This window comes from Azospirillum brasilense (assembly GCF_008365405.1).
In the GTDB taxonomy this organism is placed as follows: domain Bacteria; phylum Pseudomonadota; class Alphaproteobacteria; order Azospirillales; family Azospirillaceae; genus Azospirillum; species Azospirillum brasilense_D.
Genome location: NZ_QOKV01000008.1, coordinates 1 through 54507, shown reverse-complemented (window position 1 = coordinate 54507; position 54507 = coordinate 1). Strand labels below are relative to the sequence as shown.

The 54507-nt window shown below is 69.3% G+C and carries 57 protein-coding genes (1 of these 57 only partly in view); 35 read left to right on the top strand and 22 right to left on the bottom strand.

Annotated elements, in window-relative coordinates:
* Positions 1-343, bottom strand: partial view of an imidazoleglycerol-phosphate dehydratase HisB gene (gene hisB, locus DS837_RS14375; RefSeq protein WP_149165385.1) — the 5' portion only. Its footprint begins 281 nt before the window's first position; the window shows 343 of its 624 coding nt (coding positions 1-343); the start codon lies at positions 341-343; its stop codon lies beyond the left edge, outside the window.
* A 148-nt stretch (positions 344-491) separates the two neighbouring features.
* Here hisB and DS837_RS14370 point away from each other — a divergent pair, with 148 nt between their 5' ends.
* The 4 genes from DS837_RS14370 (at position 492) to DS837_RS14355 (ending at position 4910) form a co-directional block, all read left to right on the top strand.
* Entirely contained in the window at positions 492-2081 is a 1590-nt protein-coding gene (locus DS837_RS14370) for a trypsin-like peptidase domain-containing protein (RefSeq protein WP_149165384.1), read from the top strand.
* An 84-nt stretch (positions 2082-2165) separates the two neighbouring features.
* A complete protein-coding gene (gene hslV / locus DS837_RS14365; RefSeq protein WP_094301402.1) occupies positions 2166-2714 on the top strand; it encodes an ATP-dependent protease subunit HslV in 549 nt (182 codons plus the stop codon).
* Between the two features lie 22 nt (positions 2715-2736).
* Positions 2737-4074 carry an ATP-dependent protease ATPase subunit HslU gene (gene hslU / locus DS837_RS14360; RefSeq protein WP_149165383.1) on the top strand — a complete coding sequence of 446 codons (1338 nt, stop codon included), beginning with the start codon at positions 2737-2739 and terminating at the stop codon, positions 4072-4074.
* A 14-nt stretch (positions 4075-4088) separates the two neighbouring features.
* Positions 4089-4910 (top strand): shikimate 5-dehydrogenase, encoded by an 822-nt coding sequence (locus DS837_RS14355; protein ID WP_149165382.1) that lies wholly within the window; start codon positions 4089-4091, stop codon positions 4908-4910.
* A 10-nt stretch (positions 4911-4920) separates the two neighbouring features.
* Here DS837_RS14355 and DS837_RS14350 read toward each other — a convergent pair whose 3' ends face one another.
* The 7 genes from DS837_RS14350 to DS837_RS32075 all read right to left on the bottom strand — a co-directional run bounded on the left by DS837_RS14350 (position 4921) and on the right by DS837_RS32075 (position 10956).
* Entirely contained in the window at positions 4921-6462 is a 1542-nt protein-coding gene (locus DS837_RS14350; RefSeq protein WP_149165381.1) for a PAS domain S-box protein, read from the bottom strand.
* Positions 6463-6628: 166 nt separating this feature from the next.
* Positions 6629-7033, bottom strand: coding sequence for a helix-turn-helix domain-containing protein (locus DS837_RS14345; RefSeq protein ID WP_137103761.1), 405 nt, complete (start codon positions 7031-7033; stop codon positions 6629-6631).
* A 12-nt stretch (positions 7034-7045) separates the two neighbouring features.
* Entirely contained in the window at positions 7046-7618 is a 573-nt protein-coding gene (locus DS837_RS14340) for a Smr/MutS family protein (protein ID WP_149165380.1), read from the bottom strand.
* A gap of 122 nt (positions 7619-7740) precedes the next feature.
* Positions 7741-8427, bottom strand: coding sequence for a LutC/YkgG family protein (locus DS837_RS14335; RefSeq protein WP_149165379.1), 687 nt, complete (start codon positions 8425-8427; stop codon positions 7741-7743).
* A gap of 2 nt (positions 8428-8429) precedes the next feature.
* Positions 8430-9881, bottom strand: coding sequence for a LutB/LldF family L-lactate oxidation iron-sulfur protein (locus DS837_RS14330; protein WP_149165378.1), 1452 nt, complete (start codon positions 9879-9881; stop codon positions 8430-8432).
* Positions 9882-9885: 4 nt separating this feature from the next.
* Positions 9886-10671, bottom strand: coding sequence for a (Fe-S)-binding protein (locus DS837_RS14325; RefSeq protein ID WP_149165377.1), 786 nt, complete (start codon positions 10669-10671; stop codon positions 9886-9888).
* A gap of 111 nt (positions 10672-10782) precedes the next feature.
* The gene (locus DS837_RS32075; protein WP_170295862.1) at positions 10783-10956 is read right to left on the bottom strand and encodes a hypothetical protein; all 174 of its coding nucleotides are present in this window, start codon (positions 10954-10956) and stop codon (positions 10783-10785) included.
* Between the two features lie 63 nt (positions 10957-11019).
* On the opposite strand from DS837_RS32075, the gene DS837_RS14320 reads away from it, so the two are divergent.
* Positions 11020-12324: a methyl-accepting chemotaxis protein gene (locus tag DS837_RS14320; RefSeq protein ID WP_170295861.1), complete on the top strand. Its 1305-nt coding sequence runs from the start codon at positions 11020-11022 to the stop codon at positions 12322-12324.
* A 60-nt stretch (positions 12325-12384) separates the two neighbouring features.
* Here DS837_RS14320 and DS837_RS14315 read toward each other — a convergent pair whose 3' ends face one another.
* Positions 12385-12984, bottom strand: coding sequence for a LysE/ArgO family amino acid transporter (locus DS837_RS14315; protein ID WP_149165375.1), 600 nt, complete (start codon positions 12982-12984; stop codon positions 12385-12387).
* Positions 12985-13091: 107 nt separating this feature from the next.
* Here DS837_RS14315 and DS837_RS14310 point away from each other — a divergent pair, with 107 nt between their 5' ends.
* A complete protein-coding gene (locus DS837_RS14310; RefSeq protein ID WP_170295860.1) occupies positions 13092-14042 on the top strand; it encodes a LysR family transcriptional regulator ArgP in 951 nt (316 codons plus the stop codon).
* A 24-nt stretch (positions 14043-14066) separates the two neighbouring features.
* Here the strand turns inward: DS837_RS14310 and znuB are convergent, their stop codons facing one another.
* Both znuB and znuC read right to left on the bottom strand, forming a co-directional pair.
* The gene (znuB, locus tag DS837_RS14305; protein WP_149165374.1) at positions 14067-14855 is read right to left on the bottom strand and encodes a zinc ABC transporter permease subunit ZnuB; all 789 of its coding nucleotides are present in this window, start codon (positions 14853-14855) and stop codon (positions 14067-14069) included.
* On the bottom strand, positions 14848-15672 hold the full coding sequence (gene znuC / locus DS837_RS14300) for a zinc ABC transporter ATP-binding protein ZnuC (protein WP_211102226.1): 825 nt from the start codon (positions 15670-15672) through the stop codon (positions 14848-14850). The genes znuB and znuC overlap by 8 nt, the downstream gene beginning before the upstream one ends.
* Before the next feature lie 89 nt (positions 15673-15761).
* Here znuC and znuA point away from each other — a divergent pair, with 89 nt between their 5' ends.
* A complete protein-coding gene (znuA, locus tag DS837_RS14295; protein ID WP_149165373.1) occupies positions 15762-16736 on the top strand; it encodes a zinc ABC transporter substrate-binding protein ZnuA in 975 nt (324 codons plus the stop codon).
* 71 nt (positions 16737-16807) lie between these two features.
* A complete protein-coding gene (gene dapB, locus DS837_RS14290; protein ID WP_149165372.1) occupies positions 16808-17605 on the top strand; it encodes a 4-hydroxy-tetrahydrodipicolinate reductase in 798 nt (265 codons plus the stop codon).
* 19 nt (positions 17606-17624) lie between these two features.
* On the opposite strand, the gene DS837_RS14285 is transcribed toward dapB, so the two are convergent.
* Both DS837_RS14285 and DS837_RS14280 read right to left on the bottom strand, forming a co-directional pair.
* Entirely contained in the window at positions 17625-18512 is an 888-nt protein-coding gene (locus DS837_RS14285; protein ID WP_149165371.1) for a methylated-DNA--[protein]-cysteine S-methyltransferase, read from the bottom strand.
* A gap of 88 nt (positions 18513-18600) precedes the next feature.
* Positions 18601-19137 (bottom strand): DUF2244 domain-containing protein, encoded by a 537-nt coding sequence (locus DS837_RS14280; RefSeq protein WP_247889932.1) that lies wholly within the window; start codon positions 19135-19137, stop codon positions 18601-18603.
* Between the two features lie 76 nt (positions 19138-19213).
* Here DS837_RS14280 and nth point away from each other — a divergent pair, with 76 nt between their 5' ends.
* On the top strand, positions 19214-19873 hold the full coding sequence (gene nth / locus DS837_RS14275) for an endonuclease III (RefSeq protein WP_149165369.1): 660 nt from the start codon (positions 19214-19216) through the stop codon (positions 19871-19873).
* Between the two features lie 112 nt (positions 19874-19985).
* Here the strand turns inward: nth and DS837_RS14270 are convergent, their stop codons facing one another.
* Together DS837_RS14270 and DS837_RS14265 are read right to left on the bottom strand one after the other, a co-directional pair.
* Entirely contained in the window at positions 19986-20819 is an 834-nt protein-coding gene (locus tag DS837_RS14270) for a bactofilin family protein (protein WP_149165368.1), read from the bottom strand.
* A gap of 192 nt (positions 20820-21011) precedes the next feature.
* A complete protein-coding gene (locus tag DS837_RS14265; RefSeq protein ID WP_149165367.1) occupies positions 21012-21704 on the bottom strand; it encodes an EI24 domain-containing protein in 693 nt (230 codons plus the stop codon).
* A gap of 167 nt (positions 21705-21871) precedes the next feature.
* Between DS837_RS14265 and DS837_RS14260 the strand changes: the two genes are divergently transcribed.
* The 4 genes from DS837_RS14260 (at position 21872) to DS837_RS14245 (ending at position 25194) form a co-directional block, all read left to right on the top strand.
* The gene (locus DS837_RS14260) at positions 21872-22882 is read left to right on the top strand and encodes an adenosine kinase (protein WP_149165366.1); all 1011 of its coding nucleotides are present in this window, start codon (positions 21872-21874) and stop codon (positions 22880-22882) included.
* A gap of 63 nt (positions 22883-22945) precedes the next feature.
* Positions 22946-23863 carry a sulfite exporter TauE/SafE family protein gene (locus DS837_RS14255; protein ID WP_149165365.1) on the top strand — a complete coding sequence of 306 codons (918 nt, stop codon included), beginning with the start codon at positions 22946-22948 and terminating at the stop codon, positions 23861-23863.
* Positions 23860-24639, top strand: a complete 780-nt coding sequence (locus DS837_RS14250) for a TIGR02186 family protein (protein ID WP_149165364.1) — start codon at positions 23860-23862, stop codon at positions 24637-24639. Before DS837_RS14255 ends, DS837_RS14250 begins: the two co-directional genes overlap by 4 nt.
* Before the next feature lie 3 nt (positions 24640-24642).
* Positions 24643-25194: a universal stress protein gene (locus DS837_RS14245; protein WP_149165363.1), complete on the top strand. Its 552-nt coding sequence runs from the start codon at positions 24643-24645 to the stop codon at positions 25192-25194.
* 6 nt (positions 25195-25200) lie between these two features.
* Here DS837_RS14245 and DS837_RS14240 read toward each other — a convergent pair whose 3' ends face one another.
* The 3 genes from DS837_RS14240 to DS837_RS14230 are packed head-to-tail and all read right to left on the bottom strand — an operon-like array spanning position 25201 to position 28251.
* Positions 25201-26667, bottom strand: a complete 1467-nt coding sequence (locus DS837_RS14240) for a fused MFS/spermidine synthase (RefSeq protein WP_170295859.1) — start codon at positions 26665-26667, stop codon at positions 25201-25203.
* Entirely contained in the window at positions 26654-27013 is a 360-nt protein-coding gene (locus tag DS837_RS14235; RefSeq protein ID WP_149165361.1) for a cupin domain-containing protein, read from the bottom strand. Before DS837_RS14235 ends, DS837_RS14240 begins: the two co-directional genes overlap by 14 nt.
* Complete coding sequence (locus tag DS837_RS14230) at positions 27013-28251, bottom strand: adenylate/guanylate cyclase domain-containing protein (RefSeq protein ID WP_149165360.1); 1239 nt, start codon at positions 28249-28251, stop codon at positions 27013-27015. Before DS837_RS14230 ends, DS837_RS14235 begins: the two co-directional genes overlap by 1 nt.
* A 108-nt stretch (positions 28252-28359) precedes the next feature.
* On the opposite strand from DS837_RS14230, the gene DS837_RS14225 reads away from it, so the two are divergent.
* Positions 28360-28914: a NifU family protein gene (locus tag DS837_RS14225; RefSeq protein ID WP_149165359.1), complete on the top strand. Its 555-nt coding sequence runs from the start codon at positions 28360-28362 to the stop codon at positions 28912-28914.
* 58 nt (positions 28915-28972) lie between these two features.
* Here DS837_RS14225 and DS837_RS14220 read toward each other — a convergent pair whose 3' ends face one another.
* Both DS837_RS14220 and ddpX read right to left on the bottom strand, forming a co-directional pair.
* Complete coding sequence (locus DS837_RS14220; RefSeq protein ID WP_149165358.1) at positions 28973-30013, bottom strand: polysaccharide deacetylase family protein; 1041 nt, start codon at positions 30011-30013, stop codon at positions 28973-28975.
* 216 nt (positions 30014-30229) lie between these two features.
* Positions 30230-30781 (bottom strand): D-alanyl-D-alanine dipeptidase, encoded by a 552-nt coding sequence (gene ddpX / locus DS837_RS14215; protein WP_149165357.1) that lies wholly within the window; start codon positions 30779-30781, stop codon positions 30230-30232.
* Between the two features lie 101 nt (positions 30782-30882).
* Between ddpX and tsaB the strand changes: the two genes are divergently transcribed.
* Both tsaB and DS837_RS14205 read left to right on the top strand, forming a co-directional pair.
* Complete coding sequence (gene tsaB, locus DS837_RS14210; protein WP_149165356.1) at positions 30883-31557, top strand: tRNA (adenosine(37)-N6)-threonylcarbamoyltransferase complex dimerization subunit type 1 TsaB; 675 nt, start codon at positions 30883-30885, stop codon at positions 31555-31557.
* Positions 31554-32066 carry a GNAT family N-acetyltransferase gene (locus DS837_RS14205; protein WP_149165355.1) on the top strand — a complete coding sequence of 171 codons (513 nt, stop codon included), beginning with the start codon at positions 31554-31556 and terminating at the stop codon, positions 32064-32066. Before tsaB ends, DS837_RS14205 begins: the two co-directional genes overlap by 4 nt.
* A 3-nt stretch (positions 32067-32069) precedes the next feature.
* Here DS837_RS14205 and DS837_RS14200 read toward each other — a convergent pair whose 3' ends face one another.
* Positions 32070-32324: a sulfurtransferase TusA family protein gene (locus tag DS837_RS14200; protein WP_145623122.1), complete on the bottom strand. Its 255-nt coding sequence runs from the start codon at positions 32322-32324 to the stop codon at positions 32070-32072.
* Positions 32325-32415: 91 nt separating this feature from the next.
* Between DS837_RS14200 and DS837_RS14195 the strand changes: the two genes are divergently transcribed.
* The 11 genes from DS837_RS14195 (at position 32416) to trmB (ending at position 43650) form a co-directional block, all read left to right on the top strand.
* The gene (locus DS837_RS14195) at positions 32416-32832 is read left to right on the top strand and encodes a Ros/MucR family transcriptional regulator (protein WP_014238866.1); all 417 of its coding nucleotides are present in this window, start codon (positions 32416-32418) and stop codon (positions 32830-32832) included.
* 315 nt (positions 32833-33147) lie between these two features.
* Positions 33148-33972 carry a GNAT family N-acetyltransferase gene (locus DS837_RS14190; protein ID WP_149165354.1) on the top strand — a complete coding sequence of 275 codons (825 nt, stop codon included), beginning with the start codon at positions 33148-33150 and terminating at the stop codon, positions 33970-33972.
* Between the two features lie 44 nt (positions 33973-34016).
* Positions 34017-34850: a lysophospholipid acyltransferase family protein gene (locus DS837_RS14185; protein ID WP_149165353.1), complete on the top strand. Its 834-nt coding sequence runs from the start codon at positions 34017-34019 to the stop codon at positions 34848-34850.
* Between the two features lie 243 nt (positions 34851-35093).
* Complete coding sequence (gene miaB, locus DS837_RS14180) at positions 35094-36482, top strand: tRNA (N6-isopentenyl adenosine(37)-C2)-methylthiotransferase MiaB (RefSeq protein WP_149165352.1); 1389 nt, start codon at positions 35094-35096, stop codon at positions 36480-36482.
* A gap of 5 nt (positions 36483-36487) precedes the next feature.
* Complete coding sequence (locus DS837_RS14175) at positions 36488-37576, top strand: PhoH family protein (protein WP_149165531.1); 1089 nt, start codon at positions 36488-36490, stop codon at positions 37574-37576.
* Positions 37576-38106, top strand: coding sequence for an rRNA maturation RNase YbeY (gene ybeY, locus DS837_RS14170; RefSeq protein ID WP_149165351.1), 531 nt, complete (start codon positions 37576-37578; stop codon positions 38104-38106). The genes DS837_RS14175 and ybeY overlap by 1 nt, the downstream gene beginning before the upstream one ends.
* Positions 38103-39020, top strand: coding sequence for a hemolysin family protein (locus DS837_RS14165; protein WP_170295858.1), 918 nt, complete (start codon positions 38103-38105; stop codon positions 39018-39020). The genes ybeY and DS837_RS14165 overlap by 4 nt, the downstream gene beginning before the upstream one ends.
* A 205-nt stretch (positions 39021-39225) precedes the next feature.
* Positions 39226-40827, top strand: coding sequence for an apolipoprotein N-acyltransferase (gene lnt, locus DS837_RS14160; RefSeq protein WP_149165349.1), 1602 nt, complete (start codon positions 39226-39228; stop codon positions 40825-40827).
* A 113-nt stretch (positions 40828-40940) separates the two neighbouring features.
* Entirely contained in the window at positions 40941-41429 is a 489-nt protein-coding gene (locus DS837_RS14155) for a helix-turn-helix domain-containing protein (RefSeq protein ID WP_145623114.1), read from the top strand.
* A 253-nt stretch (positions 41430-41682) separates the two neighbouring features.
* Entirely contained in the window at positions 41683-42852 is a 1170-nt protein-coding gene (metK, locus tag DS837_RS14150) for a methionine adenosyltransferase (RefSeq protein ID WP_149165348.1), read from the top strand.
* Between the two features lie 87 nt (positions 42853-42939).
* Positions 42940-43650 carry a tRNA (guanine(46)-N(7))-methyltransferase TrmB gene (trmB, locus tag DS837_RS14145; RefSeq protein WP_149165347.1) on the top strand — a complete coding sequence of 237 codons (711 nt, stop codon included), beginning with the start codon at positions 42940-42942 and terminating at the stop codon, positions 43648-43650.
* On the opposite strand, the gene DS837_RS14140 is transcribed toward trmB, so the two are convergent.
* Complete coding sequence (locus tag DS837_RS14140; RefSeq protein ID WP_149165346.1) at positions 43628-43942, bottom strand: antibiotic biosynthesis monooxygenase family protein; 315 nt, start codon at positions 43940-43942, stop codon at positions 43628-43630. The genes trmB and DS837_RS14140 overlap by 23 nt on opposite strands.
* Before the next feature lie 305 nt (positions 43943-44247).
* Here DS837_RS14140 and rimP point away from each other — a divergent pair, with 305 nt between their 5' ends.
* The 8 genes from rimP (at position 44248) to pnp (ending at position 54164) form a co-directional block, all read left to right on the top strand.
* Complete coding sequence (gene rimP, locus DS837_RS14135) at positions 44248-44733, top strand: ribosome maturation factor RimP (RefSeq protein WP_014238849.1); 486 nt, start codon at positions 44248-44250, stop codon at positions 44731-44733.
* 54 nt (positions 44734-44787) lie between these two features.
* Positions 44788-46323, top strand: coding sequence for a transcription termination factor NusA (gene nusA, locus DS837_RS14130; RefSeq protein WP_149165345.1), 1536 nt, complete (start codon positions 44788-44790; stop codon positions 46321-46323).
* A gap of 30 nt (positions 46324-46353) precedes the next feature.
* Positions 46354-47073 carry an RNA-binding protein gene (locus DS837_RS14125; protein ID WP_149165344.1) on the top strand — a complete coding sequence of 240 codons (720 nt, stop codon included), beginning with the start codon at positions 46354-46356 and terminating at the stop codon, positions 47071-47073.
* 14 nt (positions 47074-47087) lie between these two features.
* Entirely contained in the window at positions 47088-49820 is a 2733-nt protein-coding gene (infB, locus tag DS837_RS14120; protein ID WP_149165343.1) for a translation initiation factor IF-2, read from the top strand.
* A 129-nt stretch (positions 49821-49949) separates the two neighbouring features.
* A complete protein-coding gene (gene rbfA / locus DS837_RS14115; RefSeq protein WP_149165342.1) occupies positions 49950-50534 on the top strand; it encodes a 30S ribosome-binding factor RbfA in 585 nt (194 codons plus the stop codon).
* The gene (gene truB / locus DS837_RS14110; protein WP_149165341.1) at positions 50524-51462 is read left to right on the top strand and encodes a tRNA pseudouridine(55) synthase TruB; all 939 of its coding nucleotides are present in this window, start codon (positions 50524-50526) and stop codon (positions 51460-51462) included. The genes rbfA and truB overlap by 11 nt, the downstream gene beginning before the upstream one ends.
* A 15-nt stretch (positions 51463-51477) precedes the next feature.
* Positions 51478-51747 carry a 30S ribosomal protein S15 gene (rpsO, locus tag DS837_RS14105; RefSeq protein ID WP_035670129.1) on the top strand — a complete coding sequence of 90 codons (270 nt, stop codon included), beginning with the start codon at positions 51478-51480 and terminating at the stop codon, positions 51745-51747.
* A gap of 296 nt (positions 51748-52043) precedes the next feature.
* Positions 52044-54164, top strand: coding sequence for a polyribonucleotide nucleotidyltransferase (gene pnp, locus DS837_RS14100; RefSeq protein WP_149165340.1), 2121 nt, complete (start codon positions 52044-52046; stop codon positions 54162-54164).
* Positions 54165-54507: the final 343 nt, after the last annotated feature.

The window sequence follows — 54507 nt, the reverse complement described above, 5'->3', positions numbered from 1 at the left end:
GCGCGACGCGGGTCAGCGTCTCGTCCATCGGGATGTAGGCGTGGCCGTAGCGCTGGATGCCCTTGCGGTCGCCCAGCGCCTTCGCCACCGCCTGGCCGATGGCGATGCCGCTGTCCTCGGTCGTGTGGTGGGCGTCGATGTGCAGGTCGCCCTCCGCCGCCACCGACAGGTCCATCAGGCTGTGGCGCGACAGCTGCTCCAGCATGTGGTCGAGGAAGCCGACGCCGGTCTTCACGTCATAGACGCCGGTGCCGTCCAGATTCACGGCGACCCGGATCCGGGTTTCGGTGGTGTTCCGCTCGATCGAGGCGCGGCGGACGCCATTGGCAAGGCTCTGGTCCATGAGTCCGGGTTTTATCAGGAAGCGCGCGGGCGCGCCAGAGGTGCCGCCTCCGAAAACGCCTATGACCGTCGGTCGAGATGCCACATAATGCGTGTGTGTGCATGTCTGTATGCACGCACAACGCGCATAATGGGATATGTCCCCCGACATGCCGACGCCCGAACGCCTTTTCCTGTCCCTCGCCGCCCTGCTGGGGCTGGCCGCCTGCATGGGCGGGGAGCTGCCGCAGACCCGCAAATCCCCGCCCGTCGCCCGCGGTTCGACGGAGCCGGTCCGCTTCGACGGCCTGTCGCTGGGCTCGATGCGGCGGGGCATGGTGACGGGGCGCTATGTCTGGGCGCTGGAGTGCTGGCCGCCCTATGAGGACGTCTATTGGACCAGCGGGCGCAGCCTGCACGAGAACTCCACCTTTCAGGAGCGCTTCGCCGAGGTTCTGGCCGACGCCGGCTACGACGTGGCGGGCGTTCAGGGAAGCGACTACGAAGCGGAATTCGACCGCAAGCGCGCCCGCTTCGTCCTGCGCGGCGACCTGCGCGCGGTGAACAGCGACCTGTGCCGCCGCCGGAGCTGGCTGACGGGCGGCGGCGAGGGGGTGTCCGGTGTCGGCAGCCTGCGGGTCGACTGGGCGGTCTACGATGCCGTGACGGGGCGGCTCGTCCACCGTGTCACCACCACGGGGGTGGCCCGCAAGGACAGCGGCGTGCCGCAGGGCGACGTTCTGCTGATCGAGGAGGCCTTCGGCACGGCGGTGGAGGCGCTGGGCGCCGACCCCGGCTTCCGCGCCGCGGTGTCGCGGGGCGGGGCGATAGCGTCAAGTGGCCCCGCCATAGTGTCAAGTGGCCGGGGAGGAGTGTCAACCACCCCTCCGGGAGCGTCAAGTGCGGGCCCGGTAGTGTCAAGTGGGGTGGCGGGAGTGTCAAGTGCCGCCCCGGATGTGTCAACTGGGCCGTCTGTGGTGTCAACCGTGGCAATCGAAACTGTAACGGTCGATCCCGGCGGCGCCTCCGCCGGACCGGCTCCCGTCCTGGAGGACACCCGTCCCCCGACCCTGATTCTGCGCATCGTCGACCCGCTCCAGGGCTACGCCGACGATCCCACCGCCCGCGTGTCCGCCGCCACCGTGCGCGTCGGGCCGGAGGAGCGCAAGGGCCGGGGGATCGTGTTGGGGGAGCTGGACGGCCAGTCCCTCGTGCTGACGCTCGACGCCGGGCTGGACGCGACCGTCACCGTCGCGCCGTCCCGTGGGGTGTCGCTGGACGGCATGGTGATGGCGAGGGACCGGTCCGGCGGGATCGCCCTGGTCCGCGTGCCGGCCCGGCTGCACGCGGCGCCGCTGCGGCTTGATGACCCGGCGGTCAGCGAGCCGGTGACGGCGGTCCTGGAGCGGGGCGACGACACGGCATCCGGCATTCTGGCGGCCCGGCGCGCCGATCCGCAAGCGGCGCCGGGGGTGGAGGCCACGCTGTTCCAGGCCGACCTGACCGGGCCGGACGCGGCGCCGGGCGACCCGCTGGTGGACGAGGCGGGCAACCTGCTGGGTGTGGCCCGTCCGGGCCCGCTGCCAAGTGGCGCGCACGGCCTGACCGTCTTCGTCCCGGTGATGGAGGCGCTGGCCCGCCTGGGGGTGGAGGTGACGCAGCTCGCTCCCCGGCCAACTCCGTCCCATGGCCCAATTCCGTCCCGTGGGATGCCGGCCCATGACGCCAGACTTGACGGGAACCGCCGTCCCCCCACATAGACCCGTGTTCCGATGTGCCTATGTCGGCCGGTGTCGCGCCGGGCCGTTCGGGCACGGGCGTTTCTTTCTTCGAATACGGTCCCGATGACTTCCCACGATCCCATCCAGTGGCACGGCACCACCATCCTCTCGGTCCGCAAGAACGGGCAGGTGGTCATTGCCGGCGACGGCCAGGTGTCCGTCGGCCAGACGGTCATGAAATCGAACGCCCGCAAGGTGCGCTGGCTCGCCGGCGGCACGGTGATGGGCGGCTTCGCCGGCGCCACCGCCGACGCGCTGACCCTGTTCGAGCGGCTGGAGACCAAGCTGGAGAAGCACCCCGGCCAGCTGCTGCGCGCCTGTGTGGAGATGGCCAAGGACTGGCGCACCGACCGCTACCTGCGCCGGCTGGAGGCCATGATGGCCGTGGCCGACCGCAACGTCAGCCTGATCCTGACCGGCAACGGCGACGTGCTGGAGCCGGAGGACGGCCTCATCGGCATCGGCTCCGGCGGCGCCTACGCCCTGTCGGCGGCGCGCGCGCTGGTCGACATCGATGGTCTGGACGCGGAGGCCGTGGCCCGCAAGGCGATGAAGATCGCCGCCGGCATCTGCGTCTACACCAACGAGAACGTCACGCTCGAAAAGCTCTAACCCTCAGACCGGGTCCCACGCCATGTCCGCCCCCAGCATCGCCGCCGCCACCGCCGCCTTCAGCCCGCGCGAGATCGTCTCCGAACTCGACCGCTACATCGTCGGCCAGCACGAGGCCAAGCGCGCGGTCGCCATCGCGCTGCGCAACCGCTGGCGCCGCCAGCAGCTCCCCGAGGGGCTGCGCGAGGAGGTTCTGCCCAAGAACATCCTGATGATCGGCCCGACTGGCGTCGGCAAGACGGAGATCGCCCGCCGCTTGGCGAAGCTGGCGCAGGCGCCCTTCCTGAAGGTCGAGGCGACCAAGTTCACCGAGGTCGGCTATGTCGGCCGCGACGTCGAGCAGATCGTCCGCGATCTGGTGGAGGCCGCCATCGGCCTGACCAAGGAGCGGCTGCGCAAGGAGGTCGCCGCCAAGGCGGAGCTGCGCGCCGAGGAGCGTGTGGTCGACGCGCTGTGCGGCGAGAACGCCAGCCCGGAGACGCGGCAGAAGTTCCGCAAGATGCTGCGCGAGGGCACGCTGAACGACCGCGAGATCGAGATCCAGGTGGCCGACACCGCCGGCGGCCTGCCGACCTTCGACATCCCCGGCATGCCGGGTGCCCAGATGGGCATGCTCAACCTGAACGACATCTTCGGCAAGGCGCTGGGCGGGCGCACCAGGTCCCGGCGCATGTCCGTCGCCGAGAGCTACACCGTTCTGATGGCGGAAGAGTCGGACAAGCTGCTCGACCAGGAAAAGGTCGTTTCGGAAGCGATCCAGGCGGTCGAGCAGAACGGCATCGTCTTCCTCGACGAGATCGACAAGATCTCCGCCCGCTCCGACTACAAGGGCGGCGCCGACGTCAGCCGCGAGGGCGTGCAGCGCGACCTGCTGCCGCTGATCGAGGGCACGACCGTCAGCACCAAGCATGGCGCGGTGAAGACCGACCACATCCTGTTCATCGCCTCGGGCGCCTTCCACCTGTCGAAGCCGTCGGACCTGCTGCCGGAGCTGCAGGGCCGCCTGCCGATCCGCGTCGAGCTGAAGGCGCTGGAGCAGGAGGATTTCCGCCGCATCCTGACCGAGCCGGAAGCCAGCCTGATCAAGCAGTACAAGGCGCTGCTGAAGACCGAGGAGGTCGATCTCGTCTTCACCGACGACGCCATCGACGAGCTGGCCCGCCTCGCCACCGAGATCAACGCGACGGTGGAGAACATCGGGGCGCGGCGCCTGCACACCGTGTTGGAACGGCTGCTGGAGGACATCAGCTTCACCGCCAGCGACAAGGCCGGCCAGACCGTGACCATCGACGCGGAGACCGTCCGGGCCCAGGTCGGCGGCCTCGCCAAGAACGCCGATTTGTCGAAGTTCATCCTGTAAGGAAACGGGCCGCCATGCCGCACGCCGTCGACAAGGACACGCGCCTTTGCATCTCCTTGTCGGGGCGGCCCAGCAACATCGGGACGCGCTTCCACAACCACCTGTACGAAGCGCTTGGCCTGAACTTTCTCTACAAGGCCTTCACGACCGACGACCTGCCCGGTGCCATCGCCGGCATCCGGGCGCTGGGCATCCGCGGCTGCGGCGTGTCCATGCCCTTCAAGGAGGCCTGCATCCCCTTCCTCGACGCGCTGGACCCGTCGGCGGCGGGCTTGCGGTCGGTCAACACCATCGTCAACGACGGCGGGCGGCTGACCGGCCACAACACCGACTACCGGGCGGTGCGTCTCCTGGTCGACCGCCACGCCGTGCCGCGGGACCTGACCTTCGCGCTGCGGGGCAGCGGCGGAATGGCGCGGGCGGTGCTGTGCGCGCTGCGCGACGCCGGCTTCGCCGACGGCACGGTGGTCGCCCGCAACGACGTGACGGGGCGCCGGCTGGCCGATGAGTATGGCGTGCGCTGGCAAGCCGATACCACCGGCCTCACCCCGGGCCTGCTGGTCAACGTGACGCCGCTCGGCATGGCCAACGGCCCCGACGCGGAGGCGCTGGCCTTCGACCCGGCGCTGATCGGGTCCGCCGCCTGGGTGTTCGACGTCGTGGCGATGCCCGCGGAAACGCCGCTGATCCGCGCCGCGCGCGCCGCCGGCAAGCCCGTCATCACCGGGGCGGAGGTCATCGCGTTGCAGGCGCTGGAGCAGTTCGTGCTCTACACCGGGGTGCGCCCGACCGACGCGCAGGTCGCGGCGGCCGCCGCCTATTCACGGGCGGGATAGGCGCGGCCGCTCACCAGTCCGTCAGGAAGCGTTCCTTCGGCAGGTGGATGACCACCGACGTGCCGGTCCCCTCCAGCGAGCGGATTTCCAGCCGGCCGCCGTGCCGCTCCACCAGCGACTTGGCGATGGACAGACCAAGACCGATCCCCTCGAACCGGCGGGCCAGCGAGGAATCGCCCTGGAAGAAGGGCTGGAAGACGGTTTCCAGACGGTCCTCCGGGATGCCGACGCCGCTGTCGAACACCTCGGCCACCAGGGCGCCCGCGGAATCCACGCGGGCCGACACGCCGACGCGCCCGCCTTCCGGCGTGAACTTGATGGCGTTGGACAGGAGATGCAGCAGCACCTGCTTCAGCGCCCGCGGGTCGGCCAGCAGGGGCGGCAACTCGCTGGCGATGTCGGCCTCGACGTGCAGCTTGCCGCGCTCCGCCCGCTTGGCGACCAGACGGACGCAGGACACCACCACGTCGCGGAAGTCGCAGAGCGCCTCCTCCAGACCGACCTGTCCGGCCTCGATGGTGGCCATCTCCAGCAGGTCGTTGATGTTGGCGAGAAGCAGCTCGCCCGACCGTTTGATCTCCGCCGCGAAGTTGACGTACATGGGGTTTTCCAGCGACCCCAGCATCTGCTGGTGGATCACGTCGGCGAAGCCCAGGATGCCGTTCAGCGGCGTGCGCAGCTCGTGGCTCATGTTGGCGAGGAAGGCGGTCTTGGCGCGGTTGGCCAGCTCCGCCGCCTCCTTGGCCTCGATCAGCGCCTGCTCGGCGGCCTTGAAGGCGCTGAGGTCGCGCAGCATCGCGACGAAGACGTGGAATCCCGGCAGGTCGATCTCCGAGAGGGACAGCCAGACGACCATGGCGGTGCCGTCCCGCCGGAGGGCGGTCACCTCCCGCCCGACGCCGATGACCTGCCGCACCCCCGTCTCTTTGTAGCGGCGCATGTAGGCACCGTGCTGCGCGGCCTCCTCCGGCGGCATCAGGATGGTGATGTGCCGGCCGGTCAGCTCATCCGGATCGTAGCCGAGAAGCTGTTCCGCCGCCTGGTTGGCGGCCAGGATGACGCCGCGGGCGTCCACGGTCAGGATGGTTTCGACCGCCTGTTCCACGATGGCGCGGTTGCGCGCCTCGCTGCGCTGAAGCTCCTCGTCGGCGGCGCGGGCGGTCGTCACGTCCTCGATCACCATGGCCAACGCCTGCACCCGTCCGTCGGGGCCGAGCAGGCAGGACGGCCGCATGGCGGCGCGCATCACCCCGCCGTCGGCGCGCAGGAATCGCTTCTCGAAGGGGTCCGGCGCCGCTTCGCCCCGCATCACCCGGCCGAAGCGCAGGCTTTCCCACGCCCAGTCCTCCGGGTGGGTGACGTCGGCCAGATGCCGCCCGGCCATGTCCGCCGGCCGGTAACCCAGACCGTGGGCGAAGGTGGGATTGGCGGCCAGAATGCGTCCGTCCGGCGCGGCCACGACCATGCCGACCGACGCGCTGTCGAAGATGGAGCGGAACAGGGCGTCCGTGACGCCGCCCCCCGGCATCATGGACCCGACCTCGGCGGTCATACGATAATTCCGTCTGGTCAAGCCTGGATTCGGGGTATCCCGGATCGGATGGTAAGGGATTTGGCGCGGTGAAAGCGAACGCGAAACGTCCGGCTGCCTATGCCGAAGGTGCGACTGATTAACCCATAAGACAAATCGGGCCGTTGCGACGTTCGCCCCTGCCGTTCTACCGCCGCCGCGGAGCCGCCCGACGCCGCACCGCCGCGCCGCCGCGGGCCGGCGCCTCGTCCAGCAGCAGCAGCAGCCGGTCCAGCGTTCCGTCGTCCAGATCGTGGATGCGTTCGGCCAGACGGTTCGCCAGCTCGGTCGCCTTCGGGTTGAGCCCGGCGGTGTCCACCGTCACGCGCGGGTGCGACAGGTCGGCCAGCCGTTCCAACTCCTCCGCCTCGTCCCAGATGATGCCGAAATAGGCGCAGATCTGCCGGACGAGCTGGGCGGAGGGCTGGCCGCGCTTGCCATGCTCCAGCGCCGACAGATAGGCCGAGGAGATGTGCAGGTCGGCCGCCATCTGCTTGAGCGTTACGCTCTTGCCCTCGCGCAGCGCGCGGACCCGTTCGCCGAAGGGTGTCATCGCGGCCCCGTCCTACCGATGATGGTCGCGCCGCCGCTTGACGAGGACGTACAGCGCCCCCTCGCCGCCGTGCCGGGGCTGCGCCGGGCGCACCGCCAGAACCATCGGGCGCAGGGCGGCGTCGGCCAGCCAGCGCGGCACCGACTGGCGCAGCACGCCGGCCCCACCGGTGTAGGTGCCCTTGCCGGTGATGACCAGCACGCAGCGCCGCCCCTCGTGCCAAGCGCGGCGGACGAAGCCGGAGAGGGCGCCGTGGGCCTGGTCCTGGCTCATTCCGTGCAGGTCGATGCGCCCGTCGATCTCCATCTCGCCACGCGAGAAGCGGTCGGCGGTGCGGCGGTCGATGTTGTCGAGGTTGCCGACCTTCAACGGCGGCTGCGAGGGGCGCCCGCCCTTTGGCACACCGCCGCGCGGCGGCAGGGTGGGGGGTGGGGAAGCGGTGGTGGCGACCGGTTCCGGCTCGCCCGCTGAGGCGGCGGGGGGATCGGGGTCCTCGATGGTCCGGCCCGGCATCGGTTCCGCGTCGCGCATGGCGATCCGCCACAGCCGCCGTTCCTCGGTGGAGACCGAGCGGCGGCGGCTCATGACGGGGACCTCGGCGCGGCCCGTCCGGGCGCGCGGGTCGAAGGGTGGGGCGGATCAAACACGGTGAAACAGGGGTTCCGGCACGGACAACGCTCCGATAAACCCTTGAACGCTCAGCCGTGTCAATCCTCCACCAGAAGAATGTGAAGGCGCCGCGGCCCGTGGGCGCCCAGCTCGATCCGCATCTCGATGTCGCCGGTCCGCGACGGCCCGGTGATGAAGTTGACGGTGCGGGGCAGGGCGCCCTTTCCGCCACCATCCCCACCGGCGGCGCGCAGCCGGTCCCAGGCGTCCTCCATGGTGCCGACGATCTGGCCGCGCCGCAGCACGACGATGTGGGTGTCGGGCAGGAAGTTCAGCGTGGTCGGCCGCTCGGCTCCGGACAGCAGCATCAGCGTGCCGGTTTCCGCCACCCCGGCGAAGGCGCCGGTCAGCGACGCGCCGTCGCTGTCGCGGGCGCGCCCCTTGGTCACCGTCAGGGTCGGGCGCTGGTCCCAGGGGATGGGGTCCAGGGCGGCGTCCGGGGCGACGCGGACCTCGGCGGGCAGGTTCAGCCCGGCCAGATAGTCGGCCACCGCCCCCGGCACCTCGGCCATCCCGCCCAGCAGTTCCACGGTCGCCGAGACTTCCGTCGCCATGGCGGCGAACAGCTCGACCTGCTCATCGTGGGGATGCTGGGCGCGGGCCGGGATCAGGTTGCGCGGGTGAGTGGCGAGCCTCCGGCGCGCCTCCTCCGAGCCCTCGGCGGAATTCAGCGCCTTGCGGATGCCGCCCAGGATCTGGGCGCGGGCGGAGCCGGTGTCGGCCATGGTCAGCGATTCCCCTTCGTCTCGGCCGCTTTCTTTTCGGCTGCCTTCTTCTCGGCCCACATCTGCTGGAAGGTCCTGCCTTCCGGCGCCGGCATGTCGCGGTGCTTCGTCCAGCCCTGGGCCAGCGGCAGGCGGGCGAAGCGCCCCCTGCCGCGGCCCAGCGCCCCCAACGCCCGCGCCGCCATCTTGGTGGCGGCGTGGTAGAGCGCCGGGCGCCGCGCGAACCAGCCCCACAGGGCCAGCCCCCGGCGCATGGCGGCGGGCTGGAGGTTCTGCTCGAACTCCTTCTCCCGCCAGTGGCGCATCATCTTGGGCAGGGGGATGCGCATTGGGCAGACCGCCTCGCACCGCCCGCAGAAGGTCGAGGCGTTGGGCAGGTGCCCAGCCTCCTTCACGCCGAGCAGGGCCGGTTGCATCACCGACCCGATCGGCCCCGGATAGACCCAGCCGTAGGCGTGCCCGCCGACCGAGCCGTAGACCGGGCAGTGGTTCATGCAGGCGCCGCAGCGGATGCAGCGCAGCACGTCCTGGAACTCGGTGCCGAGCAGCGCCGACCGCCCGTTGTCGAGCAGCACGACGTGGAACTCCTCCGGCCCGTCGAGGTCGCCGGGGCGGCGCGGCCCGGTGGAGAAGGTGGTGTAGGCCGACGCCTCTTGGCCCGTCGCGGAGCGCGCCAGCAGGCGCAGCACCAGGGCGGCGTCCTCCAGCGTCGGCACCACCTTGTCGATGGTGGCGATCACCACATGGACGCGCGGCAGGATCTGCGTCAGGTCGCCGTTGCCCTCGTTGGTGACGATGACGGTCGAACCGGTCTCAGCCACCATGATGTTGGCGCCGGTGATGCCGACGTCGGCCTGCTGGAACTTGCGGCGCAGCACCTGCCGCGCCTCGGCGATCAGCACCTTGGGCTCGTCCAGCACGCGGTCCGCCGGCAGGTCGGTGTGGGCTTGGCGGAAGGTGCCCTCCACGTCCGCCTTGGACAGGTGGAAGGCCGGGGCGATGATGTGGCTGGGCGGCTCGCGGCGGAGCTGGATGATGTATTCGCCGAGATCCGTCTCGATGGGGGTCAGGCCGTTGGCTTCCAGGTAATCGTTGATCCCGATTTCCTCGGAGACCATCGACTTGCCCTTGGTGACGGTCTTCGCCCCGACCTTGCGGCAGATGCCCAGGATGGCGTCGCGCGCCTCCTGGTCGGTGCGGCACCAGTGCACATGGCCGCCTTGCTCGGTGACCTTGCCCTCGAAGGCCTCCAGATAGGTGTCGAGGTTGGCCAGGACGTGGTTCTTCAGGTCGCGGCCCTGGTCGCGGAGATCCTCGAACTCCGGCAGGCGGTCGGCGGCCTGTTTGCGGCGGTTGACGAAACCGGCGGGCGCGATGGCCAGGACCTTCTGAAGCCGCTCGTCGCTCAGCGCCTTGCGGGCGTTCTCGGGGAAGGCGTGGGTGGTCGGCTGCATGGCGTTATGCCCTCCCACTTTTTATGGGCTCGCCAATCGGGGGTGTGTCGGTGACGCCGGCCAGCACCTCCGCGACATGGCGGACGCGGACGGCGGAGCCCTCGCGCTTCAGCTTGCCCGCCATGTTCAGCAGGCAGCCCATGTCGCCGGCCAGCAGCGTGTCGGCCTTCGTCGCCGTGATGTCCGCGGTCTTGGCCTCGACCATGCGGTTGGAGATGTCCGGATACTTGACGCAGAAGGTGCCGCCGAAGCCGCAGCAGACCTCCGCCCCCGGAAGCTCGTTCAGCGTCAGCCCCTCGACCTTGGCCAGCAGGCGGCGCGGCTGCTCCTTGATGCCCAGCTCGCGCAGGCCGGAGCAGCTGTCGTGGTAGGTGATCGTGCCGTCGTAGCGCGCGCCGGTGTCCGTCACCCCCAGCACGTCGGTCAGAAAGGACACCAGCTCGTGCGTGCGCGCCGACAGATGCCGGGCGCGCGCCGCCCAGGCCGGATCGTCGGCCAGAAGCTCCGGGTAATGCTTGCGGATCTGCCCGGCGCAGGAGCCGGAGGGGACGACGACATGGTCGAACCCCTCGAAGGCGGCAATGGTGCTGCGGGCGAGATCCCGCGCGGTGGCGCGGTCGCCGGCGTTGAAGGCGGGCTGGCCGCAGCAGGTCTGGGCGGCGGGCACCTCGACCGTGCAGCCGGCGTCCTCCAGCAGCTTCACCGCGGCGAAGCCGACCGTCGGGCGGTAGACATCGACGAGGCAGGTGACGAACAGCCCCACTCGGGGGGCGGGGCGGGTGTCGGCCATGATGTGCAGTGTCTTCCCGGTGCTGATCCCCTGACGGTGGCGACTTTAGGTCGTCCTGCCGGTGATGGCAACGGGCCGGGCCGGCGGCGTCCGGTCGCGGCGCACCCGGTATCACCCAAAGGTTGTATAGACAAGAAGAAAGGCAAATAAAAATGAAAATGAAACAAACAATACGGCAAACACCCCTTCTATTTCTGGAAACATGGAGAAAGCTTTTACCGAATTGAAATCTAAATTCTCATATTTTCCGTACATGAGAACAGGCAGACCGGTCGTTTCAGTCATGGGTCTGTGCTGAAGGTTGCACCGGTTTTCGTGTGAGGGGTAGGGGACAAGGCGATGAGTCTGATGAGTTTTTTCCGGGGTGGGTCCAACGGTGGCAACGGGCGCGGCGCTGAGCTGGCCGAGCTGACCGAAGCGCTCGACCTCTATGGCAACCACGCCGGCGTCGGCCTGTGGGACGCGGTGTTCCACAACGGCGACCCGGCGCATCCGCAGAGCCGCTGGACCTGGTCCGGGCAGTTCCGCCGGTTGCTCGGCTTCGACAGCGAACAGGATTTCCCGAACCTGATGACCTCCTGGTCGGACCGGCTGCACCCGGACGACAGCGCCCCGACCTTCGCCGCCTTCGGCGCCTTCCTGGCCGACGCCAGCGGCCGCACGCCCTTCAACGTGCGCTACCGCGTGAAGATGCGCGACGGCTCCTACCGCTGGTTCCGCGCCATCGGCGGCTGCCGGCGCAACGCGGCCGGCTTGGCGCTGCGCGCCTGCGGCTCGCTGATCGACGTCCAGGAGGAGGAGGAGATGCGCCAGCGCGCCGGTTCCCTCGCCGCCGACTTCGACGCGAAGGTCAAGAGCGTGGTGCAGGCGGTGTCCGGCACCTCCACCGACATGCAGGGCGTGTCGCGCCAGCTCGGCGCCCTGTCGGAACGGTCGACCCGCCAGAGCGCGGAGGCGGCCAGCGCCACCGCCCAGGCGGCGTCCAACGTCCAGGCGGTGGCGGCCGCCGCCGAGCAGCTCTCCGCATCCATCGGGGAAATCGGCCAGCAGGTCGAGCGGTCGGTCGCCATCGCCCGCGAGGCGGTGTCGCGCACCGAGCAGATCGGCGGCACCGCCGACAGCCTCGCCCAGTCGGCGCAGCTCATCGGCGACGTGGTGAAGCTGATCCAGGGCATCGCCGGCCAGACCAACCTGCTGGCGCTCAACGCCACCATCGAAGCGGCGCGGGCCGGCGAGGCGGGCAAGGGCTTCGCCGTGGTGGCGAGCGAGGTGAAGAGCCTCGCCAACCAGACGGCCAAGGCAACCGAGGACATCTCCGCCCAGATCGCCGGCATCCAGGCGGCGACCAACCAGACGATCGGCGCCATCCAGGGCATCGGCGAGACGATCCGGTCGATCAACGAGATCTCCACCACCATCGCCTCGGCCGTGCAGGAGCAGGCGGCGGCAACGCAGGAGATTTCCAACAACGTCGCCCAGGCCGCCCGCGGCACCGACGAGATCGCCCGCAGCATCGAGGCGGTCAGCGTGGCGGCGAACGAGACGGCGCAGGCCTCCAGCCTCGTCATCCGCTCCTCCTCCGACCTGTCCGGCCAGTCCGACAGCCTGAAGCATCAGGTCGAGACCTTCCTGCAGGCGCTGAAGGCGTCCTGACGGCAGGACCGGCGCGGGGAAGGGGATTTTCCCCACGCCGGTCCCGAGGGAATCCGCGGTTCAGGCGACCAGACCCACCGCGATCGCGCACATGACGACGCCGATCCCGGTATCGAGCGCCCGCCACGCGCCGGGCCGGGCGAAGACGGGCCGCAGCAGGCGCGCGCCAAAACCCAGCGCGAAGAAGAACAGGAGGGACGCGGTCATCGCCCCCAGCGCGAAGGCGTGCTTGCCCTCGGCGAACTGGGTCGACACCGACCCGACCAGCACCACCGTGTCCAGATAGACGTGCGGGTTCAGCCAAGTCAGCGCCAGGCAGGTCGCCAGCGTCGCGCCGAGGCCCGCCGGAACCGCCGAAGCCGGGTCCAGCGCGCCGCCCGCCCGCCAAGCCGAGCGGAAGCTGCGCAGCCCGTAGACCAGCAGGAAGGCCGCCCCGGCGTAGCGGGTGGCCGTCTCCAGCCAGGGCAGCCATTGGGCGGCCTGGGCGAAGCCGCCGACCCCGGCCAGGATCAGCAGCGCGTCCGACACCGCGCAGGTCGCGCAGACGGCCAGCACATGCTCCCCGCGCAGGCCCTGGCGCAGCACGAAGGCGTTCTGCGCGCCGATGGCGACGATCAGGCTGAGACCCAGCAGAAGGCCGGGAAGGAAGGCGGAGAGCATGGCGGCCTCATTCGTTGGCGATATCGGTGGTGGAGGCCGTTCCCCTACCACCGCCGTCCGGATTAGAATAACTAAAGTCCCTTATCCCGATTAAGGAACGCTAAGCCATGCTGGACTACGCCCTGCTCGCCGCGCTGGCCGCGGTGGTCCGCACCGGCAGTTTCGAGCGGGCGGCGGCGCAGCTCCACGTCACCCCCTCCGCCGTGTCGCAGCGGGTGAAGCTGCTGGAGGAGCGGATGGGGACGATCCTGGTGGTGCGCGGATCGCCCTGCACCGGCACGCCCGCCGGCCTGCGGCTGAGCCAGCACGCGGAGCGGGTGGCCCTGCTGGAAAGCGAGTTGCGGGACGGGCTTCCCGGCGTGCCGCAGGACGGGCCGGCGGTGACGGTGCGCATGGCGGTCAACGCCGACAGCCTCGCCACCTGGTTCGTCGCCGCCATGGCCGGGACGCCGGACGTGCTGTTCGACCTCGTCCTCGACGACCAGGAGCACAGCGCCGACTGGCTGCGCCGGGGCGAGGTGCTGGCGGCGGTGACGTCCGGCGCCCAGCCGGTGCAGGGCTGCGACAGCACCCCGCTGGGGGCCTTGCGCTACGTGGCGACGGCCAGCCCGGACTTCCTGCGCCGGCATTTCCCGGACGGGGTGGAGGCGGCGTCGCTGGCCCGCGCGCCGCGCCTGACCTACAACAGCAAGGACCGGCTTCAGACGCAGTGGACCCGGCAGGCCTTCGGGGTGGAGATCGCCTCGCCGACCCACTGGATGCCCTCCACCCACGCCTTCGTGGACGCGGCGCTGGCCGGGCTCGGCTGGGGCATGAATCCGGAGCCGCTGGTCGCCGGCGCTTTGCGCGATGGGCGGCTGGTGGCGCTGGTGCCGGGCCAGCCGCTCGACGTGCCGCTGTTCTGGCAGCGCAGCCGCATCGCCAGCCGCACCCTGGCCGACATCACGCGCTCGGTGTTGACGACGGCGCGTGCCCGCTTGACGCAAGCCGCTTTGGACCACGACGGTGGTCCCGGCCGCACATGCGGCCGAAGCCCGCCGGCGAATGAGGCGATGTGAAGCCAAAGCGAACGGAAGTTCGCTTTACCGGTTCGCCGTCGGCACCATCATGCTCGCCAGGAAGAGGGCGGCGGCGGCGACCACGATGCTCGGCCCGCCCGGCAGGTCCCAGTTCAGCGAGGAGAGCAGCCCACCCAGCACCGCGGCGATGCCGAAGACCGAGGCCAGGGCGGCCATCGCCTCCGGCGTGCGGGAGAAGCGGCGGGCCGCCGCCGCCGGGATGATGAGGAGCGAGGTGATCAGCAGGATGCCGACGATCTTCATCGCCGCCGCGATGACCAGCGCGATCAGCAGCATGAAGGCCAGCCGGAGCGCCTCCACCGGCATGCCCTCGACCCGCGCCAGATCCTCGTCCACCGTCACCGCCAGCAGCCGGCGCCACAGCAGCAGCAGCCCGCCCAGAGCCGCCGCGCCGCCGGTGTAGATCCAGGCGAGATCGCCGGTGGTGACGCTCAGGATGTCGCCGAACAGATAGGCGACCAGATCGACGCGCAGCGTCTCCAGGAAGGCGATGGCGACGAGGCCCAGCGACAGCGACGAATGCGACAGGATGCCCAGCACGGTGTCCGTGGCCAGCGCGCGGCGCCGCTGCAGCCCGACCAGCGCCAGCGCCAGCGCGACGCAGACCCCGACCACGCCGATCAGCGGGTTGACGCCCAGCAGGAAGCCCAGCGCCACCCCCAGCAGGGCGGAATGGGCCAGCGTGTCGCCGAAATAGGCCATGCGCCGCCACACCACGAAGGAGCCCAGCGGGCCGGCGACCAGCGCGATGCCGCAGCCGGCGGCCAGCGCGCGCAGAACGAAGTCATCCATGGCAGCAATCCCCGTCATGGCCGGGCACCACGGCGCCGTCGGTGGCGTGCGCGTGGTCGTGGTGGTGGACATAGACGGCCAGCGCGTCGGCGTGACCCCCGAACAGGGCGCGGTATTCCGGGTGGCGCCGCACGTCCTCCGGCGCGCCCTGGCAGCAGACATGGCCGTTCAGGCAGAGCACGCGGTCGGTGCGGGCCATCACCGTGTGCAGGTCGTGGCTGACCAGCAGCACGCCGCAGCCGCGGGTGCGGCGCAGCGTCTCGATGCGCCCGAACAGTTCGGCCTGCCCATGGACGTCCACCGCCTGGTCGGGCTCGTCGAGCACGAGAAGCTCGGGATCGCCGAGCAGGGCGCGGGCCAGCAGCACCCGCTGCATCTCGCCGCCGGACACTGTCTGGACCGGGCTGGCGGCGAGGTGGGAGACGCCGGCCTCCTCCAGCGCCGCGGTGATGCGCGCCTCGGTCACCGGGCGCCACAGCGCCAGGAAGCGGCGGACCGTCAGCGGCAGGGTCGCGTCGACGGTCAGGCGCTGCGGCATGTAGCCGATGCGCAGGCCCCGGCGGCGCTCCACCACCCCGGACGAGGCGCGGACGAGGCCCAGCACGGCGCGCACCAGCGTCGTCTTGCCGGCGCCGTTGGGGCCGATCAGCGTGACGATCTCGCCGGGCCGCACCTCCAGGTCCACGCGGTCGAGGATCGTCCGCCCGCCCAGCCGCACCGTCAGACCCTTGGTGTCGACCAGGGGAGGGGCCAGGGACGGAATCGGCGATCGCGCCGCGCGGGGGGCCGCGTGATGGTCCCCGTGATGGATTGACATGTTATGTTATAACGTGACATTGCTGGAAACGAAGACAGCTATGCGCCGGAAAGACCCGGCTGTCCAGTCAGACGATGAGGAACCCACCCATGCGTGCCGCGATGCGCCCCCTTCCGCTCCTTGCCCTTGCCGCCGCCCTCTCCGCCAGCCCGGCCCTGGCCGAGTCGCCGAAGGTCGTCGCCTCGATCAAGCCGGTCCATTCCCTGGTCGCCGCGGTGATGGAGGGGGTGGCGGAGCCGGCGCTGATCGTGCGCGGTGCCGCGTCTCCCCACACCTACGCCATGAAGCCGTCGGACGCGAAGGCGCTGGCCGCCGCCGACCTCGTCTTCTGGATCGGGCCGGAGCTGGAGGGCTTTCTCGACAAGCCGGTGACGGCGAACGCGAAGAAGGCCACCTCCGTCACGCTGCTGGAGGCGCCGGGCGTCACCCTGCTCGACGCCCGCGAGGGCGGCGCCTGGGAAGCCCACGACCATGGGCATGAGCACACGCATGATCACGACCATAAGCATGACGACAAGCACGCCCATGAGGACGAGCACGGGCATGACGAGGTGAACACCCACATCTGGCTCTCCCCCGCCAACGCCCGCGCCATGGTGGCGGCGATCGCCGAGGCTTTGTCGGCCAAGGACCCGGCCAACGCCGCCGCCTACACCGCCAACGCCGAGCGCACCGCCCGCTCCATCGACGCGCTCGACGCGGAGCTGAAGGCAGCGCTGGCCCCGGTGGCCGGCAAGCCCTTCGTCGTCTTCCACGACGCCTACCAGTATTTCGAGGCGCAGTACGGCCTGAACGGCGTCGGTGCCATCACCGTCAACCCGGAACGCCGCCCCTCGGCCAAGCGGCTGTCGGAGATCCGCGCCAAGATCGGCGGGCTCGGCGCCGCCTGCGTCTTCGCCGAACCGCAGTTCGAGCCGGCGCTGGTCAACACCATCGTCGAGGGCACCCCGGCGAAGAAGGGCGTGCTCGACCCCGAAGGGGCGGACCTGAAGGACGGCCCCGGCCTCTACCCCGCGCTGATGCGCAACATCGCCGCCTCGCTGAAGGACTGCCTGGGGTCCTGACGCGTCTCGGCGCTTAAGCCTTGTCCCCGGCTGTGCTAGACCCGTGTCGGAATTCTCCCAGGGAGGCAGGCATGAAGATCGGGGTCGTCGGGTGCGCGGGGCGCATGGGGCAGATGCTGGTGCGCGAGATCGCCGCCACGCCGGGCTGCACGCTGGCCGGCGGCACGGAGCGGGTGGGCGGCCCCGCGCTCGGCAAGGACATCGGCACCCTCGCCGGCCTCGAACCGCTGGGGGTCGTCGCCATCGACGACGCGGCGGCGCTGTTCGCCGAGGCCGACGCGGTGATCGACTTCACCAGCCCCGAGGCCAGCGTCCGCCATGCGGCGCTGGCCGCCCAGTCGCAGACGGTGCTGGTCATCGGCACGACCGGCATCGGCCCGGCCCAGCAGGACCCCATCGCCCAGGCCGCCACCCACACCCCGATCGTCCAGTCGCCGAACATGTCGCTGGGCGTCAACCTGCTGCTGGCGCTGGTCGAGCAGGTCGGCCGGGCGCTGGGCGACGACTACGACATCGACATCCTGGAGATGCACCACCGCAACAAGGTGGACGCGCCCTCGGGCACCGCGCTCGGCCTCGGCCGGGCGGCGGCGGCGGGGCGCGGGGTGGCGTTGGAGGATGTCTGGCAGAAGGTCCGCGACGGCCACACCGGCGTCCGCCCGCGCGGCGAGATCGGCTTCGCCACGCTGCGCGGCGGCGACGTCATCGGCGACCACACGGTGGTCTTCGCCGCCGAGGGCGAGCGGGTCGAGCTGACCCACAAGGCCTCGGGCCGCCAGATTTACGCCAAGGGCGCGGTCCGCGCGGCGCTGTGGGCCAACGACAAGCAGCCGGGCCTCTACAGCATGAAGGACGTGCTGGGGATGTGATCGGTCAGGCCGCGGTTCTCTAAGCCGCGGCCTCGTCCTCCGGCAAGGCGTGCCCCTGCTCCCAGGCGAGCAGGGCGCGCTTGCGGGGGATGCCATAGCGGTAGTTGTGGATGATCCCCGACTTCTGGATCACCCGGTGGCAGGGGATCAGCACGCAGACCGGGTTGCGTCCCACCGCCGCCCCCACCGCCCGCATGGCGGTCGGCTGACCGATGGCGCGGGCCACGTCCTCGTAGGACACAACGGCGCCGGAGGGGATGCGCAGCAGCGCCTCCCACACCTTGATCTGGAAATTGGTACCCTTCATCAGCAGGCGCAGCGGCTCGCCTCCCGCGGAACCATCCCAGCGGAAGGCGCGGGCGGCGACCGGGCGGGTGGCGTCGGCGTCCTCAATCAGACGGGCGGCCGGCCAAGCGGCGGCCATCTCGGCCAGCGCGTCGCGCCCGTCCTCCTCCTCGGCGAAGCTCAGCCAGCAGACGCCGCGTTCGGTGGCGGCGACCAGCGACGGGCCGAAGGGGGTGGGGTGCAGGCCCCAGCGGATGGTCAGCCCGCCGCCGAGCGCCTTGTACTCGCCGGGCGTCATCGCTTCGCAGGCGACGAACAGGTCGTGCAGCCGCGACGGGCCGGACAGCCCGACGTCCAGCGCCACGTCCAGCACGCTCTGGTTCGCGGCGAGCAGCCGCTTGGCGTTGTCCAGCGTCAGGAACTGCAAAAAGCGCTTCGGGCTGATCCCCGCCCATTGGGTGAACAGCCGCTGGAAATGGAAGGGGCTCATGCCGGCGACCGCGGCCAGCTCGTCCAGCCCCGGCTGGTCCTGCCAGTGGTCCACGAGATGGCGGATGGCGGCGGCGATGGCGCGGTGACGCCGCGCATCGACTGGATCTTCGGCGGGATTCAGGCACGGCATGGCGTTCTCTCCCAGGCTCCATGACCGGCGCAGGATGCGCCGCCGGAGCGGGCCGACCAACCCGTTTCTTGCGCAACACGCCTCGCGGTCAGGGCACCGGTTCGGGATGGCAGGGGGTGCTGCGCCACCGCGCCAGCGCGCCGCGCAGCGCCTTGGCGAAGTCCGCCCGCTCGTCCGGCGTCAGGAAGGCGCCGACGGTCACCGACTGCCCATGGGAGGTGAGGGTCACCCGGCCGCCGTGCCGGGGCGGGCCGTCCAGGGTGACGCGCAGCCAGTTGGGCTGAAGGCTCCAGCGCCGCTCCGGCTTGTTCCAGGCGACGCGCTGGACGGTCAGGTCGGTGTCGGTCAGGCGCACCCGCTCGTACAGCCGGGCGGCGCGGTTGTTGACGCGGAAGGCCAGCCAGAGGATCACCACGTCCAGCCCGCAGAAGGGCACCACCGGCCACGCCCCATTGGCGGCGAAGATGCCGGCGATCAGCAGGTTTACGAGGATCACCACACCCATCAGAACGCGGTAGCCGTGCCGCCCCAGGCTGCGGTGCGGGTGCAGGATCGCGTCGAAGAAGACGCGGGAAGCCGGGGGCAGGGCCGGGAATGACGCCGGGGATGGGGTATGACGGGCCATGGTCATGCACACAAACTGGTGCGCGTCGGCCGCGCCGTCCACCCGGCGTGTTTGCAAGAACAACCGGGGTCCCGCTATGCTGCGCGCCATGAAGCCCGCCGCCGTCCAGGAATTCTTCCGCCGCCTCAGCGCCGCCAACCCGGAGCCGAAGAGCGAGCTGGAATACGTCAATCCCTACACGCTCCTGGTCGCCGTCGTGCTGTCGGCCCAGGCCACCGATGTCGGCGTCAACAAGGCCACCGGCCCGCTGTTCCGGATCGTCACCACGCCGCAGCAGATGGTGGAACTGGGGGAGGAGCGGCTGCGCGGCTACATCAAGACCATCGGCCTGTTCAACACCAAGGCCAAGAACGTCATCAAGCTGTCGGAAATCCTGGTCGCCGAGTATGACGGCACGGTGCCACGCGACCGCGAGGCGCTGGAAACCCTGCCCGGGGTCGGGCGCAAGACCGCCAACGTGGTGCTGAACGTCGCCTTCGGCGAGGAGACCATCGCGGTGGACACCCACATCTTCCGCGTCGGCAACCGCACCGGCCTCGCCCCCGGCAAGACGCCCGACGCGGTGGAGGCGAAGCTGCTGAAGGTGGTTCCCAAGGCCTACCGCCGGCACGCCCATCACTGGCTGATCCTGCACGGCCGCTACGTCTGCAAGGCCCGCAAGCCCGACTGCCTCGTCTGCCCGGTCAGCGACCTGTGCGCCTTCAAGGACAAGGTCCTGCCGGCCGCCGTGGTGTGAGCGGCAAGCTGTGATGTTTCCCGTGAAACGCCTGCGATAACTACAAAAAGAAAAAGCCCGGCGAGGGGTCGATCCCCGCCGGGCTTGATCGCGAAGCCGCGTTTAGCGGCGTTTAGCCGTCCACCACGATGGGGTCCAGCGCCGACGCTGCCGGGGCCGGTGCCGCTTCCGCCGAGGCGGCGGGGGCAGTGGCCGGCTTGGCCGCCGGGGTGTATTTGCCGATCTCGCCGTTCAGCAGGGCGCCGGCCTCGACCGCCAACTCGCCGTACTTGATCGAACCGTTGATCTTGCCGGTGGAGCGCACGGTCAGGCGGCCGCGCACGATGATGTCGCCCTCGAAGCGGCCGCCGATGTCGGCCTCGTCGATCTCGACGGCGCCCTTGAACAGGCCGGTTTCGGCGATCTCGATGGACCGGCCGTCGCGCAGCTTGGCCTCCACCGTGCCTTCCACGACCAGGATGTCGCAGGACCCGATCTCGCCGTTCAGCGAGATGTCGCGGCCGACGATCAGGCGGCGCTGGTCGCTGGCGAGCGGAGCGGTGGGCGCCGGGGCCGCAGCGACCGGCGCGGGCGCGGCGGCGGGGGCCGAAGCCGGGGCGCCATACCCCTCGGGACGGCGCGGCGCGGCACCCGGCAGATCGACGGTGCGGCGCGGAATGTCCGTCGGCTTGTAGCTCGAACCGGGGATCGGGGCGCCGGCCGGCGGCTTCGGGGTGCTCGTGTTCATCTCGGGTCCCTTGGAGGAAATCGGCTCGGGTTGCGGCAGACGACCGGCCGGGGCGGGGGCGGCCGGCGGATTCGCCGCGGACGGGGTGCTCAGGGAGGCGAGCGGCGACACCGCCGCCGTGGGTTCGGCGGCGCCCGCCTGCGGTGCGGCCGGGGTGGCCGGGTCGGCGCTTTGGGTCTTCGGCGCACCGACGGGCGGATTCTTTCGTCCGAACAGCATGAACGTTGATCCCCAGGTCAGTCAGGTCGTGAAGGTTGGCAGGTCATTGAAGTCGGGTCATCGGAGGCGGCGTCGCATGACCGGGCCCGCTCGACAGCAGCCAAAAGACCACCCCGCCGGGGTAACACGGTCATCCGGCCGGCCGCAAGTGGGCTTTGGTGCACGGTCGGGGCCGCGCCGCCCTGCGGTCCGTCACGGCCCTTCCCGGCGGGAAAGACCGGTCATGGACCCCGTCATGGAATGGTAGACATGGACCATGAAGGCGCTCGCGATCACCGGCACCAGCAGGTTGACGAAAGGAATTGTCGAAAGAAAGGCAATTACCGCGCCAGCCAAAAATGGTTTCAACGGGCTGGAACGCCGCAGAAACCCCGCCTCCTTCCGTCCCATCCGCCGGATCGCCACCATCTCGAAATATTCGCGGCCGAGAAGATAGCCGTTGGCGGTGTAGAAGATCAGCAGGTTCAACCCCGGCACCATCAGATAGAGGGGCAGGGCGAACAAATTGACCAGCAGGACGATGGCGAAAAAGCGCAGCGCGGTCAGCAGCTCTTCCCCAAGGCCGGTCTGGCGGGGCGGCGGCAACTGGGGATAGTGGCGCCGCTCCACCGCCTGCACCACCTCGTCCAGGAAGAAGCTGGACACCATGCCGACCGTGGCGGGAAACAGCACCCAGGCCAGCAGCAGGACGGCCAGCCCGCCCAGCACGTCCAGCACCCCGTCCACCCAGGCGTAGCCGGTCAGCGCCGTGTGGAACAGCGCCCACCATGCGGCCCCGGCGAGCAGGGCGAAGGCCAGGATGGCGGACAGCACGCCGATCCACACGACGCGGCGGGACGCCGGGTCGGAAAGCTGTCCGATGGCGAGAAGCAGGGCGCGGATCATACGGACTCTCTTTCGATGGGGCCGTTGCGGTCGGGCGTCGCTTATCTACGACGGCGGGCCGCTTCGTTCCAGGGGGCCTTGCGCCGCGCTTGAGATGTGAAGGCGGGCCGCTATACTCGCGCCCGGTTTTCCAGCTCAGCACAAACACCGCATTTCAAGGAGCGCCCATGGCCACGGCCGAATTCGACGTCACCGGCATCGGCAACGCCATCGTCGACGTGATCGCCCATGCCGACGACGCCTTTCTCACGGCCAACGGCATCGAGAAGGGCGCGATGACGCTGATCGACGCCGCCCGCGCCGAGGAGCTGTATGGCCGCATGGGTCCGGGCATCGAGGTGTCGGGCGGTTCCGCCGGCAACACCATGGCCGGCATCGCCTCGTTGGGCGGCCGGGGGGCCTACATCGGCAAGGTCCACGGCGACCAGCTCGGCCAGGTCTTCCGCCACGACATCCGCGCCGCCGGCGTGCATTTCGAAACGGCGGCCGGTCATGGCGGCGCCCCGACGGCGCGCTGCCTGATCCTGGTCACGCCGGACGCCCAGCGCTCCATGAACACCTTCCTCGGCGCCTGTGTGGAGCTGGGACCGGAGGACATCAACGAGGCGCTGATCGCCAACTCCCAGGTCACCTATCTGGAAGGCTATCTGTGGGACCCGCCCCGTGCCAAGGAGGCCTTCCGCAAGGCGGCCTCCGCCGCCCACGGCGCCGGGCGCAAGGTCTCGCTCTCGCTGTCCGACAGCTTCTGCGTCCACCGCCACCACGCGGAGTTCCTGGACCTCGTCGAGGGCCATGTCGACATCCTGTTCGCCAACGAGCATGAGATCACCGCCCTCTACAAGACCGACCGCTTCGAGGACGCGCTGGAGGCGGTGAAGCGTCTCGGCAAGACCGCCGCCCTGACGCGCAGCGAGAAGGGCGCCGTCATCGTCTCCGGTGGCGAGGTGGTCGAGGTCCCGGCCGCTCCGGTCGCCCGCGTGGTCGACACCACGGGGGCCGGCGACCTCTACGCCGCCGGCTTCCTCTACGGCTACACCCGCGGCATGGCCCCGGCGGTCTGCGGCCGCATCGGCGCGCTGGCCGCCGCGGAGATCATCAGCCATGTCGGCGCCCGCCCGGATATCGTGCTGGCCGATCTGCTGCCCGATCTGCTGAAGGACGCGGGCGTTCCGGCCTGATTGCCGCAACAGCGCCTGTAAGGTATAAGCTGGCGGACCTTCCCGTCCGCCGGCTCCGCCCCCATGCAAGTCTATCTGCCGATCGCCGAGATGTCGGTCAACGCCCTGCTCGTGCTCGGCATGGGGGGACTCGTCGGCTTCCTGTCCGGCATGTTCGGGGTGGGCGGCGGCTTCCTGATGACGCCGCTGCTGATCTTCATCGGCGTTCCGCCCGCCATCGCGGTGGGCACCCAGGCCAACCAGCTCGTCGCCGCCAGCGTGTCGGGCGTGCTCGCCCATTGGCGGCGCGGCAACGTGGACGTGAAGCTCGGCGTCGTCATGCTGCTGGGCGGCATGGTCGGCACGGTGGTCGGCGTCTGGATCTTTTCCATATTGCAGCGGATCGGCCAGATCGACGCGGCGATCACGCTGTCCTACGTCTTCTTCCTCGGCACCATCGGCACGATGATGATGGTGGAGGCCAGCCGCGCGCTGATCCGCCGCCGCGCCCCCACCGCCAAGCGGGGCAAGCTGCATCGCCACATGTGGCTGCACGGCCTGCCGCTGAAGATGCGGTTCCAACGCTCCAAGCTCTACATCTCCGCCCTGCTGCCGGCCGCGATCGGGGCGATCGGCGGGATGCTGGTGGCGATCATGGGCATCGGCGGCGGCTTCATGCTGGTTCCGGCGATGATCTACCTGCTGAACATGCCGACCGGTCTCGTGGCCGGCACCTCGCTGTTCCAGATCATCTTCACCACGGCGATGGCGACGCTGCTCCAGGCGGCGACCAACCAGACGGTCGACGTGATGCTGGCGCTGCTGCTGCTGATCGGCGGGGTGGTCGGCGCGCAGTTCGGCACCAAGGCCGGCGGCCGGCTGCGCGGCGAACAGGCGCGGCTGCTGCTGGCCTCGCTGGTCGTCGCGGTGGCGCTGAAGCTCGCCTTCGATCTGGTGGTCGAGCCGAACGACGTCTTCACCATCTCGATGAGGATGTCGTGAGCGCTGTTCGCAAGGGCGCCGGGCGGCTGTGGTCCGTCCGGGTCGCCGGCGGGCTGGCGGGGCTTCTGGCGGGGGTGTTCCTGGCCGCCACGGTCTGGGCGCAGCAGCTCGTCGCCGACCTGTCGAGCCACCTGATCGCCATCACCACCGGCTTCACCGGGACGGAGGTCGTGCTGTTCGGCACCACCGACGGGGCGGGCGACGTCGCCATCGTGGTGACCGGCCCGCGCACCCCGGTCACCGTGCGCCGCAAGGAGCGCATCGCCGGCATCTGGATCAACGCGCGCAGCGTGCGGTTCGAGCAGGTGCCCGGTTACTACATGGTCGCGACGAACCGTCCGCTGGACCAGTTCGTCGGCCGTCCGGTGCTGGAGCGCCACCAGATCGGCCTGCCGAACCTCCAGCTCGGCCCGCGCGAGCAGCTGGCCCCGGACCAGCTCGCCCTGTTCCGCTCCGCCCTGATCCGCAACAAGCAGCGGGCCGGGCTCTACGGCATCACGCTGGGGCAGGTGGCCTTTCTCGGCGAGCGGCTGTTCCGGACCAACATCTATTTCCCGGCCAACGTGCCGACGGGGCTGTACAATGTGGAAGCGCTGCTGATCCGCGACGGCGAGGTGGTCAGCGCCCAGACCACGCCGCTGGTGGTGTCCAAGGTCGGCTTCAGCGCGGAAATCTACGACTTTGCGCGCAACCAGCCGATGATTTACGGTGTTGCCGCGGTGATTGGCGCCATCGCCGCCGGCTGGCTGGCCGGCGCCATCTTCCGGAGGGTGTGACCCATGTCCGATCCGATTGCCACCGATCCGATTGCGTCCATTCCGACCGCGTCCGATCCGGCCGTTTCCGAACCGGAGGTTACGGCCAAGCTGCCGGTCCGCATCTTCCTGGTCGTGGTGGACGAGAGCCCGGAGCTTCAGCTCGCCTTGCGCTACGCCTGCCTGCGCGCCCGCAAGTCGGGGGGCAAGGTGGCGCTGCTCTACGTCATCGAGCCGGGGGAGGTGCAGCAGTGGCTGGCCCTGGAGAACCTGATGCGCGAGGAGCAGCGCGCGGAGGCGGAGCAGAAGCTGCAGAAGCTCGCCCGCGACGTGAACCGCCTGACCGGCACCCTGCCGGCCCTGTACGTGCGCGAGGGCAACCGCCGCGACGAGGTGCTGGCCCTGATCGACGAGGAGCCGAGCATCTCCATCCTCGTGCTGGCCGCCGGCGTCGATCCGGAGGGGCCGGGGCCGCTGATCTCCTACTTCACCAACCGCGGCCTCGCGAAGATGCGCATTCCGCTGACCATCGTGCCGGGCGGCATCGGCATCGACGCGCTGGACGCCATCACCTAAGGCGTTTCAACGTCCATAAAGGGCGGTAAGGCTGCGCTGGTCGATGTCGGACCGGTCGTCGGTCAGCACCGGATGCCCGGCCAGTTCGGCAGGGGCCAGCGTCTCCAGGATGCGCGCGGCCGCGTACATCGCACCCGCCGGAGCGGAGCGCAGGCGTACGCTCAGATCCTCAAGCGTACGCGCCTCCTTCGTGGCGATCATCAGATAATTCCCGCGCCCGGCGTCGGCGACGTACACCGACGGGAAGACGGCGCCCTGCGTCGCCGCCAGCGGCCCGACCAGAGCGTCGCGGTCCATGGGGGAGGCGACGTTCATGACCAGCACGCCGCCCGGCGCCACCCGCCGTTCCACCGCCGCGAAGAACTCCCTGGTCGCCGTGAAGAAAGGGATCAGGGCGGTCGAGTAGAGGTCGACGATCACCACGTCGTGCAGCTCCGGCGACCGCTCGACGTGGCGGCGGGCATCCTCGACGGCGACGCGCACCTCGGGCCGCAGACCGAACCTCTCGCGCGCCACCTCGACCACCGCGGGGTCCAGCTCCACCCCCAGGATGTCGGCGCCGGGCCAGGAGTCGAGGATCTCCTTGGCGGCGGCCCCGCCGGCCAGACCCAGCACCAGGACGCGCGTGCCGTTCCCCAGGGCCGGGACGGCGGCGAACAGATCGTAATAGAGGCCGGTCGGTCCGCCGTCCTTGCGCAGCCGCGACTGGGTGGCCCAGGCCACGTTCAGATGCAGGCGGATCTGTTCGGCGTCCTCCTGCACCATGATGGTGTTGTGCGGCGTTTCGCGGTAGAGGGCGAAGCCCTGTCCCTCGCCGTGGCCGGCGGCCCAGGCCAGGGGAACCGCCAGGGCCGCGGCGGCGGCCACCCGTTTCCCACCCGGAATGAACAGGCAGGCGAGCGCCGGCAGGACCGCCGCCAGGGCGTAGCCCGCCGACACCCCGACCTCAGGGATCGCGTAGAAGGAGGCGAAGAAGGTGCCGCCGATGCTGCCCAGCGTGCCGACCGCGTAGATCCGGCCCGCCGCCGCCGCACCCGTCAGGCTGCTCAGCCCCGCGCAGATCGGCGACACCATGGCCAGCGCGAAGGACGGCAGCCCGAGGATCAGAGCCGCCCCGACGACCGACCCCTCCACCGCGTTGAAGCGGCCCGCGGCGTCGGCCAGCATCGGCTTGCCCAGCCAGGGCGTCAGCGCCGCCGCGGCGACCCCGGCCAGCAGGGCGGCGCGCAGCGCCGGCACCGCCTTCGGCCCGTCGCCGAGCTGCCCGCCGGTCCAGTAGCCGGCGGCCATGAAGGTCATCACCACGCCGATGACGGCGCCCCACTGATAGACCGAATAGCCGAAATGCGGCGCCATCAGCCGCCCGCCGAGGATCTCCATCATCATCAGCGACCAGCCCGCCGAGAAGGCGGCGGCGGCCAGCGCGAAGGAACGGAGGGACGGGCGGGTGGGGAAGGGATCAGAGCCGCTCAAGGTCGGCGACCGTACGCTCATTGATCAGGTTGCCGGTGTTCAGCGTCGTCTTGGGCTCCAGCAGAAGCACCGAACACTCCTCCGGAGCCGCCGGCATATGCTCGATGCCCTTCGGAACCACGATGAACTCGCCGGGGTCGAGCCAGACCTCGCGGTCCCGGAAGCGCATCAGCATGCGGCCCGTCACCACCAGGAACAGCTCGTCCTCGTGATCGTGGTGGTGCCAGACGAACTCGCCCTTCAGCTTCACCAGCTTGAGGTGGCAGTCGTTGATCTCGCCGGCGATCTTCGGGCTCCAATGGTCCGAAAAGCGTCCGAAGGCGTCCGCCAGATTCACCTTGTCCATCAGTCCGTATCTTCCCCCTTCAACCCATAAACCTCGATCGGGTCGTTCAGCCCCTTCACCGGATGCCAGCCGACCGAGAGGAGGCGGCTGGCGCAGGCCTCGGCCACCTCGGCGGAGGTCAGGACGTTGCGGTCCAGGCGGCTGCACAGCCCCTCGATCCGGCTGACCAGATTGACCGCCGGCCCGATCACGGTGAAGTCCAGCCGGTTGGCGGAGCCGATGTTGCCGTACATGACCTCGCCCATGTGCAACGCGATGCCGCAGCGCAGGGTCGGCTGGCCCCAGGCGGACCGTTCGGCGTTGCGGGCGGCCATGTCGGTCAGGGCCTCCTGCGCGGCGTCCAGCGCCTTGGTGCAGGCGGCGGCCCCGGTCGGGTCGCCCTCCTCCAGCGGGAAGATGGCCAGCATGGCGTCGCCGATGAACTTCATGATCTCGCCGCCGCGGCTTTCCACGGCACCGCCCATGATCTCGAAATAGCCGTTCAGCAGGGCGATCAGCTCCTCCCGCGGCAGCCGGTCGGCCAGCGAGGTGAAGCCGCGCAGGTCGCAGTACCACAGCACGGCGCGGACGTTGGCGCCGGTGCCGCGTCGGATGTCGCCGGACAGGATGCGCGCGCCGGTGCGGTGGCCGACATAGGTGTCCAGCACCGTCGTCGCCAGCCGCCGCAGCGCCAGCGTCTCCAACACCGCGCCCAGCGCCGGCAGCACCGCGTCGACCAGCGCCAGATCGGCGGTGGAGAAGCCGCCGGGCCGGTCGGTGGTGAAGCTCAGCACGTTGCGCCGCCCCCCGGCGAACAGAACCGTCATGGCGACATAGTCCGTCGCCCCCTGCGCCTTCAGCTCGGCGAAGACCGGGTATGGGTAGGGCGGCTCCATCTGCTCCAGCCGGTAGCGCAGGCCGTCGGCGCCGTCCTCGATCAGGGTGGCGAAGGGACTGGTCAGATACTCGGTGCTGGTTTCCGTGCCGTGGGCGCGGGTGGCGATCTCCACCTGCTCGGCGTTGCGGCGCCAGAAGAAGGCGATGGTGCGGATCTGCGGGTGCAGCAGGGGCAGGGCGCAGACGGCGCGCAGCAGCGGGACGCCGGACGCCATCAGGCGCCGGCAGAAGCGGTCCATCATCGGCTCGAAGCCGGGGGCGTGCCGGCCTTCCAGCAGCAGCCATTCGACGACCTCCCGCGCGGCGTCGTCGATGGAGGGGGCCGCGGAAGTGGCCGGTGCGGTGGCCGCGGGCGGTGCCATGCTCACGGATCGATAACCATAAAGATGCGATGCTTGATCTGTCGGAGGATTCTGCCCAAGTTTCGCCTACGCCGCCAGTGTTGTTCGGCGCCGATGGAGGATATCACCATGTTCATTCAGACCGAGCAGACGCCCAACCCGGCGACTCTCAAGTTCCTGCCGGGGCGTGACGTGCTCGGACGCGGCACTGCGGACTTTCCGTCCCGCGATGGTGCCGCCGCTTCGCCGCTGGCCCAGCGGCTGTTCGAGATCGACGGGGTCCAGGGCGTCTTCCTGGGTGCCGACTTCGTGACCATCACCAAGGCCGGCGACAAGGAGTGGTTCCTGCTGAAGCCGTCGATCCTCGGCGTCATCATGGAGCATTTCACCGCCAACCGCCCGGTGCTTCTGGAAGAGGCGGCCGGCGACGGCCACGCCGCCAGCGCGGACGACGACGAGCTCGTCACCCAGATCAAGGAGCTGCTGGACACCCGCGTGCGTCCCGCAGTGGCCCAGGACGGCGGCGACATCACCTTCTACGGCTTCGAGGAAGGCGTGGTGTATCTGGAGATGAAGGGGGCCTGCTCGGGCTGCCCCAGCTCCACCGCCACGCTGAAGGCCGGCATCGAAAACATGCTGCGCCACTACATCCCCGAGGTGGTCGAGGTCCGCGCCGTCCGCTGACGGCATTCACCGGACGGGCGCGGTCGGCACAGGCCGCGCCCGTCCGGCGTCTCTCCGCCTATTCCGGAACGACGAACTGCATGCCCAGCCAGCGCCACCGTCCGTCGGGGGCGGGCAGGGTGCAGTTCACGCGCGTGCGGCCCGGCGGGAAGGGGTCGCGGATGCGCACCTCCACCCGGTCCTCCGTCACGCGCTCCAGCGCCGTCCGGCCTTGGCCGGCGGCGAAGCAGGCCAGCCGCGCGATGTCGCCGATCTCGTCCGACACGGTGAAGCCGATCGACGGCGGGTTGACGGTCAGCAGCGGATCGTCGGGCGTCAGGTCGGTGACCGGCAGGGGCAGGGCGTTGGCGGCCAGCCGGAAGCGGTCGACGCTGCCGAAACTCTCGTTCATCACGAAACGCGGCAGGGTCGCCCGGTCGGCCTGCGGGTGCAGGACGCCGGACTGTTGGCCGAAAGCAGCGGCGAAGCCCTGCTCCGTCACCATGACCCGCAGCGCCGACGACACCTCGCCCTGCGGGTAGGCGAACAGGGTCGGGCGCTGCCCAGTCTCCGCCTGCAGCCGGTCGGCCATGCGGCGCAGCTCCGCCTTCACCTCCTCGGCGGGGCGGGACACCAGCGACTGGGTGGAGGCGCCGAGCCCGCCGAGCGTGACCCCGGCGGCGGCGAGCTGCCGCACCTCCGCCCAACTCATGTGGGCGGGCGACCCGCGGTCGATGGCGTCGGTCGCCACGAACAGGGTGAAGGGAAGCCCCGCCGCCTTCAGCCGCGGCCACGCCTCGCGGAAGGCGGAGCGGCTGGCCTCGTCGATGGTGATCGCCACCGTGCGGTCGGGCAGCGGCGCGCCGCTGCGCAGCGCCTCCAGGATGCGGGGCAGGGGCAGGACCTGATAGTCGCCGTCCTGAAGCTCGTCCAGGTGGGCTTCGAACTGGTCGATCCGGATGCTGATGGACGGCGTCTGGTCCTCGCCGAACCGGTCGTAGGCGAAGACGACGGCGGTGTTCGTGGTTCCGTCTGCCGCAACGCCCGGGCTTCCCGCCAGGGCCTGGAAAGCCCAGGCGGCGGCCACGGCGAAGAGGGTGGCGGCGCGGCGGAACGGCATGGCGGCCTGTCGTGGGTCCGGAACGGTCGCGCGGCCGGACGAGGGTCCGGGCTGCGCCACGGCTGGTGTGGCACAGGCACGCCGCCGGGAACAAGTCCGCAACACATACTCTGTGCTTCGCGTGCTTTCGTGATGCAGCCTTGCAACAACCCCTATGACACTAGGCCTTATGGCTTCCGGCCGTGAACCCGGTGCCCACGGCCGGATCGATAGGGATCAGCCCATCATCAGGCCGCCCAGGGCCGCGTCGGTCAGCAGGGGATAGCGCTGTTCGTCCGGCAGTTGATAGTGCCACCACTCGCAGCTGTAATGCCGCCAGCCCGCCGCCGTCATGACGCCGAGAAGGGCGGCGCGGTTGCGCTGCTGCTCCGTGGTCAGGTCGGTGCGGCCATGGTGGGACTGCTCGGTCATGTCGTCGAAGCCGGTGCCCATGTCCAGCGGGTGCCCCGTTCCGTCGGCCAGCGTCAGATCCACCGCGACGCCGCGGGAATGGGTGGAGCCGCCCGCCGGATCGGCGATGTAGGACGGGTCGGGCAGCGCCCGCCACAAGGCCCATTGCGCCTCGACCGGGCGGAAGGCATCGTACAGCCGCAACCGGCAGCCGATGCCGCGCGCCAGCCGGATCGCCGCGCGCAGCGCCGCCGCCGCGTCGGGGTGCAGCAGGCAATGCGGGTGCCGGTAGATGGGCACCCCGGTCAGGTTGTCCGGCGTGGCGTACAGCAGCTCGATGTCAACGTCGAAGTCCGGTGGTGCGATGGGTGTGAGCATGATCCATGCCGTCAGGGAAGGTCGGGGCTGTCTATCACGCTCTTGACCCAGGCTTGAAGTGGGGCTTTGAAGATGGCGGATCTGACGACGCGTGTGAGGCGATGAGAGTTCTGGGACTGGACACGGCGACCTCCGGCTGCTCCGCCGCGCTGTGGGACGACGGCGCCGTCACCGTGCGGCGGCGCGAGCCGATGGCCCGCGGGCAGGCGGAGGCGCTGGTGCCCCTGGCGCAGGCCGCGCTGGCGGAGGCCGGTTGCGCCTTCGATGCGCTGGACCGCATCGCCGTGACCGTCGGGCCGGGCGCCTTCACCGGGCTGCGCATCGCGCTGGCCGCGGCGCGCGGCTTCGCCCTGGCCGCCGGGTTGCCGGTGGTCGGCGTCACCAGTTTCGACGCGGTCGCTCACGGCTTGCCGGAGGGGGAGCGGGACGGCCGCGCCCTGCTGGTTGCCGTGGACTCCCGCCGCACCGAGCCGTTTTTGCAACTCTTCCACCCGGACCTGACGCCGTTCGGCGAACCGGCGATGCTGGACCCCGCCGCGGTGCCTGGCTGGCTGGACGGGTTCCTGCCCACGGGGCCGCTCCTGGTGGCCGGCGACGGGGCCGGTTCGTTGCGTCCGCTTCTGGAAGACCGCCCCAAGACGGACTTCGCCGCCGGGCCGGGCACGCCCGACGCCGCCGTGGTCGCGGCGCTGGGTGCTGTGCGGGAGGTCGGGTTGCCGGCCCAGCCCTTCTACCTGCGCCCGCCCGACGTGTCCCTTCCGCGGAAGACGGCATGACGGCGGCCCTGCCCGAGACGTCCCGCTCCCGGACGTCCCTTCCGACGCGTCTTCAGACCGCCGGCCTCGCCGACGCCGCGGTGATCGCGGCCCTGCAGCAGGGCTGCTTTCCCGACGATCCCTGGGGCAGCGAGGCCGTCGCCAGCCTGATCGGCCAGCCCGGCTTCTTTTCCGTGCTCGCTTTGCGGGACGGCGGGGAGGGCGACGATCCGGTCGGCTTCCTGCTGGCGCGGGTTGCCGCCGAGGATGGCGAGATCATCGCCGTCGGCGTCCGTGCCGACGCGCGGGGACAGGGCCTCGGGCGGCGGCTGGTTGCGGCGGCGCTGGACGGCGCGCGGGCGCTGGGCGCCACGGCGCTGTTCCTGGAAGTCGCCGAAGACAATGGTATGGCACAATCCCTGTATAAATCCTGTGGTTTCTTTTCCGTGGGCCGTCGTCCCGGCTATTACCGCAGGGCGGAAGGAAGGGTTGCCGCCCTTGTGCTACGGTATTCGTACACCGACGAATAAATATTAACCTTTCTGAATCCACAGACGGTGAACCCCCTCCGGCTCATCCGGATTTTCGGGCGTCACGGCGAGAATGGAGTGACCCAGTTCGGCTAAGGATCGGGGTACATTCTCCAAGGGTTCGCCAGCGTTCAGCCGGACTTCAAGCGTCTGCCCGGCCGCCATGCGCTCCACCGACAACTTGGTCTTGACGAAGGTTAACGGACACACCTCGCTGGTGATGTCCAAAAACAAATCCGGAGATTTTTTTTCGTACACTGCTTCCTCTTTAAGAGCAAAGGATGGATATTGCGCGCGGCCACAAACCTCTTTATATGGAGAGGAACGCCAAGCTGCGGAGCAAGCTTACATGAGCAATGGTAACCCTTCCAACGCGCTGTTGTCTCTGACCACGGAGATCGTTGCGGCGCATGTCTCGAACAATACAGTCGCTCTCGGCGATCTTCCGACGCTGATTGAGCAGGTGTACAAGTCACTCGCGAATGTCGGGACCGAGCCGGTTGCGACGGAGGAGCGTCCGCAGCCCGCGGTGCCCATCAAGAAGTCCGTCACTCCCGACTACATTGTGTGCCTGGAGGATGGCAAGAAGCTGAAAATGCTGAAGCGCCATCTGAAGACGGCCTACGACATGTCGCCGGAGGAATACCGCGACCGCTGGGGCCTGCCGGCCGACTATCCGATGGTCGCCCCGAACTACGCCCGCCAGCGCAGCTCGCTGGCCAAGCAGATCGGTCTCGGCACCCGCGCCCGCCGCGGCGCGGCCTAAGGTCCATCGGGCTTGTGCGTTGGTGTCCGGCGGACCGCCGCCGTTCGGTCCGGTCCGCCCCGGAACCCCACCGCCCGGATGTGATCTTTTCTTCCTTCCCGCGTGATCATTACTGTCCCGCCTTGCCGCCGTCCCCGTTCGCCGGGGCCGGACCTTGTGGCTTGCCCGGAGTCCGGGCTTGCCGGGGGCGGGTTCGTCACGTCGCGGTTGACCGGCAACCGCCCATTCGTGTTATCCCTGTTCCGTGCCCGACCGGGCTCCGGAAGGAGAACCGGCGGTTGCCGCGACCCGAACAACGCCAGTGAAGCGTCGAGTATGGCTGATACAGGCACGGACCAGGGCAGCTCTTCGGATCTGCGCATGGGCTCCCTCGAAGTGCGGTTGGCCGAAAGCGCCGCCGAGATCGATTGGGCGCAGGCGCTGCGCTACCGCGTCTTCTACGAGGAGATGTCGGCGGTGCCGTCGCCGGACATGGCCGCGCGCCATCGCGACTTCGACGATTTCGACACGATCTGCGACCATCTGCTGGTCATCGACCACGCCCGCGGCGACGGCCCGGAGTCCGTGGTCGGTACCTACCGGCTGATCCGCCGCCCGGCGGCGGCCAAGGCCGGGCGCTTCTATTCCAGCGACGAATACGACATCGGGCGGCTGGTCAGCTATCCGGGAGAGATCCTGGAGCTGGGGCGGTCCTGCGTCGACGCCGCCTACCGCACGCGCGGCAGCAGCATGCAGCTTCTGTGGCGCGGCATCGCGGCCTACGTCTTCCACCACGACATCGCGGTGATGTTCGGCTGCGCCAGCCTGCCGGGCACCGACCCGGTGGCGATGGCCGAGCCGCTCGCCTACCTCCATCACTTCCATCTGGCCCCGGAAGAACTGCGCCCCGTGGCGCTGCCGGAACGCTATGTCGGCATGGATCTGATGCCCCGCGATCAAATCGATCCGAAGCGCGCGCTGACGTTCCTGCCGCCGCTGATCAAGGGCTATCTGCGGCTGGGCGGCTTCATCGGCGACGGCGCGGTGATCGATCACCAGTTCAACACCACCGACGTGTCGATCGTGGTGAAGACCGACCTGATCACCAACAAATATTCCAAGCATTACGAGCGGCGCAGCCGCGACGCCCAGATCGCGTGATCGGCAATCGCGTCAGAAAACGGGCGCATCGGGAGGCGAGTGGCATGACGGCGTTGGACGCAACCGGCGCGCGCGCCCTGGGATCGCCGGTGCGGGGCGGGCTGCGCCTGGCGGTTTATCTGCTGTGGACGCTCCTGCTGATCCCGCTGCAGGCGCTGGCCGTCGCCCTGCGGTCGCCGCTGCGCCACCGCATTCCGCAGCTTTATCATCGGGTCTGCGCCGTCATCCTGGGCATCGGCGTCGTGGTGCGCGGCCAGCGCGCGGCGGACGGGCCGGTGCTGTTCGTCTCCAACCATTCCTCCTACCTCGACATCACGGTGCTGGGATCGGTCATTCCGGGCTCCTTCGTGGCGAAGAGCGAGGTGGCCGGCTGGCCCTTCTTCGGGGCGCTGGCGAAGCTCCAACAGACCGTCTTCGTGGAGCGCAAGGCCCGCGCCGGGGTGGAACGGCAGCGGGACGATCTGGGCGCCCGGCTGGACGCCGGCGACAGCCTGATCCTGTTCCCCGAAGGCACCTCCAGCGACGGCAACCGCACGCTCCCCTTCAAGACGGCGCTGTTCGCGGTGGCCGCCCGGCGCATCGGGGACCGGCCGCTCACCGTGCAGCCGGTCAGCATCGCGCCGACGCGGCTGGACGGCATCCCGATGGGGATCGCCTTCCGTCCCTGTTACGCGTGGTACGGCGACATGGATCTCGCCCCGCATTTGTGGACGGTTTTCACGCTGGGCCGCATGACGGTGGAGGTGGAGTTTCATCCCCCCGTGACCATCGACAGCTTCTCCAGCCGCAAGGCCCTGGCCGACCATTGCCAACGTGCCGTCGCCCGGGGCGTGGAGCGCGCGGTGTCCGGAAAGCCGACGCCCTCTGCTGTTCCGTGACGGAAACGTTCCACACCGCGAAATGGGCCGCGAAATGAATGGTCGGCCTGCGGGCACGATTGACTCGTTTTCCCGCACTCGTGCTACCATATCGACAGAGTGCGATGCCGCGACGCGGCGGGTCGCGCGCCGGATTGCGCCGCTCGGACCGGTGCCGTCCAGGCGCGCGTTTTTGTATTGGTCGAGATCGCGGTCGGCCGGGATCGCGGTTGGTCGGATCGTTCAGCGCTGTGGAAGGGATCGTTGAGTAAGAAGCTCTTCATCAAGACCTGGGGTTGCCAGATGAACGTCTACGACTCCGCCCGCATGGCGGATGTCCTGGCACCCCTGGGCTACCGGCCGGTGAACGAGCCGGACGGCGCCGACATGGTGATCCTCAACACCTGCCACATCCGCGAAAAGGCCTCCGAGAAGGTGTTCTCGGAGCTGGGCCGGCTGCGCCAGCTCAAGGACGTCAAGGCCGAGGCCGGCGACGGCCGGATGATCGTCGCCGTGGCCGGCTGCGTCGCCCAGGCAGAAGGCGAGGAGATCGTCGCCCGCGCCCCCTTCGTGGACATGGTGTTCGGGCCGCAGACCTATCACACCCTGCCGGAGATGGTGGCCAAGGCCAGCCGCAAGGCGGGCAGCGTGCTGAACACCGACTTCCCCGTGGAGTCCAAGTTCGACTTCCTGCCGGACGAGAGCGCCGCGCAGGGCGTCTCCGCCTTCCTGGCGGTGCAGGAGGGTTGCGACAAGTTCTGCACCTTCTGCGTCGTGCCCTACACCCGCGGCGCCGAGTTCTCGCGGCCCGGCGCCCAGATCCTGGCGGAGGCCCGGCGCCTCGTCGCCGGGGGCACGCGGGAAATCAACCTGCTCGGCCAGAACGTCAACGCCTGGCACGGGGAGGGGCCGGACGGCACCACCTGGGGCCTCGGGCGGCTGGTCCGCGAACTGGCGGACATCGACGGGCTGGAGCGCATCCGCTACACCACCTCGCACCCGCGCGACATGGAGGACGACCTCATCCGCGCCCATGCCGAGGTGCCGCAGCTCATGCCCTACCTGCATCTTCCGGTGCAGGCCGGGTCCGACCGCGTGCTGGCGGCGATGAACCGCAAGCACACGGCGGACGACTACCGCCGCATCGTCGACCGGCTGCGCGCCGCCAAGCCGGATCTGGCGCTGTCGGGCGACTTCATCGTCGGCTTCCCCGGCGAGAGCGACGCCGACTTCGCGGCGACCCTGCGCCTCGTCACCGATGTCGGCTACGCCCAGGCCTATTCCTTCAAGTACAGCGCGCGTCCCGGCACCCCGGCGGCGCTGGAGCACGGCCAGCTGCCGGAGGACGTCAAGGACGCCCGTCTGGCCGCGCTCCAGCAGTTGCTGAACGCGCAGCAGCAGGCCTTCAACGAGAGCTTCGTCGGGCGCACCGTGCCGGTCCTCTTCGACCGCGTCGGCAAGCGCGCCGGCCAGCTTCTGGGCAAGAGCCCCTATCTGCAGTCGGTGCACGCCGACGCCAACGAGCGGCTGCTCGGCCGCATCGTCGCGGTGCGCATCGACGCCGCCCATCCGAACAGCCTTGCCGGCAGCGTGGCGACCGGTGAATACCGCAGCTCCGCCACCGGCACGCAACCCGTGGAGGCGACCGTTTGAACGGCTTGCCCGATCAGCGCCCCGACCCGCGCTCCGATCAACGCCCAGATCAACGGATTGATCTGAACTTCGACGACAACCGGCTGCTGCCGATGCTGTACGGGGAGCACGACCGCCACCTCGCCCGCATCGAAAACCAGCTCGGCGTTTCCCTGATTTCCCGCGGCAACACGCTGACCATTGCCGGTCCGGCGGAATCGTCGGAAGCCGCCCGTTCGGCCATCGACGCCCTCTACGAGCGCCTCAAGCGCGGCATGACCGTCGGCACCGGCGAGGTGGACGCCGCCGTCCGCATGGCGACCGGCGTCGGCGGTGCGGTGCGCGACCAGAATCTGGCGACGCTCAGCCGGGGCGAGGTCGCGGTGCGCACCCGCCGCAAGGGCGCCATCACCCCGCGGTCCCCCATGCAGGCGGCCTATCTCCAGGCGCTGGCGGAAAGCGAGATGGTCTTCGGGCTCGGCCCCGCCGGCACCGGCAAGACCTACCTCGCCGTCGCCCAGGCGGTGGCGCTGCTGACCACCGGCCAGGTCGACCGCATCATCCTGTCGCGCCCCGCCGTGGAGGCGGGGGAGCGGCTGGGCTTCCTGCCCGGCGACCTCAAGGAGAAGGTGGACCCCTATCTACGCCCGCTCTACGACGCGCTGCACGACATGCTGCCGGCGGAGCAGGTGAAGAAGCGGCTGGAGTCCGGCGAGATCGAGATCGCGCCGCTCGCCTTCATGCGCGGCCGCACGCTCGCCAACGCCTTCGTCATCCTGGACGAGGCGCAGAACACCACGCCCATGCAGATGAAGATGTTCCTCACCCGCCTGGGCGAGGGGGGGCGCATGGCGGTCACCGGCGACATCTCCCAGACCGACCTGCCGGCCGGCGCCAAGTCCGGCCTGCGCGAGGCGCTGGACATCCTGGAAGGGGTGGAGGGCATCCGCTTCGTCCATTTCACCGCCGCCGACGTGGTGCGCCACCCGCTGGTCGCGCGCATCATCCGCGCCTATGACCGTGCCGAAGGCGACCGCACCGATGGCCGGCGCAAGCCCGCCCCCCGGCTCCCCGCCGCCGCGGACGACGAGCCGGATGCGGAGGGAACACCGTGATGGCCGTCGATGTCGTCGTTTCACGTGAAGCGGGCGATTGGGCGGACAACGCCGAATGGCTGTGCGAACGCGCCGCGCTCTCCGCGCTCTCCGTCACCTACGACGAGGAGGAGGGGCCGGCGGAACTGTCCGTCGTGCTGGCCGACGACGCGCTGGTGCACCGGCTGAACCGCGAATACCGGGGCAAGGACAAGCCGACCAACGTGCTGTCCTTCGCCCTGACCGAAGCGGAGGAGCCCGAACTGGGCGAGGACGCGCCGGTCATGCTGGGCGACGTCATCCTGGCCTGGGAGACGGTCGCCCGCGAAGCCGCCGAGCAGGGTAAAACACCTTCGGACCATATGACCCACCTTGTGGTGCATGGCGTTCTTCATTTGCTCGGGTATGATCACGAGACGGACGACGAGGCCGAGGAGATGGAGCAGCTCGAAACCGACGTGCTCGCGACCCTCGGCATCGCCGACCCGTACGCCGCCACGCGCTCTCCGCCCGGAGAGCCGAATTTGGACGAACAACCACCGGACCGATGAGCGAGATTTCCGACAGTCGAACGCCCCGTGAAGACGGGGCCGAAGATCAACAATCCTTGGGCCACCTGTTTCGCGGGTGGATGAGGACCGTCCTGGGGGGGCGCGACGACGCCACCCTGCGCGCCACGATCGAGGACCTGATCGAGGATCAGGACAGCGGCGAGGGATCGCTGGGAGCAGGCGAGCGCGCCTTGCTCGCCAACATCCTGAAGCTGCGCGACCGCGCCGTCGACGACGTGATGGTGCCCCGCGCGGACATCGTGGCGGTGGACGTGGACACGCCGTTCCCCGCCCTGGTCCAGCGCATGGCGGAGGAAGCCCATTCCCGCCTGCCGGTCTTCCGTGAAACGCTCGACGACGTCGTCGGCATGGTCCACATCAAGGATGTCCTGGTGGCGATGGCCAGCCGGACGCCGGTCGAGCTGAAGGACATCGTGCGCGATCTCAGCATCGTCGCGCCCAGCATGCCAGTGGTCGACCTTCTGGTGCAGATGCGCCAGAAGCGCCAGCACATGGCGCTGGTGGTGGACGAGTTCGGCGGCATCGACGGCCTCGTCACCATCGAGGATCTGGTCGAGGAGATCGTCGGCGAGATCGAGGACGAGCACGACGAGGAGGCGACCCCCCACTTCGTCGAACGCCCCGACGGCACGATCCTCGCCGACGCCCGCGTCTCCATCGAGGATTTCGAGGACCGCGTCGGCGCCTTCCTGACGGAGGAGGAGCGCGAGGAGGTCGACACGCTCGGCGGTCTCGTCGTGTCGCTGGCCGGACGGGTGCCCGGCCGCGGGGAAATACTGACCCACCCCTCCGGCCTGGAGTTCGAGATCGTCGAGGCCGACCCCCGCCGCATCAGGCGGCTGCGAGTCCGCACCGCCCCCGCCGAGAATTCCGCCCTGGCCGAGGTCGGGTAAGCCCCGCAGGGTTTTTCACCACGAAGGCACGAAGGACACAAAGACGGCACAAAGAGACTCTACCGCATTCCCGGGATCACGGGTGGGGCGGGGGCTTCTTTGTGACCCTCTTTGTGCCTTCGTGTCTTCGTGGTGATTTCGTTTCCAGACCAATATGTCGGCCCGTGCAGCCTCACCAGCCCATCCGCATCCGGAGTGTCACCCCTTGACCGCCACCGACATGACGACCACCCCGGCCCGGCTGGGCCGACTGTCCGCGGGTCTGGCCGGGCTGACCGGCTGGCGCCGGCTGCTGGCGGCGGCGGGCTTCGGCGGGCTGGCGACGTTGGCGCTGCCGCCGGCCGGCGCGGTTCCGTTGCTGCTGATCGCCTTTCCGGGGCTGCTCTGGCTGCTCGACGGGGCGCGGACGAAGCGGCAGGCCTTCGCGGTTGGCTGGTTCTTCGGCTTCGCCCATCACCTGCTCGGCCTCTACTGGATCAGCGCGGCGCTGTTCACCGACATCGAACGGTTCTGGTGGGCGCTGCCGCTGTCGGCGGCGGGGCTGCCGATCCTGCTGGCGCTGTTCACCGGCCTCGCCACGCTGCTGGTCTGGACGCTGCGGGTCCGAGGGATGGCGCAGGGGCTGGGGAAGGCGGTTCTGTTCGCCGCCTGCTGGGCGCTGTTCGAATGGCTGCGCGGCCACGTCTTCACCGGCTTCCCGTGGAACCTCGTCGGCTATGGCTGGACGGGCGTCCTGCCGGTTCTGCAAGGCGTCTCGCTGATCGGCATCTACGGCCTCAGCCTGCTGACCGTGCTGGTGGCGTCGCTGCCGGCGGGTCTGGCCGACATGGCGGTGCCGCGCCGCCGCGCCTGGGGAGCGCTGGCCGCCGGGCTGGCGCTGTTCGCGGCGCTGGGCGCCTGGGGCGGGCTGCGGCTGGCCGGAGCGTCGGACGCGACGGTGCCCGGCGTGCGGCTGCGGCTCGTCCAGCCGGCCATCGACCAACGGCTGAAATGGGCGGCGGGCGAGCGGGTGCGCAACGTCCAGCAGCAGATGGAACTCTCCGTCGCCCCGTCCACTGAGCCGGTCACCCATGTGATCTGGGCGGAAACCGCGGTGCCGCTGTTCCTCGACCAGGACGCCCGCCTGCGCCAGGCGCTGGGGTCGGTCACGCCGCCCGGCGGGCTGCTCATCACCGGGGTGCCGCGGATGGAGGCCGGGCCGGAGGGCGAGCCGCTCTATTACAACAGCATGGCGGCGGTGGACGGCAGCGGGGCGGTGACGGGCCGCTTCGACAAGTTCCACCTTGTGCCCTTCGGCGAATACATGCCGCTGCGCCGCTGGCTGCCGGTCGGGGCCATCGCCGGCAACGGGGCGGAGTTTTCCGCGGGTCCGGGACCGGTGTCGCTCGATCTCAAGGGCCTGCCGCCGGTCAGCCCGCTGATCTGCTACGAGGTGATCTTTCCGGGCGCCGTGCTGCCCGCCGCGGACGACGGCGCCGGACGGCCGCGCTGGATGTTGAACCTGACCAACGACGCTTGGTACGGCAACACCGCCGGCCCGTACCAGCATTTCGCCATCGCCCGGACCCGCGCGGTGGAGGAGGGGATGCCGTTGGTCCGCGTCGCCAACACCGGCATCTCCGGCGTGGTGGATCCCCACGGCCGCATCACAGCCATGCTGCCGCTTGGTCACAGGGGTGTGGTCGATGCGGCCTTGCCGGAGGCGCTGCCCACCCCCACTCTCTACGGACGGGTGGGTGACGGCGCGTTTGGGTTGCTTCTTTTAACCTGTTTCGCGGTGGGCCTGCGCGCACGACATCGCACTTAGCGCAACCGAGACTCTTTTTTCAATCACGCGCATCGGGAGCGCTCGGGTGGCCTTGACTGCATACATGGATATGTCGTATCAAGGTTGCACAACTGTTTCAGGGAATTAGAGCAATGCAAGCAACGCCAGCGCGGGGCCGCCGGGCCACTGCCGGCCGTCCCAAGACGGGAAAGCCGAACCCGATCGACGTGCACGTCGGTTCCCGCGTCCGGTTGCGCCGGACCCTTCTCGGAATGAGCCAGGAAAAGCTGGGCGAGGCCATCGGCCTGACCTTCCAGCAGGTGCAGAAGTACGAGCGCGGCGCCAACCGCATCGGTGCGTCGCGCCTGTTCGACCTCAGCCGCGTCCTGGACGTTCCGGTGTCCTTCTTCTTCGACGACATGCCGGCGGAAGCCGCCGCGGCTCCGGTTGACGACGAGGAGGGCAACGCTGCCGGTTTCGAGGAGCGTTCGGGCGGCTACGAGCCGGATCCGATGGCCAAGCGTGAGACGCTGGAACTGGTGCGCGCCTACTACCGCATCAACGACCCGTCGGTGCGCAAGCGCCTGTTCGAGCTGACCAAGGCCGTTGCCAACTCCGGCATGGTCGAAGCGGCCGAATAACCGGTTCAGAGACCCGAGCCGAGCAACCGGAAGCAATCCGGACGGCAGGACGATTGGGGAACGCGGCCCTCCGGCCCGTTCCCCAAAGTTTTTTTAGGCGAATTTCCATCCGTCTCTTCCAACCCCGGGGAGATCGCTTGACCTGGAACGCAAACCTTGTCACATACGGCAAATGACTGGCTTTCCGTGGGTGCTGCGCCGGTCTCCCAATTTACTTCTGTTGAATAGCCCCCTCCCATTGCCGAGGTTCGTCGTGGCCAAGCTCAACTACGTGTTCACCAGCGAGTCCGTGTCCGAAGGCCATCCGGACAAGGTGTGCGACCGCATCTCCGACGCCATTGTCGATCTGTACCTGTCGCACGACCCCTACGCCCGCGTGGCGGTGGAAACGCTGGCGACCACCAACCAGATCGTTCTGGCCGGTGAGGTGCGCGGGCCGGAAAGCATCACCCCCGACATGCTGGTGCAGGTCGCCCGCGCCGCGGTGAAGGACATCGGCTACGAGCAGGACGGCTTCCATTGGGAGAAGATGGACGTCAAGTGCCTTGTCCACTCGCAGTCCGCCGACATCGCCGTCGGTGTCGACGCTGCCGGTGAAAAGGACGAGGGCGCGGGCGACCAGGGCATCATGTTCGGCTACGCCTGCAACGAGACCCCGGCGTTGATGCCGGCGCCGATCTACTACAGCCACGCCATCCTGAAGTCGCTGGCCGAGGCGCGCCACTCCGGCGCCGCCCCGCAGCTCGGCCCCGACGCCAAGAGCCAGGTGACTCTGCAGTACGAGAACGGCAAGCCGGTGCGCGCCACCGCGGTGGTCGTCTCCACCCAGCACGCCGACGGCCTGACCCAGGAGGAGGTGCGCGAGATCGTCCGTCCGCACGTCCTCAACTGCCTGCCGGCGGGCTGGATGTGCGACGAGGCGAACTTCTACGTCAACCCGACCGGCCGCTTCGTCATTGGTGGTCCGGACGGCGACGCCGGCCTGACCGGCCGCAAGATCATCGTCGACACCTACGGCGGTGCGGCCCCGCACGGCGGCGGCGCCTTCTCCGGCAAGGACCCGACCAAGGTCGACCGCTCCGCCGCCTACGCCGCGCGCTACCTCGCCAAGAACGTGGTCGCCGCCGGTCTGGCCGAGCGCTGCACGATCCAGCTGTCCTACGCCATCGGCGTGTCGAAGCCGCTGTCGGTCTATGTCGACACCCACGGGACCGGCACGGTCGACGAGGACCGGCTGTCGGAGGTCCTGCAGAAGCTGGTCGACCTGTCCCCGCGTGGCATCCGCACCCACCTGGGCCTGAACCGGCCGGTTTACGCGCGCACCGCCGCCTATGGCCATTTCGGCCGCGAGGCGGAGGCCGACGGCGGCTTCTCCTGGGAGAAGACCGACCTCGTCAACGACCTGCGCACCGCTTTCTTCTAAGAGCGGCTTCTTCCAAGTCCGGACCCGTTCGTCCGGAATGCAGGGGCCCCTGGGCCCCTGCATTCGTTTTGGGATCTTGCTGTCACGATGACCGACTCCTTCCTGGACTCGTCCAAGCGGCTCTACGGACGGCGCAAGGGGCGTCCGCTCCGCAAGCGCAAGACCGAATTGCTCGACGGGCTCCTGCCGTCGCTGGAAATCCCGGTGCCGCAGCCGGGCGACCGCATCGACCCCCACGCCCTGTTTTCCAAGCCCATGCGCGACGTCTGGCTGGAGGTCGGCTTCGGCAGCGGCCACCACATGGCGTGGCAGGCGGCGAACAACCGCGACGTCGGGGTGATCGGGGCGGAGCCCTTCATCAACGGCGTGGCCGGTCTGCTCAAGCTGGTCGATGACGAGGGTGTCCAGGACAACGTCCGCGTCCTGCCGGACGATGCCCGCCCGCTGCTCGACGCCCTGCCGGACGCGTCCGTCGGGCGCGCCTTCGTGCTGTTCGCCGATCCCTGGCCGAAGAAACGCCATTGGGAGCGCCGCTTCATCGGCCCGGACAACCTGCCGCGCCTCGCGCGCGTGCTGAAGGACGGGGCGGAGCTGCGGCTGGCCAGCGACGACATGGGGCTGGTGCGCTGGATGCTGGAGCACACGGTCCGCCATCCCGACTTTGAATGGACCGCCCGCGGCCCGTCCGACTGGCGCCACCGCATCGCGGACTGGCCGCCCACCCGCTACGAGGAGAAGGCCATCGAGGCCGGTCGCAAGCCGGTCTTCATGCGCTTCATCCGCAAGGCGCGGGGGTAGACACCAGCGGCTCGCCGTAATGCTCCACCACGGGGAACGGATCGTAGAAGTGGTGGAGCAGGGCCTTCCAGCGGGCGTAGCGGTCGGACCCCCAGAAGCCTTCGGTGTGGTCCTCCAGCCGCTCCCAGCGGACGAGCAGAAGGTAGCGGTCCGGCGCCTCCAGGCAGGGCCGCAGTTCCAGCCCGAGGAAGCCCGGTGTCGCGGCGATCAGGGGCTGGGCCTCGGTCATCGCCCGTTCGAAGGCCGAGCCCTGGCCGGGTCTGACGATCAGGAGAGCCGTTTCGAGGATCACGGTGAGCGGCCTCTGCAGGATGCTTTTCCGAGCGGTGCGAAGGCCGCCGAAGGCTTCACTTTACCCCGGCCGAACCGGCCCACCAAGCGCTTGGCATAGGACCTTGCGGAAAAGCGCTTGCGGCCTGCTCCGGAATGTCTATATTCACCGCATGAACCCATACGGATCGGCGGCTCGGGAAACCGGGCCGGCGGGACGCTTTGCGGGTGGGCCTTGGCCCACTTATTTTTTTATCAGCGTATGGAATCCCCGTGTTGGTCCCAGGGCGCTGTGCCAGGGGAGACCGCGGGGGCGGGTCAGGTGGAATGGAAGCAACCGGTCGTATCGAGCAGATCATCACGCCGTCGGTCGAGGCCATGGGCTACGAACTCGTGCGTGTGCAGTTGACCGGTGGGCAGCGCATGGTTCTGCAGGTCATGGCGGAACGCGCCGACGGCGCGCCCATGACGGTCGAAGACTGCGCCGACATCAGCCGCGCGATCTCCGCGGTGCTCGACGTTGAAGATCCGATCAAGAGCGCCTACACGCTGGAGGTCAGTTCGCCGGGCATCGACCGGCCGCTGACCCGTCTGAAGGATTTCGAGCGTTTCGCCGGTTTCGAGGCCAAGCTGGAGACCCGGCTTGCCGTCGATGGCCGCAAACGCTTCAAGGGCATGCTGAAGGGCGTCGACGACGGCCTCGTGTGCATCGAATCGGAACAGGGAGCCGCCCGGCTGGAGTTCGACAACATCCTGCGCGCCAAGCTGGTCTTGACGGATGAACTGATCCGCGCCAGCCAGGGCCAGGGTTGACGGCCGCTCCGGGCTTCACTCGAAGAACAAACGCCAGTCCAGGAAGTGTGACGGATGGAACTGCTGCAAGTCGCTGACGCGGTTGCCCGCGAAAAGAACATCGACCGGGACGAAGTCCTGGAGGCGATGGAGCAGGCGATTCAGAAGGCCGGGCGCTCCAAGTACGGCCACGAGCACGACATCCGCGCCCGCATCGACCGCAAGACGGGCGACATCCACCTGACCCGCCACCTGGAGGTGGTCGAGGCGGTGGAGAACGAGGCGACCCAGGTGACCCTCGCCTACGCCCAGCGCCGCAAGCCCGGCGCCCAGGTCGGCGACTTCCTGGTCGATCCGCTGCCGCCCATCGACTTCGGCCGCATCGCCGCCCAGACGGCCAAGCAGGTCATCGTCCAGAAGGTTCGCGACGCGGAGCGCAAGCGCCAGTTCAACGAATACAAGGACCGCATCGGCGAGATCGTCAACGGTCTGGTCAAGCGCGTCGAATACGGCAACGTCACCGTCGACCTGGGCCGCGCCGAGGCGATCCTGCGCCGCGACGAGCTGCTGCCGCGCGAGCATTTCAAGAACGGCGACCGCGTGCGCGCCTACATCTACGATGTGCGCGAGGAAGCGCGAGGTCCGCAGATCTTCCTGTCGCGCACCCATCCGATCTTCATGGCGAAGCTGTTCGCCCAGGAAGTGCCGGAAATCTACGACGGCATCATCGAGATCAAGGCCGTCGCCCGCGACCCGGGCTCGCGCGCCAAGATCGCGGTGATCAGCCACGACAGCTCCATCGACCCGGTCGGCGCCTGCGTCGGCATGCGCGGCAGCCGCGTCCAGGCGGTCGTCGGCGAGCTGCAGGGCGAGAAGATCGACATCATCCAGTGGAACCAGGAGCCGGCGACCTTCATCGTCAACGCCCTGGCCCCGGCCGAGGTCGCCAAGGTCGTGATGGACGAGGACAACAGCCGCATCGAGGTGGTGGTGCCCGACGACCAACTGTCGCTGGCCATCGGCCGCCGCGGCCAGAACGTGCGCCTCGCCACCCAGCTCACCGGCTGGGACATCGACATCCTGACCGAGCAGGAGGAGTCGGAGCGCCGGTCGGACGAGTTCCGCACCCGCTCGCAGCTCTTCATGGACGCGCTGGACGTGGACGACGTGATCGCCCATCTCCTGGTCGCCGAAGGCTTCACCTCCGTGGAGGAGATCGCCTACGTCGAGACCGAGGAGCTGGCCGAAATCGAAGGCTTCGACGAGGATGTGGCGGAAGAGCTGAAGCAGCGCGCCCTCAACTTCCTTGAGGAGCAGGACGTCCGCATGACCGAGAGGCGCCAGACGCTCGGCGTCGAGGATGCGGTGGCGGACGTCACCGGCTTCAGCCCGACCCTGCTGGTGAAGCTGGGGGAGAACGGTGTGAAGACGATGGACGACCTCGCCGACCTCGCCGCGGACGAGCTGCGCGACATTCTCGGCAAGGAGGCCCCGACGGAAGACGAGGCCAACGAGATCATCATGGCCGCCCGTGCCCACTGGTTCGACGGCGAGGAAGGCGCGCCCACCGCGGCGCAACCCTCCACCGACGACCAGGCGGCGCAGAGCTGAGCCGGGACTTAGGACGCACAAACGGTACGGATGGTTGGGCTGAGCGACAGGAACGAACAGACTCCGGCGGATGGTGAACCGGACGACCTCGCGGTCGAAGGGGAGGCGCTGCTGCCGGCGGACCTGGAAAAGGGTCCGCTGCGCCGCTGCATCGCCACCGGCACCGTGCAGCCGAAAGACGGCATGATCCGTTTCGTGGTATCACCCGACGGCGAGATCGTGCCGGATCTGGAGGAACGGCTTCCGGGCCGCGGCCTCTGGCTGTCGGGGGACAAGGCGGCCTTTACGAAGGCTTTGGCCAAGAACATGTTCGCCAAGGCGGCGCGGCGCGCGGTGCGCGTCCCGCCCGATCTGGCGGAGCGGCTGGAGAAGCTGCTGGAGCGGCGGTGCCTGGATGCCTTCGGGCTGGCGCGCCGGGCCGGGCAGGCTCTGGCCGGATACGAAAAGGTGCGCGAGGCGCTGAAGACCAATCAGGTCGGACGCGCCGGACCGCCCTATCTGCTGGTCGAGGCCAGCGACGGTTCGCCCGACCAGCGGGGCAAGATCACAGCGCTGGCGCCGGATATGCCGGTCGTGGACCTGTTCGACGCCGCGGCGATGGCCGCGGCCCTGGGACGGGAAAACGCCGTGCACGCGGTGGTGGCGCGCGGGAAGCTGGCCAAGGGATTGGCACGCGACTCCGCGCGTCTCAAGGGTATCAAAGGCTTTGTCGCCGGCTCTCCGCCGGCCGGCCACGTAAGCAACGTCTGACCATTCGGGAACCGATGACCGACAGCAACGACCAGGACCAAAAGAAAGTCTTGCACCTCTCCGGCTCCGGCAAAGGGAAGCTGGAGCTGAAGAAGCCGGTCGAGACCCAGGTCCGGCAGAGCTTCTCCCATGGCCGGTCGAAGCCCGTGACCGTGGAGGTCAAGCGTAAGCGGGCCGTGGAGAAGGGCGCTCTGCCGGGCGTGGCCGACGGCGGCGCAGCCGCGCGTCAGGCCGCCCAGGGCATCCCCGTCCGGGGTGGGCCGGGCCAGCGCCAGCGCGGCGGTGGCGGCGGCGCCGTCCGTCAACTGACCAACCAGGAACGCGAGGCGCGCATCCGCGCCCTGCAGGGGGCGGCCGAGGACAACCGCCGCCGCGCCGAGGAGGAGGCCGAGGCCGCCGTCTTGGCCGCCGAGGCCGCCGCCCGCGCCGCCGAGGAGGCGGCGTCCCAGCCGGCCCAGGTGGTCGAGGAGGAACCGGAGATTCTCGACGCCGAGACTCTGCGCCAGCGCGAGCTGGCCGAGCTGCGCGGCATCGAGGAGGCGGAGCGCGCCAAGGCCCAGGAGGCCGAGCGCCGCCGCCAGGAAGAGGAAGCCAAGCGCAAGGAGGCCGACGAGGCCAAGCGCAAGGACACCGAACAGACGCGTCCGCAGGGCGCTGGTGCCCGTCCCGCCGCCGGTGGCGCCGGTGCGCGCACCGCGGCCACCACCACGGAGGCTCCGGCCGCCCGTGGTCCGGGGGCTCCGGCCGCTCCCCGCTTCGGCGAGGAAGAGGACGACCGCCGCGGCAAGCCCGGGAACAAGAAGGCTCCGGCGCCGGCTCCGGCGCGCAAGGCCGGCCCGGCGGGCGACCGCCGCAAGGGCTCCAAGATGACCGTCTCGCAGGCGCTGAGCGACGATGGTGAGCGCACCCGTTCGCTGGCCGCGGTCCGCCGTGCCCGCGAGCGCGAGCGGCTCCGCCAGATGAGCCGTCAGGAGACGCAGAAAGTGACCCGCGACGTCGTGCTGCCCGAGGTCATCACCGTCCAGGAGCTGGCGAACCGCATGGCGGAACGCGGCGCCGACGTGATCAAGCAGCTCATGCGCATGGGCGTGATGGCCACCATCAACCAGACCATCGACGCCGACACGGCGGAGCTGGTCATCGCCGAGTTCGGCCACCGCGTGCGCCGCGTGTCGGAGGCGGACGTCGAGGTCGGCCTGCGCCTCAACGACGATGCGGAAACGGCGCTGGTGCCGCGTCCCCCGGTCGTCACGATCATGGGCCACGTCGACCACGGCAAGACCTCGCTGCTCGACGCCCTGCGTCAGACCGACGTGGTCAGCCGCGAGGCCGGCGGCATCACCCAGCACATCGGCGCCTATCAGGTGCAGCTGGAGTCGGGTGCGAAGATCACCTTCATCGACACGCCGGGTCACGCCGCCTTCACCGAGATGCGCGCCCGCGGCGCCAACGTCACGGACGTGGTGGTGCTGGTCGTCGCGGCGAACGACGGCGTCATGCCGCAGACGATCGAGGCGATCCATCACGCCAAGGCTGCGAAGGTTCCGATCATCGTCGCCATCAACAAGATCGACCTGCCCGACGCCAAGCCGGACCGTGTCCGCCAGGAACTGCTCCAGCACGAGCTGGTCGTGGAGGAACTGGGCGGTGACATCCAGACCGTGGAAGTGTCGGCCAAGGCCAAGCGCAACCTGGACAAGCTGGAGGAGGCCATCCTCCTGCAGGCGGAAATCCTGGAGCTGAAGGCCAACCCGGGCCGCACCGCCGAAGGCGTCGTGGTCGAGGCCAAGTTGGAGCGCGGCCGCGGTTCGGTCGCCACCGTGCTGGTCCAGCGCGGCACGCTGAAGGTCGGCGACGTGTTCGTCACCGGGTCGGAGTGGGGCCGTGTCCGCGCCCTGGTCAACGACCGCGGCCAGAGCGTCGAGCAGGCCGCCCCGGCCAGCCCGGTCGAGGTGCTGGGTCTCAACGGCACGCCGCTCGCCGGCGACGACTTCACCGTCGTCGAGTCGGAAGCCCGCGCCCGTGAGATCGCCGAGTTCCGCCAGCGCAAGAAGCGCGAAGCTGCCAACGCGGCGTCGGCCCGCGGCTCGCTGCAGGACATGTTCAGCCGCATCCAGGCGGGCGAGGCCAAGGAACTGCCGGTCGTCATCAAGGGCGACGTGCAGGGCTCCATCGAAGCGATCTCCAACGCCCTGGAGAAGCTCACGGCGGAGAACACCGAGGTCAAGGTCCGCGTGCTGCACGCGTCGGTGGGTGCGATCAACGAGTCCGACATCACGCTGGCGAACGCGTCCAACGCGATGGTCTTCGGCTTCAACGTCCGCGCCAACCCGCAGGCCCGCGACATGGCCAAGCGCGACGGCGTCGAGATCCGCTACTACTCGATCATCTACAACGTGATCGACGACGTGAAGGCGGCCCTCACCGGCATGCTGTCGCCGACCCTGCGCGAGCGTTTCATCGGCTACGCCGAGATCCGCGAGGTCTTCAACATCACCAAGGTCGGCAAGGTCGCCGGTTGCATGGTCACGCAGGGCACCGTCAAGCGCGGCGCCGGTTGCCGCCTGCTGCGCGACAACGTCGTCATCCACGAGGGCACGCTCAAGACGCTCAAGCGCTTCAAGGACGAGGTCAAGGAAGTGCGCGAGGGTTACGAGTGCGGCATGGCCTTCGAGAATTACGACAACATCCTGGCCGGCGACATCATCGAAGCCTTCGAGATCGAGGAGGTGGCGCGCGAGCTGTAAGCCCGCCGCCGCATCCCGGCTCACGGACCGGCTACAGATGACGTTACAGATGACAAGGGCGCCCGTGCGCCCTTGTCGTGTTTTCGCGGAGGGACCGATCCCTCCCGCACCGCATTCGGGATCGACAGCATGAGAAAGAAACACGACCTGGCCGGAAAGCCGCCGTCCCAGCGCCAGCTCCGCATCGGCGAGGAAATCCGCCATGCCCTGGCGGACCTGTTCCGGCGCGGCGACTTCCACGACCCCGAACTGGCGGAACTGAACGTCACGGTGACCGAGGTGCGGATCAGCCCGGACCTGCGCAACGCCACCGCCTTCGTCACGCCGTTGGGCGGCGGCCCGATGGACGAGACGCTGTCGGCCCTGCGCCGCGCCGCGCCCTTCCTGCGCGGCCAGGTCGCCCGCGCCATCAACCTGCGCCACGCCCCGACGCTGAGCTTCGAGGCCGACACCTCCTTCGACTATGCCGGTCGCATCGACGACATCCTGCACAGCCCGGCGGTCGCCCGCGACGTCGGCTACCGCTCGCTCGCCGACCGCGTGAACGGCGACGACGACCATGACGAAGAGGACGACGGCTGGGACGAGGAGGACGAGACCGAGACGGACGACCTCGACGACGGTGAAGACATCGACGACGAGGACGAGGACGAAGACGAAGACGACGGGGATGAGGGCAACGGCGGCGAGGGCGAGGGGCGCCGTGGCTCGTAAGCGCAAAGGCGAGCCGATCCACGGTTGGATCGTGCTGGACAAGCCGGCGGGGATGACCTCCACGCAGGCGCTGTCCAAGGTGCGGCGCCATCTGAACGCGGAGAAGGCCGGGCACGGCGGCACGCTGGACCCCATCGCCACGGGCATCCTGCCCATCGCGCTGGGCGAGGCGACCAAGACCGTCTCCTACGCCATGGACGGCGAGAAGACCTACCGCTTCACCGTGGCCTGGGGGACCCGCACCACCACCGACGACCGCGAGGGCTCGGCGACGGAAACCTCCGCGGTGCGGCCCGACGCCGAGGCGATCCGCGCCGCACTGCCCGCCTTCCTGGGCTTCGTCGAGCAGATTCCGCCGCAATACTGCGCGCTGAAGATCAACGGCGAGCGCGCCTACGACATCGCCCGCGAGGGGGAGGTGGTGGACATCGCCCCCCGCACCGTCCGCATCGACCGGCTGGAGCTGGTCGAAACCCCGGACGCCGACCACGCGGTGCTGGAGGTGGATTGCGGCAAGGGCACCTATGTCCGCTCCATCGCCCGCGACCTCGCCGAACGGTTGGGGACGGTGGGGCACATCCGCGATCTGCGACGCCTGCGCGTCGGGTCTTTCACGCTTGACGGGGCGATTTCCCTGGACGATCTGACCGCGATGGAGCAAGGTGCCGCGGTCGAAAGACTTCTGCTGCCGATCGAGACCGCGCTGGACGACATCCCGGCGCTGGCCCTGACGGACGCGGAAGCGCACCGACTGAAGCACGGCCAGACGGTGGCACTCCTCACCCGGCAGGACCGCGAACGCCTCACGGCGCTGCGCGGCGATGTTGGTGGGGATGGCACCGTTATTGCGCTTTTCGGCGGCAAGCCGGTGGCGCTGGCGCGCGTGGAGGGGGCGGAGGTCCGTCCGGTGCGCGTTCTCAACCTATGAACGATGGAGACCCCGATGTCGATCACGCCCGATCGCAAGCAGGAACTCATTAAGGACTATTCGCGCGGCACCAACGACACCGGTTCGCCCGAGGTCCAGGTCGCGATCCTGTCCGAGCGCATCCGGAACCTGACCGAGCACCTGCAGGGCCACAAGAAGGACTTCCACTCCCGCCGTGGTCTGCTGGTGATGGTCGGCCAGCGTCGCCGTCTTCTCGACTATCTCAAGAAGAAGGACAACAGCCGCTACGCCACGCTCATCGAGCGTCTGGGCCTGCGTCGCTGATTTCCAAAAGGCGTCCGTCCTGGTGACCGAACATCCGTCCCGATCAGCGCTCGATCCGCCGCGCCGCGTTCCGGTGCACAGGGGAGTGTCGCGCTGGTCGGGGCGTGCGGCTGTTCGCGAAGGTATGTATTGATCAAACGGCCGGCCCGGACCTTCCGGGACCGGCCGTTTGACGTTTTTGGCCCGTTTCGGGTTTTACCCTTTGTTGGGTTTTCACATGCGGGGTCCGACGACCGATGACCCCGGCTTAGGCCAGCAATCCGGCGGGCCTAGGTGTCGGATGGAAGGAAGAATCCATGTTCAAGGTTTTCCGCAAAGAAATCGAATGGGGTGGACGCAAGCTGACGTTCGAGACGGGCAAGATCGCCCGTCAGGCCGACGGCGCGGTGCTGGTCACCTATGGTGAGACCACGGTCCTCTGCACGGTCGTCGGCGCCAAGTCGCCGAAGCCGGGCGTCGATTTCTTTCCGCTGACGGTCAATTACCAGGAAAAGTCCTTCGCAGCCGGCAAGATTCCCGGCGGCTTCTTCAAGCGTGAAGGCCGCCCGACGGAGAAGGAGACGCTGGTCAGCCGCCTGATCGACCGTCCCATCCGTCCGCTGTTCGCCGATGGCTTCCGCAACGAGACGCAGGTCATCTGCACCGTGCTGAGCCACGATCTGGAGAACGATCCGGACATCGTCGCGATGGTCGGCACCTCGGCCGCGCTGACGATCTCCGGCATCCCGTTCCTCGGTCCGATCGGCGCCGCCCGCGTCGGCTACGTCGACGGCCAGTATGTGCTGAACCCGACCATGGACGCCGTTGACGGTTCCGCGCTCGACCTCGTGGTCGCCGGCACCCAGGACGGCGTGCTGATGGTCGAATCGGAAGCCAAGGAGCTGTCCGAGGAGATCATGCTGGGCGCCGTGATGTTCGGCCACAGCGGCTTCCAGCCGGTCATCGACGCCATCATCGACTTGGCCGAGCAGTGCGCCAAGGAGCCGTGGGACCTTCCGGCCCCGGCCTACGACCGCGCCGCGCTGAAGGCGAAGCTGCGCGCGACCGTCGGTGCCGACGTCGAGGCCGCCTACACCGAGACGGTGAAGCAGGTCCGCTACGAGAAGATCGGCGCCGCCAAGGCGAAGGCGCTGGAGGCTCTGGCCGAGGCCCACGAGACCCAGGCCATCGTGACCGAGTTCAAGGAGCTGGAGGCCGACATCCTGCGCGGCGCCGTCCTGAAGACCGGCCGCCGCATCGACGGGCGCGACACCAAGACGGTCCGTCCGATCGTGTCGGAGGTCGGCGTGCTGCCGCGCGCCCACGGTTCGGCGCTGTTCACCCGCGGCGAGACGCAGGCCCTGGTCGTCACCACGCTGGGCACCAGCCAGGACGAGCAGATCATCGACGCGCTGCAGGGCGAGTACCGGGAGCATTTCATGCTCCACTACAACTTCCCTCCGTACTCGGTGGGCGAGGCCGGCCGCATGGGCTCGCCGGGCCGCCGCGAGATCGGCCATGGCAAGCTGGCGTGGCGCGCCATCCACCCGCTGCTGCCGAAGAAGGAAGACTTCCCCTACACGCTCCGCGTGGTGTCGGAAGTGACCGAGTCCAACGGCTCGTCGTCGATGGCGACGGTTTGCGGCACCTCGCTGTCGCTGATGGACGCCGGCGCTCCGCTGGCGCGTCCGGTGGCCGGCATCGCCATGGGCCTGATCAAGGAAGACGACGGCTTCGCGGTCCTGTCGGACATCCTGGGTGACGAGGATCACCTGGGCGACATGGACTTCAAGGTGGCCGGCACCGACGCGGGCATCACCGCGCTCCAGATGGACATCAAGATCACCTCGATCACCGAGGAGATCATGAAGATCGCCCTGGGCCAGGCCAAGGACGGCCGCCTGCACATCCTGGGCGAGATGGCCCAGGCCCTGACCGGCGCCCGCGAGGCGGTGAACGAGAACGCCCCGCGCATCACCGTGATCAACATCCCGAAGGAGAAGATCCGCGACGTGATCGGCTCCGGCGGCAAGGTGATCCGCGAGATCGTGGAGCAGACCGGCGCCAAGATCGACATCGAGGACGACGGCACGGTGAAGGTGGCCGCGGTGGACACCAAGGCCGCCCAGGCCGCCATCGACTGGATCAAGGGCATCGTCGCCGAGCCGGAAATGAACGTGGTCTACACCGGCAAGGTCGTGAAGGTCGTCGATTTCGGCGCCTTCGTGAACTTCCTGGGCTCGCGCGACGGCCTCGTCCACATCTCCGAGCTGTCGCCGCAGCGCGTCGGCAAGGTGTCGGACGTGGTGTCGCAGGGTGACTCGGTGAAGGTGAAGGTCATCGGCTTCGACGACCGCGGCAAGGTGAAGCTGTCGATGAAGCAGGTCGACCAGGCCACCGGCGAAGACCTGACCAAGAAGGACGGCCCCGCCGCCTGACGGTAAGGTTTCACCCTCCCTCGCACCAGCGGGGGAGGGCGCCTCTCTTCCCCCTCCCCTGCGCAGCGGGGGAGGGTCGGGGAGGGGGCAAAGGCGCCGTAAGGCGCCTTTTTCATGCGCGACGGCCTATCAGCCAGCTAGCCGTCTTCGGTTTTTGTATACTGTCCGCACCTGAAAGTTAGCCTGCCATTTTTTCGCTGAGCGACGGCGCTACTTGGTCGTGTCCCGAAGCGTGGTGTAGCTGTGGGGAAGCGGCCCGCCGCAGCGCCTTCCCATGGCTGGCGTAGGCGGGCCGGTTATCCACAGCGGGGCGGTCATCGCGGTTCTTCGATAGAGTCTGGTC

Excerpts from the sequence above, each read along its gene's own strand:
- rimP (WP_014238849.1), top strand. The coding sequence starts at position 44,248 with ATGGAAGCAACCGGTCGTATCGAGCAGATCATCACGCCGTCGGTCGAG.
- DS837_RS14280 (WP_247889932.1), bottom strand. The coding sequence starts at position 19,137 with ATGGCCCGTCATACCCCATCCCCGGCGTCATTCCCGGCCCTGCCCCCG.
- rpsO (WP_035670129.1), top strand. The coding sequence starts at position 51,478 with ATGTCGATCACGCCCGATCGCAAGCAGGAACTCATTAAGGACTATTCG.
- hslV (WP_094301402.1), top strand. The coding sequence starts at position 2,166 with ATGACTTCCCACGATCCCATCCAGTGGCACGGCACCACCATCCTCTCG.
- DS837_RS14335 (WP_149165379.1), bottom strand. The coding sequence starts at position 8,427 with ATGGCCGACACCGGCTCCGCCCGCGCCCAGATCCTGGGCGGCATCCGC.
- znuC (WP_211102226.1), bottom strand. The coding sequence starts at position 15,672 with ATGTCAATCCATCACGGGGACCATCACGCGGCCCCCCGCGCGGCGCGA.
- DS837_RS14315 (WP_149165375.1), bottom strand. The coding sequence starts at position 12,984 with ATGCTCTCCGCCTTCCTTCCCGGCCTTCTGCTGGGTCTCAGCCTGATC.
- tsaB (WP_149165356.1), top strand. The coding sequence starts at position 30,883 with ATGAGAGTTCTGGGACTGGACACGGCGACCTCCGGCTGCTCCGCCGCG.
- infB (WP_149165343.1), top strand. The coding sequence starts at position 47,088 with ATGACCGACAGCAACGACCAGGACCAAAAGAAAGTCTTGCACCTCTCC.
- znuA (WP_149165373.1), top strand. The coding sequence starts at position 15,762 with ATGCGTGCCGCGATGCGCCCCCTTCCGCTCCTTGCCCTTGCCGCCGCC.
- DS837_RS14285 (WP_149165371.1), bottom strand. The coding sequence starts at position 18,512 with ATGCCGTGCCTGAATCCCGCCGAAGATCCAGTCGATGCGCGGCGTCAC.
- DS837_RS14245 (WP_149165363.1), top strand. The coding sequence starts at position 24,643 with ATGTCCGATCCGATTGCCACCGATCCGATTGCGTCCATTCCGACCGCG.
- DS837_RS14125 (WP_149165344.1), top strand. The coding sequence starts at position 46,354 with ATGGTTGGGCTGAGCGACAGGAACGAACAGACTCCGGCGGATGGTGAA.
- DS837_RS14350 (WP_149165381.1), bottom strand. The coding sequence starts at position 6,462 with ATGACCGCCGAGGTCGGGTCCATGATGCCGGGGGGCGGCGTCACGGAC.
- DS837_RS14195 (WP_014238866.1), top strand. The coding sequence starts at position 32,416 with ATGAGCAATGGTAACCCTTCCAACGCGCTGTTGTCTCTGACCACGGAG.
- dapB (WP_149165372.1), top strand. The coding sequence starts at position 16,808 with ATGAAGATCGGGGTCGTCGGGTGCGCGGGGCGCATGGGGCAGATGCTG.
- DS837_RS14235 (WP_149165361.1), bottom strand. The coding sequence starts at position 27,013 with ATGGACAAGGTGAATCTGGCGGACGCCTTCGGACGCTTTTCGGACCAT.
- DS837_RS14155 (WP_145623114.1), top strand. The coding sequence starts at position 40,941 with ATGCAAGCAACGCCAGCGCGGGGCCGCCGGGCCACTGCCGGCCGTCCC.
- DS837_RS14270 (WP_149165368.1), bottom strand. The coding sequence starts at position 20,819 with ATGCTGTTCGGACGAAAGAATCCGCCCGTCGGTGCGCCGAAGACCCAA.
- ddpX (WP_149165357.1), bottom strand. The coding sequence starts at position 30,781 with ATGCTCACACCCATCGCACCACCGGACTTCGACGTTGACATCGAGCTG.
- ybeY (WP_149165351.1), top strand. The coding sequence starts at position 37,576 with ATGGCCGTCGATGTCGTCGTTTCACGTGAAGCGGGCGATTGGGCGGAC.
- DS837_RS14220 (WP_149165358.1), bottom strand. The coding sequence starts at position 30,013 with ATGCCGTTCCGCCGCGCCGCCACCCTCTTCGCCGTGGCCGCCGCCTGG.
- DS837_RS14165 (WP_170295858.1), top strand. The coding sequence starts at position 38,103 with ATGAGCGAGATTTCCGACAGTCGAACGCCCCGTGAAGACGGGGCCGAA.
- trmB (WP_149165347.1), top strand. The coding sequence starts at position 42,940 with ATGACCGACTCCTTCCTGGACTCGTCCAAGCGGCTCTACGGACGGCGC.
- DS837_RS14205 (WP_149165355.1), top strand. The coding sequence starts at position 31,554 with ATGACGGCGGCCCTGCCCGAGACGTCCCGCTCCCGGACGTCCCTTCCG.
- DS837_RS14355 (WP_149165382.1), top strand. The coding sequence starts at position 4,089 with ATGCCGCACGCCGTCGACAAGGACACGCGCCTTTGCATCTCCTTGTCG.
- nth (WP_149165369.1), top strand. The coding sequence starts at position 19,214 with ATGCTGCGCGCCATGAAGCCCGCCGCCGTCCAGGAATTCTTCCGCCGC.
- DS837_RS14370 (WP_149165384.1), top strand. The coding sequence starts at position 492 with ATGCCGACGCCCGAACGCCTTTTCCTGTCCCTCGCCGCCCTGCTGGGG.
- nusA (WP_149165345.1), top strand. The coding sequence starts at position 44,788 with ATGGAACTGCTGCAAGTCGCTGACGCGGTTGCCCGCGAAAAGAACATC.
- rbfA (WP_149165342.1), top strand. The coding sequence starts at position 49,950 with ATGAGAAAGAAACACGACCTGGCCGGAAAGCCGCCGTCCCAGCGCCAG.
- DS837_RS14320 (WP_170295861.1), top strand. The coding sequence starts at position 11,020 with ATGAGTTTTTTCCGGGGTGGGTCCAACGGTGGCAACGGGCGCGGCGCT.
- DS837_RS14265 (WP_149165367.1), bottom strand. The coding sequence starts at position 21,704 with ATGATCCGCGCCCTGCTTCTCGCCATCGGACAGCTTTCCGACCCGGCG.
- DS837_RS14230 (WP_149165360.1), bottom strand. The coding sequence starts at position 28,251 with ATGGCACCGCCCGCGGCCACCGCACCGGCCACTTCCGCGGCCCCCTCC.
- DS837_RS14190 (WP_149165354.1), top strand. The coding sequence starts at position 33,148 with ATGGCTGATACAGGCACGGACCAGGGCAGCTCTTCGGATCTGCGCATG.
- DS837_RS14310 (WP_170295860.1), top strand. The coding sequence starts at position 13,092 with ATGCTGGACTACGCCCTGCTCGCCGCGCTGGCCGCGGTGGTCCGCACC.
- DS837_RS14255 (WP_149165365.1), top strand. The coding sequence starts at position 22,946 with ATGCAAGTCTATCTGCCGATCGCCGAGATGTCGGTCAACGCCCTGCTC.
- DS837_RS14345 (WP_137103761.1), bottom strand. The coding sequence starts at position 7,033 with ATGACACCCTTCGGCGAACGGGTCCGCGCGCTGCGCGAGGGCAAGAGC.
- DS837_RS14185 (WP_149165353.1), top strand. The coding sequence starts at position 34,017 with ATGACGGCGTTGGACGCAACCGGCGCGCGCGCCCTGGGATCGCCGGTG.
- DS837_RS14260 (WP_149165366.1), top strand. The coding sequence starts at position 21,872 with ATGGCCACGGCCGAATTCGACGTCACCGGCATCGGCAACGCCATCGTC.
- DS837_RS32075 (WP_170295862.1), bottom strand. The coding sequence starts at position 10,956 with ATGACTGAAACGACCGGTCTGCCTGTTCTCATGTACGGAAAATATGAG.
- znuB (WP_149165374.1), bottom strand. The coding sequence starts at position 14,855 with ATGGATGACTTCGTTCTGCGCGCGCTGGCCGCCGGCTGCGGCATCGCG.
- DS837_RS14330 (WP_149165378.1), bottom strand. The coding sequence starts at position 9,881 with ATGCAGCCGACCACCCACGCCTTCCCCGAGAACGCCCGCAAGGCGCTG.
- hslU (WP_149165383.1), top strand. The coding sequence starts at position 2,737 with ATGTCCGCCCCCAGCATCGCCGCCGCCACCGCCGCCTTCAGCCCGCGC.
- pnp (WP_149165340.1), top strand. The coding sequence starts at position 52,044 with ATGTTCAAGGTTTTCCGCAAAGAAATCGAATGGGGTGGACGCAAGCTG.
- DS837_RS14325 (WP_149165377.1), bottom strand. The coding sequence starts at position 10,671 with ATGGCCGACACCCGCCCCGCCCCCCGAGTGGGGCTGTTCGTCACCTGC.
- DS837_RS14340 (WP_149165380.1), bottom strand. The coding sequence starts at position 7,618 with ATGAGCCGCCGCCGCTCGGTCTCCACCGAGGAACGGCGGCTGTGGCGG.
- DS837_RS14225 (WP_149165359.1), top strand. The coding sequence starts at position 28,360 with ATGTTCATTCAGACCGAGCAGACGCCCAACCCGGCGACTCTCAAGTTC.